This window comes from Mycobacterium sp. PO1 (assembly GCF_017312405.1).
Lineage (GTDB): Bacteria > Actinomycetota > Actinomycetes > Mycobacteriales > Mycobacteriaceae > Mycobacterium.
The window spans coordinates 1-57,671 of sequence record NZ_BLTG01000060.1; the positions used below are offsets into that span (position 1 = coordinate 1).

37 protein-coding genes (1 of these 37 running past the window's edge) are annotated in these 57,671 nt (G+C 68.8%); 18 read left to right on the forward strand and 19 right to left on the reverse strand.

The genetic code is table 11. From position 1 onward, the window contains the following. Positions 1–31: 31 nt before the first annotated feature. The 3 genes from J3476_RS19170 to J3476_RS19180 all read right to left on the reverse strand — a co-directional run bounded on the left by J3476_RS19170 (position 32) and on the right by J3476_RS19180 (position 1,796). Positions 32–334, reverse strand: a complete 303-nt coding sequence (locus J3476_RS19170) for an urease subunit gamma (RefSeq protein ID WP_207067960.1) — start codon at positions 332–334, stop codon at positions 32–34. 94 nt (positions 335–428) lie between these two features. Then, positions 429–830 (reverse strand): PaaI family thioesterase, encoded by a 402-nt coding sequence (locus tag J3476_RS19175; protein ID WP_207067961.1) that lies wholly within the window; start codon positions 828–830, stop codon positions 429–431. A 186-nt stretch (positions 831–1,016) separates the two neighbouring features. Continuing rightward, positions 1,017–1,796 (reverse strand): iron reductase, encoded by a 780-nt coding sequence (locus tag J3476_RS19180; protein WP_207067962.1) that lies wholly within the window; start codon positions 1,794–1,796, stop codon positions 1,017–1,019. Positions 1,797–2,027: 231 nt separating this feature from the next. Here J3476_RS19180 and J3476_RS19185 point away from each other — a divergent pair, with 231 nt between their 5' ends. The 10 genes from J3476_RS19185 (at position 2,028) to J3476_RS19230 (ending at position 16,068) form a co-directional block, all read left to right on the forward strand. Continuing rightward, positions 2,028–2,444, forward strand: a complete 417-nt coding sequence (locus J3476_RS19185; protein WP_207067963.1) for a BlaI/MecI/CopY family transcriptional regulator — start codon at positions 2,028–2,030, stop codon at positions 2,442–2,444. A 14-nt stretch (positions 2,445–2,458) separates the two neighbouring features. Further along, the gene (locus tag J3476_RS19190; protein ID WP_207067964.1) at positions 2,459–3,424 is read left to right on the forward strand and encodes a M56 family metallopeptidase; all 966 of its coding nucleotides are present in this window, start codon (positions 2,459–2,461) and stop codon (positions 3,422–3,424) included. Between the two features lie 151 nt (positions 3,425–3,575). Then, positions 3,576–5,036, forward strand: coding sequence for an NADP-dependent phosphogluconate dehydrogenase (gndA, locus tag J3476_RS19195; RefSeq protein ID WP_207067965.1), 1,461 nt, complete (start codon positions 3,576–3,578; stop codon positions 5,034–5,036). Positions 5,037–5,148: 112 nt separating this feature from the next. Next, complete coding sequence (locus J3476_RS19200) at positions 5,149–6,585, forward strand: GuaB1 family IMP dehydrogenase-related protein (RefSeq protein ID WP_207067966.1); 1,437 nt, start codon at positions 5,149–5,151, stop codon at positions 6,583–6,585. A 287-nt stretch (positions 6,586–6,872) separates the two neighbouring features. Then, the gene (locus J3476_RS19205; protein ID WP_207067967.1) at positions 6,873–8,231 is read left to right on the forward strand and encodes a hemolysin family protein; all 1,359 of its coding nucleotides are present in this window, start codon (positions 6,873–6,875) and stop codon (positions 8,229–8,231) included. After that, a complete protein-coding gene (locus J3476_RS19210) occupies positions 8,224–9,285 on the forward strand; it encodes a hemolysin family protein (protein ID WP_207067968.1) in 1,062 nt (353 codons plus the stop codon). Before J3476_RS19205 ends, J3476_RS19210 begins: the two co-directional genes overlap by 8 nt. Then, positions 9,263–10,177 (forward strand): 3-methyladenine DNA glycosylase, encoded by a 915-nt coding sequence (locus J3476_RS19215; protein ID WP_286183354.1) that lies wholly within the window; start codon positions 9,263–9,265, stop codon positions 10,175–10,177. The genes J3476_RS19210 and J3476_RS19215 overlap by 23 nt, the downstream gene beginning before the upstream one ends. Before the next feature lie 83 nt (positions 10,178–10,260). Next, on the forward strand, positions 10,261–12,462 hold the full coding sequence (locus J3476_RS19220) for a malate synthase G (protein WP_207067969.1): 2,202 nt from the start codon (positions 10,261–10,263) through the stop codon (positions 12,460–12,462). Between the two features lie 95 nt (positions 12,463–12,557). Next, a complete protein-coding gene (locus J3476_RS19225) occupies positions 12,558–14,636 on the forward strand; it encodes a substrate-binding domain-containing protein (RefSeq protein WP_207067970.1) in 2,079 nt (692 codons plus the stop codon). A 241-nt stretch (positions 14,637–14,877) separates the two neighbouring features. Next, positions 14,878–16,068, forward strand: a complete 1,191-nt coding sequence (locus J3476_RS19230; RefSeq protein ID WP_207067971.1) for an alkane 1-monooxygenase — start codon at positions 14,878–14,880, stop codon at positions 16,066–16,068. Here the strand turns inward: J3476_RS19230 and J3476_RS19235 are convergent. After that, positions 16,048–16,890, reverse strand: coding sequence for an SDR family oxidoreductase (locus J3476_RS19235; protein WP_207067994.1), 843 nt, complete (start codon positions 16,888–16,890; stop codon positions 16,048–16,050). The two genes, J3476_RS19230 and J3476_RS19235, sit on opposite strands and share 21 nt — an antisense overlap. Before the next feature lie 864 nt (positions 16,891–17,754). Here J3476_RS19235 and J3476_RS19240 point away from each other — a divergent pair. The 5 genes from J3476_RS19240 to J3476_RS19260 all read left to right on the forward strand — a co-directional run bounded on the left by J3476_RS19240 (position 17,755) and on the right by J3476_RS19260 (position 23,977). Next, positions 17,755–19,008, forward strand: coding sequence for a PE-PPE domain-containing protein (locus J3476_RS19240; protein WP_307726948.1), 1,254 nt, complete (start codon positions 17,755–17,757; stop codon positions 19,006–19,008). A 152-nt stretch (positions 19,009–19,160) separates the two neighbouring features. Then, complete coding sequence (locus tag J3476_RS19245) at positions 19,161–20,648, forward strand: flavin-containing monooxygenase (protein ID WP_373889094.1); 1,488 nt, start codon at positions 19,161–19,163, stop codon at positions 20,646–20,648. A gap of 59 nt (positions 20,649–20,707) precedes the next feature. Beyond that, positions 20,708–21,364 (forward strand): cutinase family protein, encoded by a 657-nt coding sequence (locus J3476_RS19250; RefSeq protein ID WP_207067974.1) that lies wholly within the window; start codon positions 20,708–20,710, stop codon positions 21,362–21,364. Between the two features lie 272 nt (positions 21,365–21,636). Then, entirely contained in the window at positions 21,637–22,992 is a 1,356-nt protein-coding gene (locus tag J3476_RS19255) for a PE-PPE domain-containing protein (protein WP_207067975.1), read from the forward strand. Between the two features lie 157 nt (positions 22,993–23,149). Beyond that, positions 23,150–23,977 (forward strand): class I SAM-dependent methyltransferase, encoded by an 828-nt coding sequence (locus J3476_RS19260; RefSeq protein WP_207067976.1) that lies wholly within the window; start codon positions 23,150–23,152, stop codon positions 23,975–23,977. Here J3476_RS19260 and J3476_RS19265 read toward each other — a convergent pair. The 4 genes from J3476_RS19265 to J3476_RS19280 form a co-directional block, all read right to left on the reverse strand. Next, positions 23,974–25,341, reverse strand: a complete 1,368-nt coding sequence (locus J3476_RS19265; RefSeq protein ID WP_207067977.1) for a cytochrome P450 — start codon at positions 25,339–25,341, stop codon at positions 23,974–23,976. The two genes, J3476_RS19260 and J3476_RS19265, sit on opposite strands and share 4 nt — an antisense overlap. A 60-nt stretch (positions 25,342–25,401) precedes the next feature. Next, on the reverse strand, positions 25,402–26,886 hold the full coding sequence (locus J3476_RS19270; protein ID WP_207067978.1) for an NAD(P)/FAD-dependent oxidoreductase: 1,485 nt from the start codon (positions 26,884–26,886) through the stop codon (positions 25,402–25,404). A gap of 34 nt (positions 26,887–26,920) precedes the next feature. Beyond that, positions 26,921–29,230: a PE-PPE domain-containing protein gene (locus J3476_RS19275; protein WP_207067979.1), complete on the reverse strand. Its 2,310-nt coding sequence runs from the start codon at positions 29,228–29,230 to the stop codon at positions 26,921–26,923. 552 nt (positions 29,231–29,782) lie between these two features. Then, a complete protein-coding gene (locus tag J3476_RS19280; RefSeq protein ID WP_207067980.1) occupies positions 29,783–30,577 on the reverse strand; it encodes an alpha/beta hydrolase in 795 nt (264 codons plus the stop codon). 136 nt (positions 30,578–30,713) lie between these two features. On the opposite strand from J3476_RS19280, the gene J3476_RS19285 reads away from it, so the two are divergent. Both J3476_RS19285 and J3476_RS19290 read left to right on the forward strand, forming a co-directional pair. Beyond that, the gene (locus J3476_RS19285; protein WP_207067995.1) at positions 30,714–31,883 is read left to right on the forward strand and encodes an LLM class flavin-dependent oxidoreductase; all 1,170 of its coding nucleotides are present in this window, start codon (positions 30,714–30,716) and stop codon (positions 31,881–31,883) included. Positions 31,884–32,375: 492 nt separating this feature from the next. Beyond that, positions 32,376–33,740 carry a hypothetical protein gene (locus J3476_RS19290; protein WP_207067981.1) on the forward strand — a complete coding sequence of 455 codons (1,365 nt, stop codon included), beginning with the start codon at positions 32,376–32,378 and terminating at the stop codon, positions 33,738–33,740. Positions 33,741–33,766: 26 nt separating this feature from the next. Here J3476_RS19290 and J3476_RS19295 read toward each other — a convergent pair whose 3' ends face one another. The 3 genes from J3476_RS19295 to J3476_RS19305 are packed head-to-tail and all read right to left on the reverse strand — an operon-like array spanning position 33,767 to position 35,691. Further along, positions 33,767–34,501, reverse strand: a complete 735-nt coding sequence (locus J3476_RS19295; protein ID WP_207067982.1) for a nitroreductase family protein — start codon at positions 34,499–34,501, stop codon at positions 33,767–33,769. A 1-nt stretch (position 34,502) separates the two neighbouring features. Beyond that, a complete protein-coding gene (locus tag J3476_RS19300; RefSeq protein WP_207067983.1) occupies positions 34,503–35,006 on the reverse strand; it encodes a DUF2505 domain-containing protein in 504 nt (167 codons plus the stop codon). Next, positions 34,990–35,691 carry a flavodoxin family protein gene (locus J3476_RS19305; RefSeq protein ID WP_207067984.1) on the reverse strand — a complete coding sequence of 234 codons (702 nt, stop codon included), beginning with the start codon at positions 35,689–35,691 and terminating at the stop codon, positions 34,990–34,992. The genes J3476_RS19300 and J3476_RS19305 overlap by 17 nt, the downstream gene beginning before the upstream one ends. A gap of 130 nt (positions 35,692–35,821) precedes the next feature. On the opposite strand from J3476_RS19305, the gene J3476_RS19310 reads away from it, so the two are divergent. Further along, the gene (locus J3476_RS19310) at positions 35,822–36,652 is read left to right on the forward strand and encodes a class I SAM-dependent methyltransferase (RefSeq protein ID WP_207067985.1); all 831 of its coding nucleotides are present in this window, start codon (positions 35,822–35,824) and stop codon (positions 36,650–36,652) included. Here J3476_RS19310 and J3476_RS19315 read toward each other — a convergent pair. From J3476_RS19315 to J3476_RS19350, 8 genes are all read right to left on the reverse strand, one after another. Continuing rightward, positions 36,645–37,901, reverse strand: coding sequence for a phthiocerol/phthiodiolone dimycocerosyl transferase (locus tag J3476_RS19315; RefSeq protein ID WP_207067986.1), 1,257 nt, complete (start codon positions 37,899–37,901; stop codon positions 36,645–36,647). The genes J3476_RS19310 and J3476_RS19315 overlap by 8 nt on opposite strands. Positions 37,902–37,924: 23 nt before the next feature. Beyond that, positions 37,925–38,794, reverse strand: coding sequence for an ABC transporter permease (locus J3476_RS19320; protein ID WP_207067987.1), 870 nt, complete (start codon positions 38,792–38,794; stop codon positions 37,925–37,927). Beyond that, positions 38,794–39,633 (reverse strand): ABC transporter permease, encoded by an 840-nt coding sequence (locus tag J3476_RS19325; RefSeq protein ID WP_286183357.1) that lies wholly within the window; start codon positions 39,631–39,633, stop codon positions 38,794–38,796. The genes J3476_RS19320 and J3476_RS19325 overlap by 1 nt, the downstream gene beginning before the upstream one ends. Further along, the gene (locus tag J3476_RS19330) at positions 39,630–40,634 is read right to left on the reverse strand and encodes an ATP-binding cassette domain-containing protein (protein WP_152517300.1); all 1,005 of its coding nucleotides are present in this window, start codon (positions 40,632–40,634) and stop codon (positions 39,630–39,632) included. The genes J3476_RS19325 and J3476_RS19330 overlap by 4 nt, the downstream gene beginning before the upstream one ends. Positions 40,635–40,731: 97 nt before the next feature. Next, a complete protein-coding gene (locus tag J3476_RS19335) occupies positions 40,732–45,195 on the reverse strand; it encodes a type I polyketide synthase (RefSeq protein WP_286183358.1) in 4,464 nt (1,487 codons plus the stop codon). Then, the gene (locus J3476_RS19340) at positions 45,192–50,588 is read right to left on the reverse strand and encodes a type I polyketide synthase (RefSeq protein WP_207067988.1); all 5,397 of its coding nucleotides are present in this window, start codon (positions 50,586–50,588) and stop codon (positions 45,192–45,194) included. Before J3476_RS19340 ends, J3476_RS19335 begins: the two co-directional genes overlap by 4 nt. After that, positions 50,588–56,017 carry an SDR family NAD(P)-dependent oxidoreductase gene (locus J3476_RS19345; protein ID WP_207067989.1) on the reverse strand — a complete coding sequence of 1,810 codons (5,430 nt, stop codon included), beginning with the start codon at positions 56,015–56,017 and terminating at the stop codon, positions 50,588–50,590. The genes J3476_RS19340 and J3476_RS19345 overlap by 1 nt, the downstream gene beginning before the upstream one ends. A 5-nt stretch (positions 56,018–56,022) precedes the next feature. Beyond that, positions 56,023–57,671, reverse strand: the final stretch of a protein-coding gene (locus tag J3476_RS19350; protein ID WP_207067990.1) for a type I polyketide synthase. Its footprint extends 3,160 nt past the window's final position; 1,649 of the gene's 4,809 nt are visible here — the last part of the coding sequence; the start codon falls outside the window, past its right edge; the stop codon is at positions 56,023–56,025.

The window sequence follows — 57,671 nt, forward strand, 5'->3', positions numbered from 1 at the left end:
ACACAGGGCTACTCATCGGCGGGTCTCCTGCTCACGCGATTGGGTGGTGGACGGTGACGAGTTTGGTGCCGTCCGGGAATGTCGCCTCCACCTGGACGTCTTCCAGCATCTCGGGAATCCCGTCCATCACGTCTGCGCGAGCGAGAACTTCGCGTCCGCTGGTCATCAGCTCGGCCACCGTCCGGCCGTCGCGGGCGCCCTCGAGGATGTGGTCGGTGATCAGCGCTACCGCTTCGGGGTGGTTGAGCTTGAGACCGCGGGCCTGACGGCGGCGGGCGAGTTCGGCGGCATACGAAAGGAGCAGCCGTTCCTGTTCATGCGGGGTCAGTCGCATAGTGGGCGATACTGCCACGCCGAGCCGGTGAGCGCTCGGGCGAGCAACCGGCACACGCACCCGCACTGGGGCGGGGAAGCGGGTCAGCGGCCGTTCACTCGTCGGCGATGTTCTGCAGCCGTACCTGTCCCCGCGCGACGGCACGCCCGGCGTCGTCGGTGATCGTGATCAGCCACAACTGCTGGCGGCGGCCTCGGTGGATGGGCGTGGACTGGGCGCTGACCGTGCCCCCGCGAATCGCGCGCAGGAAGTCGGTGTTGTTGTTGACACCGACCACGGTGCCACCACCGTTCTCGGACAGCCACACGTGCCCCGACACACTGGCCATGCTCTCGATCACGGCACAGTAGACGCCGCCGTGCACGATGCCCCACGGTTGAAGCAGTTTGTCGGTGATCGGCAACGTGGCCCGGCCGCCGTCGGGGGTCATCTCCACATAGGTCAGGCCCAGTTCGGCGTCGAAACCGTTGCCGAGCCCAGGGGGAAGATCAGTCACCGCTTGTGTCTACACCGCGGCCCGGCCGGTGCGGTCTCGGGGGTGGGGTGAACGTGAGGACGGGCCCCACGCTGAGCGTGGGGCCCGTCCTGTGGATGGACCGGGGGTTTCTGCAGCCCTCAGAAACTCCGGCTCGGTCCGGTGGTTCACGGTGCGACCGTTGCCATCAGCATAGGCAAGGCTGCCCTAATTAATCAAGGCCTTCCCCGTGGCTGTTCGATTCGTTCCGCGCACTGGCACGCCGAAGCTGACCAGCGCATCCAATACCGCCTGGCTGCGGCGCATGCTGGTGATCTCGCTCGCGCCCGACAGCAGCGGAATCTGGGTCGCTGCACCGACCACGGCGCCGCCGACGATATGCCACATGGCCGAGGTCGTCATGGCTCCCCCGCTGACGTCGGCGAGCTGGGCGAAAAGCGGTGCGAGCGCTCGGTGGCTGCGATGGGCGATCCAGGTTGTCAGCGCGGCTTCGTTGGGCAGCGCGACGATGCCGTGCTGGGCGGGTCGACCCGCCCCGAGGCGCGGGCGGGCGGCGAAATGCGGGTCATCGGGCAGGGCCCGCAGCGTCGGATCGACCACTCCTACCCAGTCGATGGCGCCTTCGGAATCGACATGGACCCACAGGTTCTCGAGACCCGTGTCCCACGCTCGTCCCTCGAGCACGAGCAGCGGGACGACCCGGCCGACCACCACGTGGGCGAAGGTGGCCGCCAGTTGCTGCGCCACCGCGTATGGGCTGTCGGTTTCGGCGACGCCCGCGTCGAACATGGCTTGGAGGCGACCGGCGGTGAGGGCTTCGGTGAGTGGCCACCACCGTCGACGGGACAGGTCGCCCATGACCGCCACGCCGTAGACGCGGGGGCACTCCGGATAGAGCTCGCGCAGCCGGCGGCTCGACTCGTGGATGGGCAAGGCGTGCCTGATCGCCATGCTCGCGATGAGCGGGTCGTCGACGAGGACAGTCACGGAACCTCCAATCGTGGCAGCGGGGTTAGGTTAGCCTTACTATAGTCATCGACCATGAAGGAGCTACCCCCTGTGACCGGACTCACAAGCCGCCGTGGAGGCGCGCGAGTGCCTGCCGCACCCGGATTCGGCGGCGAGCGCGTGGAGGCGGTAGCAGTCAAGATGGATACGACAATCGGTAGTAATCGCGTAGTACGCTTTGACCTACAGCGGGTAGGAGATGAACCGAAGATGGCCAAGCTGACACGGCTCGGGGACCTGGAACGGTCCGTGATGGACCATTTGTGGTCGGCCCGCGAGCCTCAGACGGTGCGTCAGGTGCACGAGGCCCTCGCTGCCCACCGCGACCTCGCGTACACCACGATCATGACGGTGCTGCAGCGCCTGGCGAAGAAGAACCTGGTGGTGCAGCACCGCGACGACCGCGCCCACCGGTACGCCCCCACCCACGGCCGCGACGAACTCGTCGCCGGGCTCATGGTCGACGCGCTGGACCAGGCCGCAGACTCGGGCAGCCGCGAGGCGGCTCTCGTCCACTTCGTCGAGCGCGTGGGCGTCGACGAGGTCGATGCGCTGCGCCGCGCACTGGCCGAACTGGAAGACAAGAACCGTGATGATCCGCCCGCTGGCGGTCCGGGCATCGCCTGAGGGACACTGGCAGCGTGTCCGCGCTGGCCTTCACCATCGTCGCCCTGCTGCTCTCGGGGCCGGTGCCTGCGTTGCTCGCGCGGGCGCGATGGCCGATGCGGGCCCCACGCGCAGCGATCGTGCTGTGGCAGTCGGTGGCGCTGGCCGCGGTGCTCTCGGCGTTCTCGGCTGGGCTCGCCATCGCCAGCCGGCTCTTCCGGCCGGGCTCTGACGGGCGACCCACGGCGACATTGACCGGTGCCGTCGACACCCTGGGGTGGCCGTTGTGGACGCTGCACGTCGCGGTGCTGACCCTCACGCTGCTGATCGGTGCCCGATTGACCGCGTCGGTGCTCAACGTCGCCATCGCGACCCGCCGCCGACGTGCACATCACCGAATGGTCGTCGACCTGGTGTCCTCCCCGGGGCGGGCCGTGCCTGCGCTGCGCACCCGCTGTAGCGCTCCGGTGCCCGGCCACGGGCTGCGCATCCTCGATGTCGACCAGCCGCTGGCCTACTGCCTGCCAGGGGTTCGCAGCCGCGTGGTGCTCAGCGAAGGTGCTCTGAACACACTGTCCGATCAGGAGATCGCGGCGATCCTCTCCCACGAGCGAGCTCACCTTCGCGCCCGCCACGACCTGGTCCTGGAGATGTTCACGGCCGTCCACGCGGCGTTCCCGCGCCTGGTGCGCAGCGGCAATGCCCTGACCGCGGTCCGGCTGCTGATCGAGTTGCTCGCCGACGACGCCGCCGTCCGCAACACCGGCCCCACCCCGCTCGCGCGGGCTTTGGTGGCCTGCGCATCGGCGCGCGCGCCCCGCGGCGCGCTGGCCGCAGGCGGCCCGACGACCGTGGTCCGGGTGCAACGACTGGCCGGTGCGCCGAACAGCCGGGTCGTCGCGGCCGGGGCCTACACCGCCGCAGTGGCCAATCTCGTCGTTCCCACCGTCGCGGTGGCCGTGCCCTGGCTGACAGAACTCCATCGACTCTTCATCGCGTAGATGTTGAACACCCCGTACCCGTGGTCTTCTCGTCCACGTCATCCCCGTCCACGTGATCGACGTGATCACTGCGTGAACGTGGTCAGTACGCAAGAGTGGTCGAGGTGACCGCGTCCTCCGTCCGCACCATCCGCCAACGAAAGGCTGCTGCATGAGCGACTCTGCTTCTCCTGCCACCGGGACCGCCCAGATCGGAGTGACCGGGCTGGCCGTGATGGGGTCGAACATCGCGCGCAATTTCGCCCGGCACGGCTACACGGTCGCACTGCACAACCGCTCCGTGGCCAAGACCGACGCCCTGCTTGCCGAGCACAGTGCCGACGGCAACTTCGTGCGCAGCGAGACCATCGCCGAATTCCTCGACGCGCTGGAGAAGCCGCGGCGTGTGCTCATCATGGTCAAGGCGGGTGAGCCCACCGACGCGGTCATCAACGAACTCGCCGACGCCATGGACGACGGCGACATCATCATCGACGGTGGCAATGCGCTGTACACCGACACGATCCGGCGCGAGAAGGCGATGCGGGAGCGCGGACTGCATTTCGTCGGCGCGGGTATCTCCGGTGGTGAGGAAGGGGCCCTCAACGGCCCGTCGATCATGCCGGGCGGGCCCGCGGAGTCCTACAAGTCGCTCGGGCCGCTGCTCGAGGAGATCTCCGCTCACGTGGACGGCGTGCCCTGCTGCACGCACATCGGCCCCGACGGCGCCGGCCATTTCGTCAAGATGGTGCACAACGGCATCGAGTACTCCGACATGCAGCTGATCGGTGAGGCCTACCAGTTGCTGCGCGACGCCCTCGGCATGAGCGCCACCCAGATCGCCGACGTCTTCGACGAATGGAACTCCGGGGACCTGGACAGCTTCCTGGTCGAGATCACCGCCAAGGTGCTGCGCCAGATCGACGCCAAGACCGGCAAGCCGCTGGTCGATGTGATCCTCGACGAGGCCGAGCAGAAAGGCACCGGCCGCTGGACGGTGAAGTCCGCCCTCGATCTGGGGGTCCCCGTCACCGGCATCGCCGAAGCGGTCTTCGCCCGTGCGCTGTCCGGGTCGGTGACGCAACGTACCGCCACGACCGGGCTGGCGTCCGGCGACCTCGGCGGTAAACCCGGCGACGCCGGGCAGTTCGTCGAGGACATCCGCCAGGCGCTCTACGCGTCGAAGATCATCGCCTACGCGCAGGGTTTCAACCAGATCCAGGCCGGCAGCGCCGAGTACGACTGGAACATCGCACCGGGCGACATGGCACGGATCTGGCGCGGTGGCTGCATCATCCGTGCCAAGTTCCTCAACCGCATCACCGAGGCGTTCGACGAGGATCCCGACCTGCCGTCGTTGATCGTCGCCCCGTACTTCCGCTCGGCGATCGAGGCGGCCATCGACAGCTGGCGCCGTGTCGTGGTCACCGCGACCCAGCTGGGCATCCCCATTCCCGGCTTCTCGTCGGCGCTGTCGTACTACGACGGGCTGCGGACCGAGCGGCTGCCGGCGGCCCTGACCCAGGGGTTGCGCGACTTCTTCGGCGCCCACACCTACGGCCGTATCGACGCCGACCGGGACAAGCGCTTCCACACCCTGTGGAGTGGCGACCTCAGCGAGGTGGAGGCCTGACGCTCCTGCGACAAGCCTGTCCGCGCCGAGTCTGCGGCGAGATCGTCGTGAGCCCGCAGAGTGCGATCTCCGCGCAGACTCGACGATCCACCGGCGCATAGACTCGACGGCGATGAAGTTCCTCGACGGCCACCGGCCGCCTTATGACCTGACCTACGACGACGTCTTCATCGTGCCGGGGCGCTCGGACGTGCCGTCGCGCTTCGACGTCGACCTGTCCACGGTGGACGGATCGGGGACGACGATCCCGGTGGTCGTGGCCAACATGACCGCCGTGGCCGGCAAGCGCATGGCCGAGACGGTGGCGCGCCGGGGTGGAATCGTCGTTCTGCCCCAAGACCTTCCGCTGGTGGCGGTCAAGCACACCGTCGACTTCGTCAAGAGCCGCGACCTCGTGGTGGACACCCCGGTCACGCTGGCCCCGGACGCCTCGGTCTCCGATGCCCTCGCCCTGATCCACAAGCGGGCCCACGGGGCCGCGGTCGTCGTCTTCGAGAACCGCCCCATCGGACTCGTCACGGAGGCGACCTGCCGCGGCGTGGACCGGTTCACCCGGGTACGGGACGTGGCGACGCCGGACTTCGTCTCCGCTCCGGTCGGTACCGATCCGCGCAAGGTGTTCGACCTGCTCGAACACGCCCACATCGACGTGGCGGTGCTCACCGAAGCCGATGGTGGTCTCGCCGGCGTGCTCACCCGCCTGGGCGCGGTCCGGGCCGGCATCTACACCCCCGCAGTCGACCGAGACGGCCGGCTGCGCGTCGCGGCTGCGGTCGGTATCAACGGTGACGTCGCCTCCAAGGCCCGCGACCTCGCCGAGGCCGGTGTCGACCTCCTGGTCATCGACACCGCACACGGCCATCAGCAGCGGATGATCGACGCGGTGGAGGCGGTCTCCAGCCTGGAGCTCGGTGTGCCTCTGGCCGCCGGGAACGTCGTCTCCGCGGCCGGAACCCGCGATCTGATCAACGCCGGGGCCTCCATCGTCAAGGTCGGAGTCGGGCCGGGCGCGATGTGCACCACCCGGATGATGACCGGCGTGGGTCGCCCGCAGTTCTCGGCCGTCGTCGAATGCTCGGCTGCCGCACGAGAACTCGACGGTCACGTGTGGGCCGACGGCGGTGTGCGGCACCCGCGCGACGTCGCGCTGGCATTGGCTGCCGGTGCCTCGAACGTCATGATCGGATCCTGGTTCTCCGGCACCTACGAGTCCCCGGGCGACCTGCTGCACGATCGCGACGACCAGCCCTACAAGGAGAGCTACGGCATGGCGTCCAAGCGTGCGGTCGCCGCGCGAACCGCGGCCGACAGCCCGTTCGACCGGGCCCGCAAGGCGCTGTTCGAGGAGGGCATCTCGACCTCGCGGATGAATCTCGATCCAGCTCGCGGCGGCGTCGAGGACCTCATCGACCACATCACGTCGGGGGTACGCAGCACCTGCACCTACGTCGGTGCCCACACGCTGCCCGAACTGCACGAGAACGTGGTTCTCGGCGTCCAGTCCGCCGCCGGATTCGCCGAGGGGCATCCGCTTCCCACCGGATGGTGAGCCGGCAGCCCTGACCCGGTGCCGCGTTGTGCTGGTGTTTGGGGTCGGACGTATTCGGCTAGCATGTGGAGGACTTCGGACGGCTGCCCGAGATCTGCGCACGAGCCGATCCGAAGCGTTGCGTAATTCGAAGAAAGGGATCAGGTGCCGCAGGCACTGGACGGCGGCCCGTCCGAGCCGGTTGTGATCGCCGAACCGGCCGATCACGAACCCGCCGAGGCCGAACCCTCCTCTAGTCAGCCGGGCGTATGGCCCGGCTTCCCCGGTGACGTCGCGGGAGCGATTCGATGAACGCCGCCATGACGGTGCTGTCGCTGGTGGCGTTCGTACTGCTCACCGCAGGGACCGCGGTGTTCGTCGCCGCCGAATTCTCCCTCACCGCGCTGGAACGCAGCACCGTCGAAGCCAACGTCCGCAGCGGTGACCGGCGCGACCAGATGGTGCAGCGCGCTCACCGGACACTGTCCACCCAGCTTTCCGGCGCCCAGGTCGGCATCTCCATCACCACACTGGCCACCGGTTTCCTGGCCGAACCCGTCGTCGCCCGGCTCATCGCCCCCGGACTGACCGCACTAGGCCTGCCCGAGCAATTCGTCAGCGGTGTCGCCCTCGCGCTGGCCATCTTGATCGCCACCTCGCTGTCGATGGTGTTCGGCGAATTGGTTCCGAAGAACCTCGCCGTGGCCCGCCCGGTGCCGACCGCGCGCTGGTCAGCCGGGCCGCAGCTGCTGTTCTCGCTGGTGTTCACCCCCCTGATCCGGCTGACCAACGGCACCGCGAACTGGATCCTGCGCCGGATGGGTATCGAACCCGCCGAAGAGTTGCGCTCGGCCCGCTCCCCGCAGGAGCTGGTGTCGTTGGTGCGCACCTCCGCGCGCAGCGGCTCGTTGGATCCCGTCACCGCCGTGCTGGTGGACCGCTCGCTGCAGTTCGGTGTCCGCACCGCCGAAGAACTGATGACGCCCCGCTCGATGATCGAATCGCTGGAAGCCGACGACACCGTGGCCGACCTCAGCGAGGCGGCCGTACGCACCGGGCATTCCCGCTTCCCCGTCATCCGGGGCGACCTCGACGAGACCATCGGCATGGTGCACGTCAAACAGGTCTTCGCCGTCCCGCACGCTCAGCGCTCGGCGACCCGGTTGTCCGATCTGGCCCAGCCGGTGACCAAGGTGCCTTCCACCCTCGACGGTGATGCCGTGATGTCGGAGGTTCGCGCGAACGGCCTGCAGACCGCTCTGGTCGTCGACGAGTACGGCGGCACCGCGGGCATGGTGACCGTGGAGGACCTCATCGAGGAGATCGTCGGCGACGTCCGCGACGAACACGACGTCGAACCACCCGACGTCGTGCAGGCCGGCCGGGACTGGCACGTCTCCGGGCTGCTGCGCATCGACGAAGTCGCCGAGGGCACGGCCTTCCGCGCGCCCGAAGGCGACTACGAGACCATTGGCGGGTTGGTCCTGGAGAAACTCGGCCACATCCCCGAGGAAGGTGAATCGGTGGAGCTGACCGCCTTCGACCCGGACGGGATGGTCGAAGACCCGATTCGCTGGCGGGCCACCGTGGTCACGATGGACGGCCGTCGCATCGACACTCTGCGGTTGACCGAACTCGGCCGGGGAGGTGAGCACCAGGATGGGTGACATCTTCGGGGTCCTGCTCACCTTCGTGCTGCTCGCGGCCAACGCGTTCTTCGTCGGCTCGGAGTTCGCGTTGATCTCCGCGCGGCGCGACCGGCTCGAGGCGCTGGCCGAGCAGGGCAAGAAGAGCGCCGTCACGGTCATCCGGGCCGGCGAGAATCTGTCGCTGATGCTGGCCGGAGCCCAGCTGGGCATCACGATCTGCTCGATCCTGCTCGGCCGGGTGGCCGAGCCCGCGGTCGCGCATCTGCTCGAAGAGCCGTTCGGGCTGCTGGGCATCCCCGACGCGCTGTTGCACACGGTGTCGTTCGTCGTGGCGCTGTCGATCGTGGTGACGCTGCACGTGCTGCTCGGCGAGATGGTGCCCAAGAACATCGCCATCGCCGGTCCCGAGTCCACCGCGATGCTGCTCATCCCGATCTACCTGGTGTACATCCGTCTCGCGCGCCCGTTCATCGCGTTCTACAACTGGTGTGCCAACACCACGCTGCGAGCGTTCGGGGTGGAACCCAAAGACGAACTCGACGTCACCGTCTCCACCGTCGAACTGTCGGAGATGATCGCCGAATCGCTGTCCGAGGGGCTGCTGGACCCCGAGGAACACAGCAGGCTCACCCGGGCGCTGCAGATCCGCAACCGCGTGGTCAACGACGTCGCGCTGCCCCTGGCCCAGATCCGCGCCGTCCCCGTCGCCCACGTCGGTGCGGGACCCACCGTGGGAGCCATCGAACAGGCACTGGTCGAGACGGGCTACTCACGCTTCCCCGTCGCCGACCCCGACGGCGCCTTCGTCGGCTACCTGCACATCAAGGATGTGCTGCCGCACGTCGACGATGCCCGCAACGGGCAGACCGTGCTCAGTTCCGACATGATCCGCCCGCTACCCCGCGTGCCTGCGTCGTTGCCGCTGCCCGACGGGCTGACCCGGCTGCGCCGCAACAACGCTCACCTGGCGCTCGTCACCGACGCCGACGGTGCCGTCACCGCGGTGGTCGCGCTCGAAGATCTCGTCGAGGACCTGGTGGGCACGGTGCGTGACGGCACCCACCGTGTTTGATTCGCGGCTCGCCGCGGGGCTCGATTCTCGGCTCGCCGAGGGCGACTGGCTCGAGCGCGAGCGCGCCCACCTCACCCGCGTCGACGCCTTTCTGCAACCCCACCTCGCCCGGCGGCGGGCCGGTGTCGCCCATCCGGTGTACGACTTCCTCTTCACCTACTACAGCCTGCGGCCGCGCCAACTGCGCGTGTGGCACCCCGGATTCGGCGTCGTGCTGGGCGGCCCCGGCGCCCGGCGTTACCTGTCGCGCGCCGGCTACACCCAGACGAACGATGGGGTCACGGTCAGTCGTGAATATCTTCACGGGCGCGCGGACACTGTGAGATTCATCGCCGACCTGCTGGCCGCGACCGCGGCGCGACCTCCGCGGTTCAACTGCTTCGGATTGCACGAATGGGCCATGGTGTACCGGTCGCCGACCCCGCGACACCAGAGCGTTCCGCTGCGGCTGGGTGCTGACGGAACCGATGCGGTGGTCGAATCGATGCCGTTGCGGTGCACGCATTTCGACGCCTACCGGTTCTTCACCGAACCCGCCGCGCGCCGCAATGCGTCGCACCTGACCCGCTCCGGCCAGGTCGACGCCGAACAGCCCGGCTGCGTCCACGCGGGGATGGACCTCTACAAATGGGCGTTCAAGCTCGGTCCCCTCGTCGAATCCGAGCTCGTCCTGGCGTGCCTGGACCTTGCCGTCGACGCCCGCGTGCTGGACATGAGGGCCAGCCCCTACGATCTTCGGGGCTACGGATTCGCGCCGATCGCCGTCGAGACCTCCGGTGGTCGGCGCGAGTACGCGCGAGGACAGCTCGAGCTGACCGAGCGGGCCGGACCGTTGCGGGCCGCGCTGCTGGACCGGTGCACCGAACTCGTGGGCACCGCCACCGGCGAATAGGCCTGTTACCGGTGGGTAAGCTGGTTCGACGACACTGCAGACGGCATGGCGCCCCGGGCGCGCGTGCAGGCTAGGGAGGAATCATGACCGAGCGCGTGACGGTGGGTAACCTGCGTGTCGCCCCGGTGCTGTACGACTTCGTCAACAACGAGGCGCTGCCGGGCACCGACATCGATCCGGACACCTTCTGGTCCGGTGTGGACAAGGTCGTGGCCGACCTGACGCCGAAGAACCAGGAACTGCTGGCCCGCCGCGACGATTTGCAGGCGCAGATCGACAAATGGCACCGCGCCCGGGTCATCGGCGGGTTCTCCGCCGACGAGTACAAGCAGTTCCTCGTCGACATCGGCTATCTGGAGCCCGAACCGGACGACTTCACCATCTCCACCGCCGGCGTCGACGACGAGATCACCACGACTGCCGGTCCGCAGCTGGTCGTCCCCATCCTCAACGCGCGCTTCGCCCTCAACGCCGCGAACGCGCGGTGGGGGTCGCTGTACGACGCGCTCTACGGCACCGACGTGATCTCCGAGGAGGACGGCGCGGAGCCCGGCACCAGCTACAACCCGGTGCGTGGTGACAAGGTGATCGCCTACGCGCGCCGCTTCCTCGACGGAGCGGTTCCGCTGGCGTCGGGCTCATGGTCGGACATCACCGGTGTCACGGTGGCCGACGGCGCGGTTGCCGCCGGCCTCGACGACGGCGGTTCCGTGGGGCTGCAGGCACCTGAACAGTTCGTCGGCTACCTCGGCGACGCCGAATCGCCCACCGCCGTGCTGCTGGTCAACAACGGCCTGCACGTCGAGATCCTCGTCGACCCCGACTCCCCCATCGGTTCCACCGACAAGGCCGGCATCAAGGACGTCGTGCTGGAGTCCGCGATCACCACCATCATGGACTTCGAGGACTCCGTCGCCGCGGTCGACGCCGACGACAAGGTCGTCGGATACCGCAACTGGCTCGGCCTCAACCGCGGCGACCTCAGCGAAGAGGTCAGCAAGGGCGACAAGACGTTCACCCGGGTGCTCAACGAGGACCGCACCTACACCGGTGCCGACGGTGGCGAGGTGACGCTGCCCGGGCGCAGCCTGATGTTCGTGCGCAACGTCGGGCACCTGATGACCAACGACGCCATCACCGACTCCGAGGGTCACGAGGTGCCCGAAGGCATTCAGGACGCGCTGTTCACCAGCCTGATCGCCATCCACGGGCTGCGCAGTGGCGCCGACAACGACGGGGCCAACGGCCCGCTGGTCAACAGCCGCACCGGCTCCATCTACATCGTCAAGCCCAAGATGCACGGACCGGACGAAGTCGCGTTCACGTGCGAACTGTTCAGCCGCGTCGAGGATGTGCTCGGCCTGCCGCAGAACACCCTCAAGGTCGGCATCATGGACGAGGAGCGCCGCACCACGGTCAACCTCAAGGCCTGCATCAAAGCCGCCGCCGACCGTGTGGTGTTCATCAACACCGGATTCCTGGACCGCACCGGCGACGAGATCCACACGTCGATGGACGCCGGCCCGATGATCCGCAAGGGTGCGATGAAGTCCACCGACTGGATCAAGGCCTACGAGAACCAGAACGTCGACATCGGTCTGGAAACCGGATTCTCCGGGCGGGCTCAGATCGGCAAGGGCATGTGGGCGATGACCGAGTTGATGGCCGACATGGTCGAGCAGAAGATCGGTCAGCCCAAGGCCGGCGCGACCACCGCGTGGGTGCCCTCGCCGACTGCGGCGACCCTGCACGCCATGCATTACCACGAGGTCGACGTCTACGCGGTGCATCGGGAACTGGCCGGTGAGAAACGGTCTTCGGTCGACGAGCTGCTGACGATTCCGTTGGCCAAGGAGCTCGCCTGGGCCCCGGAGGAGATCCGCGAGGAGGTCGACAACAACTGTCAGTCGATCCTCGGGTACGTGGTGCGCTGGATCGACGCCGGCGTCGGTTGCTCCAAAGTCCCCGACATCCACGATGTCGCATTGATGGAGGACCGCGCGACCCTGCGGATCTCCAGCCAGCTGCTCGCCAACTGGTTGCGCCACGGTGTGATCACCGAAGACGACGTCAAGGCGAGCCTGCGCCGGATGGCCGCGGTGGTCGACGAGCAGAACGCCAAGGATCCGGAATTCCGGCCGATGGCATCCGACCCCGAGAACAACATCGCTCTGCAAGCGGCGCAGGAGCTCATCCTGGCCGGCGGGGAGCAGCCCAACGGCTACACCGAGCCGATCCTGCACCGCCGTCGCCGAGAGTTCAAGGCAGCAAACAACGTTGGCTGACGCAGGCATTCCAGCTCTGATGATCGCAGTGACCCCGAAAGATCGTGGGCGGCTTGGTGGCCGCTCACGTCGAGGCCGACGAGGTATGGGAAGACATGGGCAGACATAGCCTTCCCGACCCGGACGATCCGGACGAGTCGGGACGCCAACCCGAAGAGCCGCCCACCGAGCGGTTCGGTTTCGGAACCGATCCGGCCACGGGTCCCGGTTCCGCCGACGACGACGAGTCGCGGGGTTACGCCGACGACGAGTCGCGAGGTTACGCCGACGACGAGTCGCGGGGTTACGCCGATGACGGGTCGCGGGGTTACGCCGACGATCAACCGAGCGGCGAGGTCGACGAATACGGGTATCCCACTGCGTCCGCGGCCCACGACCCACCGCCGCCTCCGCCACCGCGCTCGGGCCCCCAGCACACCGGGGACTGGGACGGTGGTGAGTGGACCGGAAGCCACCGCGCCGTCACCCCGGCCCGGCGCGGCGTCAGCATCGGCGTCATCGTCGCGCTGGTCAGCGTCGTCGTCGTGGTCGGCGCGGTCATCCTGTGGCGGTTCTTCGGTGACGCGCTGTCGAGCCGGTCGGATGTGGCTGCCGCGCGCTGCGTGGAGGGCGAGGTGTCCGTCGCGGTCGTCGCCGACCCCGCCATCGCCGATCCGGTCAGCACCTTGGCGCAGCGCTACAACGAAACCGCCGACCCCGTCGGCGACCGCTGCGTCAACGTGAGCGTGCAGCCCGCCGACTCCGGCCAGGTGTTGAACGGCCTGACCGGTGAGTGGCCGGCCGATCTGGGTGAGCGCCCCGCCCTGTGGATCCCGGCGAGTTCGTTGTCGGCGGACCGGTTGGAGGCCGCCGCGGGCGCGGAGAGCATCAGTGACAGCCGTCCGCTGGTGAGCTCGCCGGTGGTGTTGGCGGTGCCTCCCGCCTTGCAGGAGGCGCTGGGCGAGCAGAACTGGGGCACCCTGCCCGGGCTCCAGACCGACCCCGCCGGCCTCGACAAGCTCGGACTGCTGGGCTGGGGTGGACTGCGCCTGGTGCTGCCTCTCGACCAGGACAGCGACGCGTCCTTCCTCGCCGCCGAGGCCGTGGCGACCGCGGCGGCACCGCCGGATGCCCCCGCCACCGCGGGAATGGGAGCGGTCAGCACGCTGATGGGCGCAGAACCGGACCTGGCCGACGCCGCGGCGGGCACGGCGTTCGACGCCATGCTGGATGCCGCCGACCCGTCCACCGCCGCGGTGCACGCCGTGGTGACCACCGAACAACGTCTGTTCCAGCGCGCCGCGGAGATGCCCGACGCGGGCTCGGCGCTGGCTTCCTGGCTGCCGCCGGGGCCCACTGCGGTCGCGGACTTCCCGACCGTGCTCCTCGACGGCGACTGGTTGGCCCAGGAACAGGTCGCCGGCGCGAGCGAGTTCGCGCGGTTCCTGCGTAAGCCCGAGCAGTCCGCCGACTTCGCGGCCGCGGGATTCCGCGTCGACGGTGCCGAGCCTCCGTCCAGCGATGTGGTCGACTTCGGCCCGCTCGGGGCGCCGCTGAATGTCGGGGACGCTGCGCTGCGCGCCAGCATCGCCGACACGCTGGCCAGCCCGGCGCAGAGCCCTGCTGTCACTGTCATGCTCGACCAGTCGATGCCCACCGACGAGGGCGGTCGGCCGCGTCTGACCAACGTCGTCGACGCGCTGACCGCACGTCTGCAGGCATTGCCGCCCGACTCATCGGTCGGGTTGTGGACATTCGACGGTGTCGCCGGGCGATCGGAGATCAACGCAGGTCCGCTGTCCGAGCCGGTGGACGGGCGGCCGCGTTCGGAGGCGCTGAACGCTTCGCTGAGTGCCCAGACGGCATCCAACGGAGGGGCGGTGTCGTTCACCACGCTGCGCCTGGCGTATACCGATGCCTACGCCGATTACCGTGAGGGACAGCCGAACTCGGTGCTGGTGATCACTGCCGGGCCGCACACCGACCAGACACTGGGCGGGGAGGGGCTGCAGCAGTACATCAGCGGGGCGTTCGATCCCGCGCGACCGGTCGCAGTGAACGTCATCGACTTCGGAGACGACTCCGATCGCGCGACATGGGAAGCCGTGGCCAACATGACCGGCGGAAGCTACGTCAACCTTGCCACGTCGGACACGCCCGAGCTCGCCGCGGCGATCTCCGCGATGACGTCCTGACCGGTATGCTTCAGCGAACCCGCAAGCGGCTTCAGGTGATTGCGGGTAGACAGCAGGGCTAAGCGTCTGGCGGGTGCTCAGCAACCTCTCTTGATGGCCGGTGAATGGGCTCTCGAGGTGGTCACTTCGCTGACGATATTGCCTCCGACGCACGCCAATGGTATGACCACGTTACCCAATTGACGCAATGAGCTGCGAAGATCGGGTGAGCGTTCGGCTAGGGAGGGGAATCAGGCCAACGATGCGGTCTCACAACGACCTCGAGTCGCCCACCGGTCAGCAATCGGTGATCGTGCCGGATTGGCGCGACCGTAAGCGCTACGTGTGGTTGCTGGGCCTTGTCGTACCGACGCTGGTGCCGATGTCGTGGGCCGCGGTGGCGGTCACGGGCCTCGGAGTGTTCTGGTGGTCGGGTCCGCTGCTCATGTTCGTCGGAATCCCGCTGCTGGACTATCTCGTCGGCAAGGACGCCGAGAACCCACCGGAGAGCGCCTTGGCGTGGCTCGAGCAGGATCGCTTCTACCGGTGGGCCACCTATCTGTATCTGCCCGCCCAGTACCTGTCGCTGGCACTGGCCTGCTGGCTGTGGAGCGGCGGCGGCGGGGTGAGCCTGGGCGTGGTGGACGCGATCGGTCTGATGTTGACGGTCGGCGGCATCGGCGGGGTGGCCATCAACACGGCGCACGAACTGGGCCATCAGCGGGCCGGGGCCGAGCGGTGGCTCAGCAAGATCGCGCTGGCCCAGACCGGTTACGGGCACTTCTACGTCGAGCACAACCGAGGGCACCACGCCCGCGTGGCGACTCCGCAGGACCCCGCCAGCTCGCGGCTGGGCGAGAGCGTCTACGCGTTCTTCTTCCGCTCTTCCTTCGGTGGACTGCGTTCGGCGTGGGCGCTGGAACGGCGCCGGCTCAACCGCCGTCACACTCGGTTCTGGTCGCTGAAAAACGACGTCCTCAACGCCTGGGCCCTGACGGCGGCGCTGTATGCGGTGCTGTTGGCCGTGTTCGGCGTCCACATCCTGCCCTGGCTGCTCGGTCAGGCCTTCGTCGGTGTGTGCCTGCTGGAGAGCATCAACTACCTGGAGCATTACGGCTTGCGCCGGGCCCGTCGGCGCGACGGCGCCTACGAGCAGGTTCGACCGGCGCACAGCTGGAACAGCAACTCGGTGATCTCCAACGTGTTCCTGTTCCACCTCCAGCGCCACTCCGACCACCACGCCAATCCGCAGCGCCGCTACCAGGCGTTGTGCCACGCCGACGAGGCGCCACAGCTACCCGCCGGCTACGCCAGCATGGTCGTGTTGGCGCTGTTCCCGCCGCTGTGGCGCCGGACAATGGATCCCCGCGTGCTGGCCCACTATCGTGGCGACGTCAACCGCGCCGCGCTGAAGCCGCGGCGAGCCGGCGCGCTACCGGGACGACGCGGCTGACTGCACCTGGCGGGTGCGCTTGAGCGCGGTGGCCGCCGCGCGCATCGACAGCGCCGGCGACAGCCGCTCGAGGTACCACAGAGCCTTCCACCACCGCGGCACGACGATGATCGCCTGATTGCGCAACACCGCGCGCAGTGCTTGTTCGGCGAACTCGTCGGGGTCCATCGGGCGCAGCGCCTCCCCCAGCTTCTGCTGGTTCTCGCGACTGATGCTCCTGTTGTGGCCGTATTCGCCGCCGGTCAGGATCGGCGTGCGCACCACCCCCGGGCACAGCACCGACACGCGCACGCCGTGGGTCTTGCCCTCCACACGCAGGGTTTTCGACAGCGCCACCACCGCGTGCTTGGTCGACGAGTAGGCGGCCTGCGCCGACGTGGTGATCAGCCCGGCCATCGATGCGGTGTTGACGATGTGGCCGCTGCCCTGCTTGATCATGATCGGATAGGCGGCATCGACGCCGTGGATCACCCCGCGCAGGTTCACGTCGATGATGTCGGACCAGTCGTCCAGGGTCAGTGTGTCGACCTCGCCGCCGATGCCGATGCCGGCGTTGTTGAACAGATAGTCGAGGCGGCCCGCAGCATCCACCACCGCGTCGATGGCGCGGTGGACGGCCGCGGGATCGCGGACGTCGAGTTCCAGGGCGCGCGCCCGTTCGCCGGAGGCGTCCAGCTGCTGTGCCAGCGTCTTCGCGTGGTCGAACTGGCGGTCCGCGATCCACACCCGGGCGCCCGCGTCGACCAACCGCGCTGACAGAGCGGCGCCGATTCCCGATCCGCCTCCGGTGACGAAGACGACCTTGCCGTACCAGCCGGACATGTCTTTGGCGTTCACCGGGGAAGGATAACGGGCGGTGCGGCGCGGAGCGTCGGCTGCTGTGCCCGCCGGTGCCGGATGTGTCGCGGCGGTGGGCGGTGCAGCGCCCGCAGAATGCGGCGGTCGACGACGTGCGCGGTAGCTGTGCCACGGCTTCGCGGACTCCGCAGTCGAACAGGTGCGGTAGCTGCGACGGGATGCGGGCGCTGTTGCTGCAGGCAGCGGCGAGCGTTTGCTTGAGACCCAGCTTTTCTTACCCCGAAGTCAGTTACCGGCCGGTCACATGCCGATCACGTGACGGACAACCACCTATCACGTCGCCCATTGTTCCGGCCCAGACCCAAAGACCTTGCGGCGTGTGCTGAAAGGCATGGTTCATACCATCGATATTTTTTTGCGCGTCAGTCACGGGCAACATCTCAGCATGGTGGACAGGCTCCTGGTTGCCCATTAATTACCCACATGTAGTTCAAATTACATGCAATTCCTACCGAGCCGTAGGTTGGAGATGAAAAAGTCTTTCAACTGTATGGAAGGTGCGCTATTGCTCCTATGCTTTCCAATGTGGCAACGTTTCGATGCACACACTCTACCGTTGTAGAGTCGATGATAAAGAATGTATATCAGCAATATAAATATAGTTTGCCATAAACGTATGAATGAGAATTATTGACGTTTTGCTGCGCGAAGGTACCTACGGCGCAATATGCTCGCGGTGGAGCCAGGCACGGCTCGCGATTTCACTGCTTCTATCGGGGAGTTCTCATGCGGGTTGGTATTCGCAAGGCCGGGGTTGCTTGCGGCAGCCTCGTAGCCTCAGCACTGTTAGCTTTCTCATCGCCGTCTTGGGCCAGCAGTTCGGCGCTGGTGATCGGCGGTCTGGACACGCCGCAGCTGCACGACATCATCATGGCCCAGATCCTCGGTGACCTCACCCACGGCCAGGAGCGCGTCAGCGTGAACTGGCCGGCCGAGGCCGGACCCTACACCGGCAAAGACGACCTGACGCTCGGCCAGTCCATCGACGTGGGTATCGAGAACCTGAACGCCGAGATCGCCGCCGCGCTGGGGCGCCTGAGTCGCGACGAGAACGGCAATGTCCTCAACGGTGAAAAGGTCACCGTCATCGGGCTGTCGGCCGGTTCGCTGGTCACTACGGAAGTGCTGCGCCAGATGGCGGCAGACCCGAACGCGGTGGGGGCCGACGAGATCTCGTTCTACCTGGTCGCCGACTCGAGCCGGCAGGAACTGATCAAGGACTCCAAGTACAACCCCAAGTACGACTACACCTACCAGCCGGCGCCCGACACCATCTACGACACGCACGTCGTCACCGGCGAGTTCGACGGCCTGGCCGACATGCCGGACCGCTGGTGGAACCTCACCGCGGTGGTCAACGCGATGGCCGGCGCCATCGTCGTGCACATCCCGGTGATGTTCGCTGACCTCGACGATGTCCCCGCGGAGAACATCACGGTCACGACCAACGCGCTGGGCGGCACCACGACTCACTACCTGGTGCCGACCGAGGAGCTCCCGCTGGTCACGCTGCTGCCGTTCCTCAAGCCGATGGAAGATAGCCTGCGCGCCTCGGTGGAGCGCGGTTACAAGCGGTATGACGACGTGCCGTCGGCAGCCCGGACGGCGGCGGTGGCCACGGTCGCGGCCGAGCCCGCCGAAGACGTCGCCGAGGACACCGAGGACACCGCAGCGCCGGAGCCGGTGAAGGCGGTAGAGGAGACCGCCGACACGAAGGACACCGCGCCGGTCGACGTGGCGGACACCGTCGAGGTGGTCGAGACCGACGCGGATGACACCGAGCAGGTCACCGAGGTCAGCGACGAGATCGAGGTGGCCAAGGACGACGACGACGCCGTCGAGGAGGCCGTCGCGGAGGCTGCTGACGAGGAGGCCGCCGAGGAGGAGGCACTCGAGGAGGCTCTGGCCGACGACGCGGCTGACGCTGAGAGCGCCAAGGAGGAGGATGCGGCTGAGGACGCGTCCTCGGACACGGCAGCGTCTGACGACAGCGACGCCGGGGCCGACAGCGATGCCGGCGACGCCGGCGACGATTCGTCGTCGGATGATTCCGGATCGGCGTCCGCCGGCTCCGACGAGTAGCCTCGACACGACCGCTCACCCGAAGCCCCGGCCCCGCGGCCGGGGCTTCGTGGTGTGAGTTTCCTGCCAGGACGGCGACTGCGCCGCGCGCCGCAGGGGACGTCGGCCTAGAATTCTGACGACGTTGATCGATTTGCTGTGAGGTAGCGTTCATGCCCATGGGAGTACCTGAGTACGACGTGATCGTCGTCGGCGCCGGCTTCGGCGGGATGGGCGCGGCGATCCAGCTCAAGAAAATGGGCTACGACAACATCCTGATCGTCGACCGTGAGGACGATCTCGGCGGGACGTGGCACGTCAACCACTACCCTGGGCTGGCGGTCGACATCCCGTCGCCCACCTACTCCTACTGGTTCGAACCCAACCCGAACTGGTCGCGTCTGTATGCCCCCGGCTCCGAGCTGAAGCTTTATGCCGACCATGTCGCCGACAAGTACGACGTGCGCCGCCACATGCGCTTCAACACCCCTGTCGAGGGAGCGCGCTGGGACGAAGACGGGCGATTCTGGCAGGTGGCCCTGGCCAGCGGCGAGACCCTGACCGCGCGATTCCTGATCACCGCGACCGGTTATCTGTCCCAGCCCCGCAAGCCCGACATCCCCGGCATCGAGGACTTCGAGGGCCGCGTCGTACACAGCATGGACTGGGACGACGACTACTCCCCCGCCGGTGAGCGGATCGGGTTGATCGGCACCGGGGCCACTGCGGTGCAGCTCATTCCCGAGCTGGCCAAGCAGGCCGCCGCGCTGACGGTGTACCAGCGCACCCCGATCCACGTCGTGCCCAAGATCGACTTCCCGATCCCGGTCAAACTTCGCCGGCTGTTCGCCCGCATTCCTTTGCTGCAGCGGGCCTTCCGGTTCACCACCGACATCAATCTCGAAGTGATGATGATTCTGTCGGTGCTGAACTTCAAGAACTTCCGTCAGCTGAACACGTTCGCGTCCTACCTCTCCCAGGTGCTCCGCTTCGTCTCGATCCGCGACAAGGACCTGCGGGCCAGGCTGACCCCGAGCTACGAATTCGGCTGCAAGAGGCCGACCTACTCGAATTCGTACTACCGCACCCTGGCCAAACCCCATGTCACACTGCAGACCGCGGGAATCGAGCGGGTCGAGAAGGACGGCATCGTCGGCTGCGACGGAACCAAGGTGCACATCGACACCCTCGTGCTGTGCACCGGCTTCGACCTGTGGGAGGCCAACATCCCGGCCATCGAGGTCATCGGCCGAGACGCCCGCAACCTCGGCAAGTGGTGGCGGGACAACGGCTTCCAGGCCTACCAGGGCGTGACCGTGCCGGCGTTCCCGAACTTCCTGAGCCTGGCCGGGCCCTACGCATCCAGTGGTCTGTCGTACTTCAACACCATGGAGTACCAGATGCGCCACATGGACCGCCTGTTCGGGGAGCTGCATCGGCGCAATGCCGCGACCTTCGAGGTCACCGACGAGGCCAACGCCGCGTTCCGCGATCGCATGGCGGTGGCGCTGGAGAACACCGTGTTCCGGCTCGGCGATTGCGTGGGTTCGCGCTCGTACTACTTCAGCCCCAGCGGGGAGACGTTGGTCCGTCCCGCATCGACCAACCAGACCAACCGGGAAAACGACACGTTCGCGTTGACGGACTACACGTTCGACTGATTCCGCAGGTCAGTGCCGGTGAGGACAGGCACCCCACAGTGATGTGTCAGCATGGAGACATGCTGTTGAGGCGAATGCTCGGTGCTATGTGCGCGGCGGTGTCGGTTCCCCTTGCTGTGCCGTTCGCGATGCCTGTCGCAGCGGCCCAACCGTGTCCCGACATCGAGGTGATCTTCGCGCGCGGTACCGGAGCCCCGGCGGGCCTCGGGTGGCTGGGCGACGAATTCGTCGAGTCGCTGCGCGGCAAGGTCGGTGACCGCACGGTGGGCGCCTACGCGGTCAACTATCCGGCAAGCTTCGACTTCGACACCTCCGCGCCGGCGGGTGCCGCGGACGCGGCCGGGCGGGTGCGGTACATGGCCGACAACTGCCCGGACACCAAACTGGTGCTCGGCGGGAACTCGCAGGGCGCGGGCGTGATCGACCTGATCACCGTCGACCCCAAGCCCCTCGGTCGTTTCACCCCGACGCCGATGCCGCCGGACGTCGCCGACCACGTCGCCGCGGTGGCCGTGTTCGGAAACCCGCTGCGCGACATCAGCGGCGGCGGACCGCTTCCCGAGCTCAGCGGCGTGTACGGCCCGAAGACGATCGACCTGTGCGGACTCGACGATCCGTTCTGCTCCTCCGGACTGAACTTTGCCGCGCACTTCTCCTACGTCAAGAACGGCATGGTCGACCAGGCCACCTCGTTCGTCGCTGACCGGGTGCGCTGAGGCCCTCGCCCGGCAAAGCCAGTTTGGGCCCTTGTTCGGTAGCCGGCCGGAATCGGTGCAGGTACGGCCAGACTGCGAAGACAGGCTTTCTGCCAAGAAAACCCGCGTGTCAAAGTCTCATCAGGGAACGGATCTGCGCGTAGGCTGGGCTTTGCTCAGCAAACCGGGGGACGGCGACGAGGGGGACAACGATGGGGTCAGGCACTAACGGCACCGGGGTGCGACGGCGGCGGTCGCGTTGGTTAGCTGCTGCGATTGCCACAGTGCCTCTGGTGGCGCTGCCCGCGACCGCTGCGGGGGTGTCGGGGGCATCGGTGTCTTTGCTGGCCTCGGCCGCCGAGTTCGACTATTTCCCGCCGGAGCCGGCGCGCGTGCTGACCTTGAGCCTGATCCCCCACGGCAATGACGATGACTTGCAGGGGGTGATGTGCCAGTCGCCCCGCACCTGCGAGATGGTGCAGAACTCGTATCTGTCGAAAACGCTGGCCGTGAACAACCTCGACGAGGCTCTGCGGGACGGGACGACGGGGCGCCAGTACGTCTTCGCCTACAGCCAGGGCGCCCGGGTGGTGTCCCTGTGGTTGCAGACCCGCTCCCAGGTCGAGGGCGCCCCGACGCCTGACGATCTGGGCTTCGTGCTGATGGGCAACCCGGGGCGCAAGTACGGCGGCGCGGACGGTGACTGGGACCAGGTGATCCCCGATACCGACTATCACGTCATCGACGTGTCCCGCCAGTACGACGCCGCCTCCGACTTCCCCGACAACCCGTTCAACCTGCTGGCCCTGCTCAATGCCAACGCCGGTTTCCTGTTCGTGCACCAGGATTACGAGGACGTCGACATCTACGATCCGGCGAACTATGTGTGGACCGAAGGCAACACCACCTACGTCTACGTGCCGACCAAGAACCTGCCACTGCTGGAACCGTTGCGATGGGTCGGGTTGTCGGCACTGGCCGATGCGCTCAACGAACCGCTGAAGGAGATCGTCGAACGCGCCTACGACCGGTCCTACCTGCCTGCGCAGCCGGGTCTTCCGGAGCCGGTACCCGAGCCCGAGCCGGAACCCGAGACGCCGGGCGAGGACGAGGGCACCGTCGACGACGGCCCGGCGGAGCCGGCGGCCACCCTGGCTGCGGCGAAGACGACCATCGACGTACCCACCGATGCCACCGATGTCACCGATGTCACCGGCGGGGAGACTGCCGGGGGCGAGACCGTGGGCGCCGATCAGTCGGAGAGTGGCGACGAGGTGGAGCTGACGAACACCGACACCACCCCGGACACCGGCGATCTGGAATCCGGCGACCAGGAAACGGGAGCCCTGGAACCCGGCGACCTGGACACCGGCGATCTGGACACCGGCGATCTGGACACCGGCGACCTGGAGTCCGGCGATGTGGATACGGGCGATCTCGACGACGCCGAGTCCCTCGACGAGGAGGCTGCCCTCGCCGATGCCGACCTGCAGACGGAGGAGGGCCGGGAGGCCGACTCCGACGAACAGGATCGGCAGGAGACCGGCGACGGGGGTGCCGCAGGTTCCTCCGGCGAGAGCGCTGGAAGTGCCGGTGATTCCGGGTCCGCGGCTTCCAGTGCCGGTGAATCGAACGGCTCGGACGAGTAGTGCAGGCGCGTTGGGGCGAGTAGTGCGGGGCACGCGGACGAGTAGTGCGGGGGCACGCGGACGACTAGTGCAGGGAAACCATGACTTCCACCGAACGGCACGGTGATTGCCGACAGCGGTGGTGGCTGGCCGTCGACAGGTGTGGTTGGCTGGCGTGATGGATGTCGCGGGTCTCGCACCGATCGAGCAGACAGCCCTGCTCACCGAGTACGCCCGGGCGCTGGACAGCGCGCATGCGCACCCGATGCTCGCCGATCCCCTCGCGAGTGCCACGGTGGCTCAGATCGACTGTGACTTCACGAGTCTGGGCGCTACCGCCAGTGTGGTGGCGCTGGTCGCGCTGCGCGCCACGATGCTCGACGAACGGATCCGCGCCTTCATCGCCGCGCACTCCGACGCCGTCGTGGTCGACCTGGGATCGGGGTTCAACAGCGCGCTCTATCGCGTCGACCCGCCGGCCACCGTGGACTGGTACAGCGTGGACCTGCCTGCGGTCATCGCCCTGCGCGACGCGCTGTTACCGGAGCACGCCAGTGCGCGGTCCGTCGCCGCGTCGGTCCTGGAATCGACGTGGCTGGAACTCATTCCGGCCACCCGGCCCACACTGGTTTTCGCCGACGGCCTGTTCGCATTCCTCGACGAATCCGCGGTGATGTCGGTGATGCGCGACGTCACCGGCCACTTCGCTTCCGGGGTCCTGGCATTCAACGACTACGGACCGGTGAGCAAGCTCAATCAGCTGATGGGCAGGCTCAGCACGTCCCGGAACGCGAACTCGCCGCACACCCAGTGGAAGTTCGCCGGTTTCAAGGACGCCCACACGCCCGAACTCTGGAACCCCGCCCTGCAGTTGATCGAGGAGGCCAGTGGCATGCACCGGCCCGAGGCGCGACTGTTCCCAGCCGGTCTCCGCGTGGCCGCCAGGTTGTCCCACCGGGTTCCGGCGATCGCGCGCAAGGCCAGGATCGTGCAGTACCGGTTCTAACCGTTGGTCTCGGCCACCGACACCGTTGACTCGGTGCGCGGCGCTGCATCCTTGCGACGGTGCACCACGGCACGTCCCCCGCGCCCCGGCGTGACGGTGACGCCGCGGCTGTGCGGCTTCTCGTCCGTTTCGTTCGTCGGCTCCAGCGTGAATTCGCGCAGGATCGTGCGCAGCGTGACGTCCATCTCCATCGTCGCGAACGACGCACCGATGCAGCGCATCATTCCGCCGCCGAACGGGATCCAGGCGAAGGGGTTGGGCGGATTGCCGACGAACCGGTCGGGATCGAACTTGTCGGCGTTCGGGAAGCTCTGTTCGGCCGCCATCGCCAGTTGCGTGCTCGCCATGATCGTGTCGCCTTCGGGAATCACCCACTCCCCCAGGCGAATCCGGGTCCGGGCGCGGCGAAGCGCCGCGGTCAGAACCGGCCTGGTGCGCTGCGACTCGGCGATCGTGGCCGTCATCAACTCCGACCCGCCGGCGTCCACCTCGTCGGTGAGCCGGGCCAGCAGGTCGGGATGGCGGCGGATCCGTTCGATGGTCCACGCCAGCTGCGTCGACGTCGTCTCGTGGCCGGCGACCAGCATGGTCAGCAGCTCGTCGAGGATGTACGAGTCGGGCAGCGGCTCACCGTTGTCGTAGCGGGCCTGCAACAGCAGGGACAGCACGTCACCGCGGTCGGCGAAGTTGGGGTCCGAACGTGCGTCGGCGATCAACGAGGTGCAGATCTCGTCCATGCGACGCCGGTACTGCGCGAACTTTCCACCCGGGCTCCAGGCGCCGAGGTCCTTGCGCACCAGCGACGGCAGCAGGGCGATCTTGGAGCCGAACTCCACCGCCGCGGGGATCACCACGCGTAGCTCGTCGAGTTCGTCGCCCTTCGCGCCGAACACGGCGCGCAGGATGGTGTTGAGCGTGATCCGCATCATCGGATCGAGGGTTTCGAACTCCACCCCCTCGGGCCACGACTGCATCTCACGCATCACCTCCTGCTCGGTGATGGTTTCGTAGCTGCGCATGTTCTTGCCGTTGAACGGCGGCAGCAGCAGCTTGCGGCGGGCCAGCAGCTCGTCGCCCTCCAGGTTGAAGATCGACCCGGGCCCCAGCACGTCGCCGCCGAGGTTGTTCTGCGGTCGCCCGACCAGCTCGCGGCTGGTGCTGAACAGGTCCTTGACCAGCACCGGATCGCTGATCACGACGGTCTCGCCGAACACCGGCAGCTGCAGGGTGAAGGTCGAGCCGTAGCGGCGCCCCAATGCGGCCACCGCACCGTAGCGTGCGGTGAGCACCGCGGCGCCCTGGATCAGTTTGGGCAGGCGCGGGCCCGGCGGTAGCCGCACGGGCTCCGTCGTCGCGGTAGCCATGTCGTCACCCCTTCATCACAGATGGACGCGTCGGTCGCGGGTCGCTCTAACCGTGAGGTCTCAGGCTAGCGCGTAGTCGCTGAGCGGAAAGTGCTGCTGCTCCTTGACGGCCTGACGCACGGTGGTGGGCCGGAACAGCGGGGCCTCACCGGAGCTGTTGAACCAGTACGAGCGGGAGTTCGCGCAGTTGCCCAGCAGGAACACCGAGTCGTCGAGCAGCGTCAGCATGCGGTCCAGGAACCGCGCGTTGGCCTCCTCGGTAACCTCGAAGGTCCGCGCGCCGGTGCGCTGCATCTCGCCGAACAATCGCTCCATGTGCCGCATCTGGTATTCGACCGTGTCGAACCACGACATGCCCACCCAGGCGTACGGGCTGGCCTGGCTCAGCATGTTCGGGAACAGCGGCACCGTCAGGCCCTCGTAGGCCTGGAACCGGTTCTCCCGCCACCACTTGCCCAGGTCGCGACCTTCGCGGCCGATGACCTCGATGGCCGGCAGATTCGACTCCCACACATCGAACCCGGTGGCCAGCACCAGCGTGTCGACCACCCGTTTGGTGCCGTCCGTCCCGACGACGCCGTCGGGCTCGATCCGGTCGATACCCGCCGTCTCCAGGTGGACGTGGGGTTTGTTGAACGTGCGGTAGTAGACGTTCGACAGCGTCGGCCGTTTGCACCCGAAGTCGTAGCTCGGGGTCAGTTTGCGGCGCAGATCCCGGTCCCGGATCGCCGCGAACCGGTGCAGCCGTCCGATCGCGGCGGCGATGCGGTTCACCGGCCGGAACTGACGGAAGCGCCACATCGCGAGGGTGACCATGATGTCCATGAACAGGTCGCTGGACACCCGCAGCACCCGCTGGGTGGCCGGGACCTTCGCGAACAGCCGCTGCGCCCGCGGCCCGAAGCCGAAGTCGAGCTTCGGCATGACCCAGATCGGGGTGCGCTGGTAGACGGTCAGCTCGGCGGCGTCCTCGGCGAGCTTGGGGATGAGCTGCACCCCGGTCGAACCGGTGCCGATGATCGCGGTGCGCTTGCCCGCCAGCGAGTACGAGTGATCCCACTCCTGAGCGTGCAGCACGGTGCCCGCGAAGCTCTCGATGCCGGGGATGTCCGGCTTCTTCGGTTGGCACAGGTACCCGGTGGCCAGGATCAGGAACCGCGCGTGCAGCGTCTGCCCGTCGGACAGCGACACGAGCCATTCCTGCGCGTCGTCGTCCCAGCGTGCACCGTCGACCACGGTGTTGAACCGCATGTAGCGCCGCAGGTCGTACTTGTCGGCGACGTGCTCGGCGTACGTCTTGAGTTCGCTGCCGGGCGCATACAGCCGCGACCAGTACGGGTTGGGCTCGAACCGATACGAGTAGGTGGTGGACGGGACGTCAACCGTCAAGCCTGGGTAACGATTGACGTGCCACGTCCCACCGAGGTCGTCCTCGCGGTCGAGAATGGCGATCTTGTCGTAACCGAGCCGGTTCAGCTGGATGGCTGATCCCATGCCGCCGAATCCGGCGCCGACGATTACGGCGTCATACTGCTCCGTGCTCACGGGGCGATACTACGGGCTTGCGTCCCGGCCATTCCTAATCGTCGGAGCCGCCGGAGCTGCCGCTGTCACTGCCGGAGTCGCTGCTGCCGGAGTCACCGCTGTCGCTGCCGGAGCTGCTGCTGCCGCTGTCGGACGAATCGTCCGAGCCCGCGTCGGAGTCATCCGAGTCCGCCTGGTCGTCGGCGGCCTCGTCAGCCGCCTCGTCCTCGGCTTCGTCGGCGATGTCCTCGACCTCGTCGGCTTCGTCGGCGACGTCCTCGGTCTCGTCGGCGACGTCTTCGGTCTCGTCTGCGATGTCCTCGACCTCGTCACCCTCGTCGGAGGCATCCTCCTCGACGGGGGTCTCGGTCTCCGGGGCCTCCTCGGCCGGCGCCTCGTCGGTGACCTCACCCTCGTCGGTGACCGACTCGAACTTGTCCTTCAGGCCCTGGATCGCGTCGGAGACGACATCCGTCTGCTCCTCGGCGGTGTCCTCGGTGACGGCAGGAGTCTCCTCGGCGGCCGCTTCGGTGGTCTCGGTGGCCTCCTCGGTGGTCTCGTCGACCGTCTCCTCTTCCTGGCCGAACAGCGCGGCGAGGATGGAGGAGGACGAGCTGTCGGCGTCCGCGTCGGCGTCCTCGTCAGTGGACTCGACCGGGGGCCCGATGTACTTGCCGTCCTCGTCGTACAGGTCCTTGACCTTCGGCGGGATGTAGAGGCCCTTCGGAATGTCGTCGCCGACCTTCCATTGGGTCGGCATGAACGGGTCGACCTCGTTGCAGTCCGGGCACAGGATCTTGGCGAACGGCCGGAACAGGTAGGCGAACGCGGTCTCGTTGGGGTTCCAGATCTGGCTCTTCGGCACGAACGGGTACCAGGTGACCATCAGCGCCTCGAACAGGTTCACCGCGGCGCCGAGCTGGTCCCCGATCGTCGGGGTCTTGATGCCCTCGGGCGGCGAGATCAGATGGTTCCAGAAGGACTTGGTCTCGGCGAACCACTCGAGGTGCACGGTCTCGCCGTACCACTCGACCGGGTCACCGTCCTGGCCCATCTCCTGGCCCCAGTAGGTCTCCTCGTCGCTGACGGGGTTGTACTCGGGGGTGATGGGGCCTTCGAAGGTGTAGCCCTCCTTGGCGAACAGATCCCACAGCATCACCTTGAACATCTGGTCGGTGATGCCGGCGGGATTGGTGCACTGCGTCTTGCCCGTGCCCGTGCACCCTTCGTTCATCGGCAGGTTAGCCCGCGCCCAGTAGTCGGCGATCTCGCCCATCGGGCCCGAGATCGAAGGGATGGCGACCAGGAAGTCGACGAACGCGCGGGTCATCTCCGGGTTGGCCGGATCCCAGCCCAGCACGTTGGTCTCGGTGTACACCCACCAGCTGCCGCTGTCACGCATCGCCTCGGCGAAGCGGTTGGTGCCCTGTACGGCGTAGTAGGGGATGTTGGCGACGGTCTCGAGGAGGTTGATCGGCGCGTAGAAGATGCTCTGCGCGTCGGAGATCGGCGCGACGTCGTCGAGGCGCGGGTCGCGGTTGTAGCCCTGTTCGATGATGTACTGCAGCGGCCCGGTGAGATCGTCGGCCAGCTTGTCCAGGCCCATCCAGCGCAGCGGCTCGACGATCGGCAACGACTTGGCCGGCACGAAGACGTACTCGGTGTTGCCCTCGGTCCACTTGACGTTGTCCTCGGCGTCGAGGTCGACGTTGGTGTAGCTGTCGCCGAGGTGGTTGGTGAAGAAGCCCATCGTGGCGTTGAGCACGGCCAGCACGTTGAACGGGTTGGCCGGCTGGTCGCCCGTCGGGTCGTACTGGTTCATCACGTCGATGACCTTGAAGTCGCTCTCGGGCCACTCCTGACCCCACGGAACGCCCGAGCCGCCGTACTTGCGGCTCGGGTTGCCGACGACGACGAACGTCAGGTTCTCCGGGATCTCATATTGCTCGGGGTTGGCCAGGTAGGCCTCCAGCCACTGGGAGGCCACCACGGCGCCCTCGCTGAAGCCGAGGATCGTGACGTCGTCACCGCTGGCCGCGGCCGCAGCAAGCTCTTCTTGCAGGGCCTCCACGCCCAAGCCGAACTGACCTGGGCTGGTCCAGACCGGCATGTACTCGAGGTCCATGCAGGTGTTGCCGCTGTCCTCGCCGCAGTACCGGCCCTGCAGGGCGTCCTTGAGATCCACCGCGTCGGGCGACGGGTTGATCGTGATCACCTTCGCCTTCAGGGTGACCTGCTGGGCACTCTGCGTGGTGGTCGTCGCGCTCTCCGCCGGGGCCGGGGGCGCGATGGGGGCGAAAGCCAGGACGCTCGACCCGACGATTGCCAGGCCCGTGGTCATGTACGGGCGAAGCGCAGAATGCATGTGCCGACCCTTCCAGGTGGTTGCAATGTGATGACGATCTGATCACGACGTGAGGTGTGCGGAGATTATCACACTTCGCCGCTGTGCAAGCGATTGCTGGAGGAATTCCGGCGCATCACCGCTAACCCTTCGAGAAAACCACAGGACGTGCGTGAATTGCCAATTGTCCTTCGTCGTCGCGGCGGGCGGCAAGGGCCGCAAGGTCGTTGCTCAGTCGGCCCGGCGCATCGTCAGGCAACTGTCATTCACAGCGTTTGTACAGGTCGAGCCTGCACAATGCGCTGGATTCGACACTGCTGGCTAACTGTCGGGAACAGCGGGTTACTTTTTGGTGACGTGCGTGCTCATGCGGGCGAACGCCGCCTCGGCGCACACCATCGCCACCCCGCTCCAGCAACCTGTCTGGCAGCCTTTCCCGTCCGGCGATCACTTTTGCTGGCGGCGTCAATTACCTCTCGCTCACCTATCGCCGGCACGGCCCCAGGTGTTAACAGGTGTCGCACACGTATCGACGTCGCGAGCCGACGGTGCTGCGCGACCCGCCGGCCGGTGTCACAGTCCCCGGGTGCCCAACCAGTCGTGAATGCGTTCGGCGACCGGCTGCCACCCGGGCTCCAGCATCATGTTGTGCCCCAGGTCGGAGAAGAACTCGGGCTCGGTGCCGTAGGCCTTGGCGGTGGCGCGCACCTCCGCGGCGGTGACCGCGCCGTCGTGCCCGGCGCCCAGAACCAGCAGCGGCGCACGCACCCGCCTGGGCCGCGGCAGCGCCAAGAGCCCGTCGACTCCCGACCGCGCGCTCTCTTCCTGCAGTCGCGCCGCGCACGACGCGACCACGTCCTCCGGGGTGTGGGGGGAGAAGAACCGCTCCCGGGCGAGTTCGGGCGTACTGACGTAGGCGAGCGAACGGCCCGACGCCGAGAGCTTCACGAAATGCCACGGGTGGCGCCGCAGCCAGCGCATCCCCGAACCCAGATAGCCCCGCGGCGGTGCGGACGCCATCAGCACGGCGGCCGGGATGTCGCGGGACTCGAGGAATTTCTGCACCACGAATCCGCCCATCGAGTGGCCGATCACCACCGGGGGTGTCGGCAGGCTCGCGGCCACCTGAGCCACGTCGTCGACATAGTCGGCGATCGACAAGGCCCGCAACGGCTTGGTGGCCGGGCTGGCGCCGTGGCCGCGCAGGCTCGGGGCCAGGGCGCGGTAGCCCTTGCCGGCGAAGAAGTCGAGGAAGTGTTCGTCCCAGCACCATGCCGCGTGCCACGCGCCGTGGACGAACAGCAGCGGGGCCGGATGCGCCGGGCTGGTGCAGCCCTTGTCGATCACCTCGAGTGTGGCTGATGGCATGGCGGTGAGACGGTCTCTTCTGCGGGGAGGCGGGCGGCGGGCAGTCCGGCGCGGGGCGGATCGTCGCCGGCAAGCGTGCTGGTGAAACCTACCATTCGGAGTGTGCCCGGCCGTCGGTAGTACCGTCCCTTCCATGATGTTCCGCTCCCGGCCGCAGTCGGCCGGATTTCGTTTCGGATTGCTGGACGGCATTGTGAACACGCGGATCTCGCCGACTCTGTTGCCCTCTGCCAGCATGCTGACCGCGGCGTCCACCGGAGCCGACTCGTTCTGGGTGGGCGACCACATCAATTCTCTGGTGCCGCGGTCGGTGGCCACCCCCGAGCACCTCGGCCTGGCGGCGAAGCTGGTGCCCAAGGTCGACGCCATCCTGGAGCCGTGGACGATGCTCGGCCATCTGGCGGCGCGCAACCGGATGCGCCGGTTGCGCTTCGGGGTCTGCGTCACCGATGCGAGCCGTCGCCACCCGGCGGTCACCGCGCAGGCGGCCGCGACCCTGCACCTGCTGACCCGCGGTCGCGCCATCCTCGGGATCGGTGTCGGCGAGCGTGAAGGCAACGAACCGTACGGGGTGGAGTGGACGAAGCCCGTCGCGCGGTTCGTCGAGGCGCTGGCGACGATCCGGGCGCTGTGGGAGTCGGGCGGCGAGCCGATCACGCGGGACTCGGCGTACTTCCCGCTGCGGCACGCCGTCTTCGATCTCCCTCCGTACAAGGGCAGGTGGCCGGAGATCTGGGTGGCGGCGCACGGCCCCCGGATGTTGCGCGCGACCGGACGGTACGCAGACGGCTGGGTGCCGTTCGTGATCTCGCGGCCCGCCGACTACGCCCGAGCGCTGGAAACCGTGCGCACCGCCGCCTCCGATCACGGCCGCGACCCGATGTCGATCGTGCCTGCGGTCAACCGCACCGTCGTGACCGGACGCACCCGCGACGACGTCGACGAAGCCCTGGATTCGGTGATCGTGAAGTCGGTCGCGTTGGCCGCGCCCGCGGAGGCGTGGTTGCGCCACGGGGTGGAGCACCCGCTGGGTGCGGATTTCTCCGGCGTGCAGGACCTCGTGCCGCAGACCATCGACGAGCAGACCGCGCTCGAGTACACCGCGCGCGTGCCGGCATCGTTGATGAAGGAGATCTGTTTCCACGGGACCGCCGACGAGGTGCTCGATCAGGTCGCTGAGTGGCGCGACCACGGGTTGCGCTACCTGTTGGTCATCAACGGCAGCCAGTTGAACCCGAAACTGCGTAAGGGGATGACGGCGACGCTGCCGTACACCAAAGTGCTGCGGGGGCTCGGCAAGCTCTGAACCCGGCTGGGTCTCCGGTCGTTTGCCGGTGGCCATCCGGGTGGCGACCGTCCCGCGTCCGTCGGCGCCATCGATCGGTACTGCTGGTGATTGCTCGGACGCGACATCGGTGCACAGATTGGCGACCGCGGGCTTCTCGGACGGCCGCGGCGCCGGCCTCGCTGGCGAACGGAACGGACTGCGCTCCCGTTGCGACGGCAAGCTGTCGGAGGAACCGGCGCCGGACCACGGGAAGCGGAACGTATAACCAGCAGCATATTTCGCGTCTGCGTCAATAACAGAGGTGGCTGCCCCACCGCGGCAGGTCACGGGCACCCTTGAGCAGCAAAGAGATCCGGGAGCGGCACGCGGGGCGATGCGCGGGTGTGCGAGCGGCCGGGTCGCGTCACCGACGTGTCAGGCCAGAAGTTTGCCGAACGGGAAGCCGCACAGCTTCTCGGCAGGGTATGGTCAGGCGGTCATCAAACGTAACTGCCTGAAGAGATGGGTGTCATGCGAGTAGCTGTGAAACCGGTCATCACGACCAGCGTGGCCCTGGTGGGGGCCAGTGTCCTCGCCGTCGCGCCACTGGAGCCGCCGGCACCCGCGACCGCACGAGTCGTCGAACAGGACGTCAGCCTGACCGCGTCCTCGCTGGCCTACGTGCCGATCAACGCGATCGAGCAGGTCTTCAGCGCTCCGGCCAACATGGTGGCCGCGCTGGACCGGCTGGCCACCGCGCTGGCGATCAGCGGCAGCTGGAACGAATCGCACCCCAACAACGTGTGGGGCTGGGATCCTGCGAATCCGGACATGCTGCGCGAGGCGGTCAACGTCCTGGTGCCCTTCCCGTCGTTCTCGCAGCCGTGGGGCGAGCACCTGAACTGGTGGGCCGCAGCGAATCTGCCGATGTACGAGGGTTGCGCCTACGAATGCGAAGACCTGCCCGGAATGTTGGACCTGATGTTCAAGGTCCCGATGAGCGAGTTCTACGACGAGGACGGCTACACCTTCCCGACCGTCATCAACCCGATCGACGGCCAGGAGACCGAATGGTCCGAACAGCAGGTCATCCTGGACCCGGCGGAGCCGATCAAATCGGTGTGGGCATCGCTGACCGCCGAGCCGACCGGCATCCAGACCGTGACCTGGTGGGAGGTCGTCACGGCCGTCGCGAATTTCAGTGCCGCGCTGCAGATCACGGGTCACCTGCCCGACTGGATCGCCGTGCGCGAGATCGAGACGTTCTTCAAGCACTTCCTGCGTGAACCCGAGGAAGACATCGCCCCCGAGGACGAGGAGTCGGAGACTCCGGCCGAGGCGAACGCCATGCTGGTCGCCTCGTCTGTCGGCCTCTCCCCCGTCGCCGCGCCCAGCGATGTCGCTCCCGTCGCGGAGGAAGCCGACGAGGCGGCCGGTGGCGAGTCCGCCGCTGCGACGGATCAGGGTGAGTCGTCGATCGTGGCCAAGGCGACCGACGAGCTGAAGAAGAAGTTCGAGTCCGCGCCGATCGTCGCAGACGTCATCGACGAGGCGTCCGAGGATGTCGTGTCCGAGGATGTCACGGAGGACTCCACCATCGAAACGGACTCTGACGAGGCTGCCACCGAAGAAGACGCCGACGAGGCCGGCGCCGAAGAAGACGCCGACGAGGCTGTCGACGAATCAGCCGAGGCGGACGCCGATGCCGAGGCCGACAGCTCCACCACCGGCGGCAAGCACCGCAAGGACGACGACAGCAGCGGATCCTCACAGAGCGCGTCGAGCTCGTCGAGCGATTCGTCGGACACCAAGGACAGCGACTCGGGCGACAGCAAGGGCAGCGACAGCAAGGGCAGCGACAGCAAGGGCAGCGACTCGGGCGGCAGCGACGACTGACCCGTGACCTGGATGGGGACCGGCTCTCAGTCGGTGCCCATCCAGGGCCGGTTGCCGTACCGGTTGAAGTGCATCACCTCAGCCGCAGGCCGGCGGGTGGTGGGGCCGTAACGGCCCCGCGGCCAGCCCAGCGGGACGACGCAGCACGGCGTGACCGAGACGGGCAGACCCAACGTTCGGCGGGTGGATGTGACGCTCCACAGCGGCAGTGTGATCAGCGATGCGCCCAACCCCATCGCCCGCGCAGCCAGAAGCAGGTTCTGCACGCTGGGGTAGATCGAGCCGAAGAAGCCGGACAGTGCCGCGTGCGGCATCGGCACGAACGGGACCCGACCGTCCTTGGCGCCCAACCGCAGGCAGGCCACGATCAAGACCGGGACCTCGGTGAAGTGGTCGACCTGCCACTGCACGGCCCGCGCGGTTTTGGCCATCGACTCGTCGGTGGCCGCCACCCGGCGGATGACCGTCTGGTAGTACAGATTCCAGGCCTGCCGGTAACGCTTGGCAAGCTTCTTCTTGGTGTCGTAATCCTTGATGACGATGAATTCCCAGTTCTGCCCGTTGGCCCCGGTGGGGGCATGCAGGGCGACCTCGATGCACTTCATCAGGATCTCGTCGTCGATCGGGTCGGGATAGACCCTTCGCACCGCGCGTTGGGTCATCATCGCGTCGACCAGCGGCATGTCAAGGCGGGCAAGGGCTTCCGCCGTCGTCGGTACCTCCCCAGGGGTATCGGTGTAGCGGCGGTCGCGATCGGCCATGTCAGGCATTGCGGGAAATCCAATCCGAGGTGAAACGCTGCAGCGCGGGAATCTCGACGGTGATCTGATCGCAGATGTACTTCTCGATCCGGCCGCCCACCAACGGGATCCTGACCTCGACCGTGCCGGACAGGGTCAGGCTGGACCCGTCGGGGGCCGGGGCGAGCGATGCCGCGCCGAGACCGCGACCGGGCACGCCGGACGCCGCGATCGTGACCTCGCCGCTGACCCGCTCCGCGGCGGGACGCCATGTCTCGGTCCGCATGAGCGTCAGGTCGCCGGGAAACACCCTGGCCAGCACGCTGGGCAGCACATCGTGACCGAGATCCTGGGTCGTGGCCACCGAGATCGTGCCGTCACCGTCGACGGTCAAGGTGTCCAATGTGGTCGCGCCGCCGCCGAACTCGGCGATCCGGGCGTGCCAGTACGCTTCGCTGCCGAACGCCGAATGGATCATCTCGACGCTGGCGGGCGAGTCGGTGCGGACGTCAAACGGACGTGGCATCGCGTTTACCGAACAATCGGTCCGCAAGCTTGCCCGCGAACGTGCGTGCCTGCCCCACCTGCGCGTCGCTGATGTTGGTGGGTGGGAGTTTGAGGCCCAGATAGCGATCGCGGTACTCCCCCGAGCCCAGATAGCTCGCCAGCGACAGCAGGGACGGCAGTTCGCCACCGGGATAGCCGAAATGGATGCTGTCGGCGAACCGGCCACCGTTCTTGTCCGCCAGTTCGCGCACTGCTTCCAGATTGCGCCGCCACTTACGCCGGCACACCACGAACACCGCGTAGGGCGTGCCGTCGAGCAGCGGTGCCGCCTCGGCGGAGGTGAGGAACGAACGAAGCGGCATGCTGACGGTGTCCCACCAGGTGGGTGAACCGAGGCAGACGAGGTCGTAGTTCCCGTCCCGCACCGCATCGGGAGTGCGGATTTCACCCGTCTGACCACGGTTCTGCGCAGGCAGCACGCTGAACATGTCCGGCCACACCTTGCGCATCGGGAACCGGGTGAACGGCTCGGCGTACCTGGCATCGACGAACTCGATTGCCGCGGTGTGCACTTCGCACCCACGCTGCCGGAACACCTCGGCCGCCCCATCGAGCACCTTCGCGGTCTGACCGGTGTAGGAGTAGTAGACGAACAGTACCCGCGGCGCCGCTTTCGGGCCGGTGCCGCCGTCCGCGGCGGTCATCGACGACCGCCGGTGGGCTCTCCCGCTGAATTCACATCTGCTCCCTTCGGTGTGGGGCCGGTGGTGTCGGCCGGCCGCGGTGCGCCAAGCTGATTGTCCCGCAGCGACCTTTCCGCATAGCCTCTGTCTCATGACCGACAAGGTGTCCATCGATCTGACCGGCCCGGCCCAGACCATGTTGACCACGCTGTACCTCAAAGCGCTGGACGCGGACTTCGAGCAGCCGGTCCTCGGCGACCGGTTCGCCAAGGAGGCCATCGACCGCATCGACTACGACTGGCGTGAGCTCGGCGTCAGCGGCACGTGGGCGCCACTGGTGACGGTGCGCACCGCCCAGTACGACATCTGGGCCCGGCAGTTCCTGGCCGTGCACGGCCCCTGCACGGTCGTGCACCTCGGCTGCGGTCTGGACAGCCGCGTCTTCCGGATCGATCCGGGGCCGGACGTGCAGTGGTACGACGTGGACTTCCCGGGCGTCATCGCGTTGCGCGAACAGATCTACCCGAGCCGCCCGAACTACCACCTGCTGGCGACACCGGCGACCGAATTGTCGTGGCTGGACCAGATTCCGGCGGACAAGCCGGTGCTGTTCCTGGCCGAGGGCATCAGCATGTACCTGACCGAGGAGGACGGCATCGCGCTGCTGCGCCGCGTGGTCGAGCGCTTCCCGTCCGGCGAACTGCAGATCGACTTCTACAACTGGGTCGGTATCCGGTCGCAGCGCATGCAGACGCTGGTGCGGCGCACCGGCTCCACGCTGCACTGGGCCGTCAACCGCCCGGACGACATCCTGTCCCGGGTTCCGGGGATCCGGTTGCTCGCCTCGGCAACGCTGTTCGACGCCAGCACCGCCGAGCGGGGATCCGGGCCGTTCCGCGCGGTGCGTCGCGCGGTGACCGTGCTTCCGCCGGTGCGGAAAGCGTTGCAGTATCACCGCTACGCGTTCGGGCCCGTCACTTGACACCGGCGCCGGCCTGACGCGCGGCGATGCCGCGCAGAATGGTGTCGATCGCGTTCACGGACTTCTCCGGCTCCGGTCCGTGCGAGTGGTACTCGATCATCAGCTGGCCGGCGAAGATCTTGCTGGTGTAGATCTCGATGCCGGAGCTGACCGCGAAGTACAGCTCGCCGTGGCTGGCCGACAACTCCATGCCCGGGGGCATCCGCATCGGCGGAACGATGCCGTTGTCGGTGAACATCACGACATCGGGCAGGCCGGGGGGGTTTCCGACGTACTGCGGGCTGAAATGCAGGAAGCTCTGCTGGATGACGCCCTCAGCGATGTCCTTCTTGAAGGTGTCGTTGATGTCGCGGGCCAGATCGATGACATCGGTGCCGTGCTCGATCTCGGCGAGGTAGGTGGCGATACCCACCGGGTTGGTGCACTCGGTGGCCGACACCGGCGGTGAGAGCAGATACCGCAGATCCACCGGATACACGTACGGAACCGGGATGTTCGGGGTGGCGCGCAGCTGCCACTCGGCCATCAGCACCGCCGCCGACAGCAGGCTGTTCAGCCCCAGCTTGTGGGCACGGCAGAACGCCACGATGTTCTCGGTCTCGGTCTCCGAGAGCTTGCAGTACGCCATGGGCACCCGCTGCGGCAGAACCGGATTCGACTCCGACGGGGCCCGGCGCGACGGCGGCAGCTCGTAGGCGAACATCGCCGCGAGCAGCCGCTCGAGCCCGGAGCGCGGCCGCTTCTCCACGTTGCGGTCCGCCAGCACGACCTCCAGTGACACCGGCGCGGAATGCACCTTCGGTGGTGAGGTGCGCCCGGTGGTGACCAGATCGGTGTAGGTGGAGAACAACTCCTCGACGAGGCTGAACTGGTGATGGCCGTCGGCCAGGCTGTGGTGGATGTAGAGGGTCAGCTGGATCTGCCCGTCCCGGTCGGTCAGCCGCAGATGCGACAGCGCCGCGGTCTGGTCGAACAGCAGCGGCGGCGGCTCGTCGTCGCCGTGTACCTCCACCACGTCGAGACCCTCGTGCATCAGATCGTCGAGGACGATCTCCCACCGGCCGTCGGGTGACTGCTCGAGGTGGCCGTTGAGCACCGGGTGGGCGGCCAGCAGCGCGTCGAACGCCTCGGCGAGTGCATCGACGTCGACGCTGCCGCGGACGTGAGCGGCCAACCCGACGAAATTGTGGGTCTCGGCGAACATCTCCTCGCTGCGCGCCAGCTTCCGGATCCCCGAAGATGGAAACACGTCAGACTCCCTACCGGTCGTTGTCAACCACGTTTGCTGGCCCTACGGAACCCGATCGCCAGCGGGACCGCGCACACCGCGAAGATCCCGGCGGACCACAGCACCGAGAACAACACCGGCTCGGCGACGGGCCCCTCGAGTGCCAGGCCGCGCATCGCCTCGATGGTATAGCTGACCGGTTGATGCTCGACGATCGGTTGCAGCCACTCGGGGTACTGGTCGAGCGGCACGAAACCGATCGAGAAGAACATCAGCATCGCGATCAGGATCTCGGTGGCCTGCGGCACGATCGTGTTGGCGGAGAACAGCGCCAGCGTGAGCACCGCCGCCGACAGGGCCACGCCGAACAGCGCGGGCATGAACACCCATGCCACCGCGGCAGGCACGCCCTGCTCGAACCGGAAGCCCAGCGCCAGCCCCACGCACAACACGCCGAGGGTGATCAGCACGATGCGGATGAAATCGGCCAGCAGCCGGGCCAGCAGCCCGGCCGCGCGGTGCACGGGCACGACCCAGAACCGGGACAGCAGGCCGACCTCGCGTTCACGCATGATGCCGACCGCTCCGATGATCGCGCCCGTCATGCCGCCGACCAGCGCCACCAGCGGAACCTGCGAGTACAGCCCGCTGGCGCCGGTGACCTGCTCGAGGACGTCACCGAGCACGATGTCCAGCGCCACCAGGAAACCGGCGGGCATGACCAGCGACTGCACCAGTGTCGCCGGGTCGCGGCTCCAGCGGCGCAGGATCCGGCCGGTGAGCACCAGCACCTGCGGCAGCAGCTGCTTGGGTGAGTTCTCCCAGATGCGCTCCATCCGGTGCCTGCCGCCAGGACGGTAGGGCGCCTGGGCCTTGCTGGCGGACGCCGCCGCGCGGCTGTCGGTGCGGGCCATCAGCGCCGCCTCCGGCTGACCAGAGCGTGCAGCAGCCCCGCGACGACGATCACACCGACCGCCCACGCGACGCCCGGCCCCAGCACCGACAGCGTGGCCTGCGGCGCGGCATCGGTGGTGTCGCCGGCCAGCGCCTGCATGCCGTACACCCACTGCGACAGCGGCTGGTTACGAACGAAGCCCTGGATCCACTCGGGGAAGCGTTCCACCGGTTGCAGGCCCACCGAAGCCAGACCGAGAGTCAGCTGCGGCACCAGCATCATCGGGGCGGTCGCCTCGGGGTTCTGGGTGGCCACGCCGATCAGATCACCGATCAGCGCGAGCCCGGCCCCGATGAGCAGCGTCAACGCCACGAAACCGACGATGTACAGCGGCCCCTCGTTGAATCGGAACCCGATCACATAGCCGCAGGCCACCGACACCGCCAGCGCCACGCAGCACCGGTACATGCTGGCGGTGAGCCGCGACGAGAGCGGGGTCAGCGTCGCGATCGGCATCGCGCGGAAGCGGCGGTTGATGCCCTGCACCGAATCGGTGGCCGAGCGGAACGCCGCGGACACCGCGGCGAACCAGATCGCCTGCAGCACGATGAGCGGCGTCAGGTACTGCGCGTAACTGCTCAGCGGCTGAACCGCCCCCATCATCTGCTTGAGCGGCAGGTAATAGCCGACGGTGAACACGATCGAACCGATGATCTGCGTCGCGAGTTCGCCGTTGCGCAGGGTCGGAGTGATCATGCGGACCGTCAGCACCCACCACTGCTGCAGCGTGGACACCGGCGGACGCGCCCCGACCGGCACGGCGCCGACCGGGGCAGTGAGCGTGGAGTTGTCGATCACGCGTAGGCGTCCGCCCGGGCGAATTCCTCGGTCTCGTCGTCGCGGGAGCGGGTGTCGTCCCCGGTGAGCGCCAGGAACACCTCGTCCAGGGACGGCCGGCGCAACGCGATGTCCATCAACTCGATGTGGGCCTCGCTGAGCATCTGCAGGGCCGCCATCAGCGTGTTGGGACCGTCGGGTGCGGGCATCGAGATCCGGTCGGACGTCTCGGTCAGCGCCGCGCGGTTCGCCTCGGGCAGCAGCGGCCCCAGCACCCTGGCCACCTCGTGGATGTCCCGCAGGTGACGCGGCACGATCTCGCAGTACGTGCCGCCGGTGCGCTCTTTGAGCTGATCGGCGGTGCCCTCGGCGATCACCGTCCCCCTGTCGATGACGATGATCCGGTCGGACAGCAGATCCGCCTCTTCCAGGTACTGGGTGGTGAGCAGCGTCGCGATGCCGGCTTCCTTGAAGTCGGTGACCAGCTCCCAGATCGCCTGCCTGCTGCGCGGGTCCAGACCCGTCGTCGGCTCGTCCAGGAACACCACCTCGGGACGCACCACCAGTCCGCAGGCGATGTCGATGCGCCGTTTCATCCCGCCGGAGTAGGTGCCCACGGGGCGGTCCCCGGCATGAACCAGGTCGAACTGCTCGAGCAGTTCCACGGCCCGCTGCTTGGCCACCTTTTTCTTCAGGCCCTGCAGCCGGCCGAACATCAACAGGTTCTCGCGGCCGGTCAACAACTCGTCCAGCGCGACGTGCTGGCCGGTCAGCATCAACGAGCGACGCACCCCGGCGGGATCGCCGACCACGTCGTGACCGGCGATCAGCGCACGTCCGCTGTCCGGCTTGATCAGCGTCGACAAGATGTTGACGGTCGTGGTCTTCCCGGCGCCGTTCGGACCCAGCAGACCGAGCACCTCGCCGCGCTCGACCTCGAAGCTCACGTCGCGTAACGCAGCGACCGAGCCGAAGGACTTCTTGATGCCGGCGACGATCACCGCCTTGTCAGTGCGGGTCATGGGATCCTCCTCCCCCCGGTCGTGGAACCCGACCGGGCGATCCGTCGCGGCAGACAGACCGATCGGTGTGGGTCACGACGGATCAACCCATCGCCGGTCACGACAGATCAACCAGAGCCAGCTCGTCGCCGGCCGTGTCGGCGTCCTCTTCGGCCACCGCTTCGCGGGTGAGCTCGACGAGTGCCGACGAGTACTGTCTGGCAAAGGATTCCACATCGGTGGGGCCGAGTCGCCGACTGTCGTACCACCAATCCAGGTGCAGGGCCCCTGAGCTGCGGTAGACGCGCAGTTCCAGTGCGTGTCCGAGCCCGGGCAGGGTGTCGCGGATCGGCATCGCGGTGTCGGAGTCGAACCGCACCGGGGCGTCGTCGGGTTGCCCCTCGGGGACGTCGGGGATCGTGCCGACGTGCGACAGCAGGATGTCGGCGGGTCTGGCCGCACCCAGCACCCGCGCCGTGGGTGCGTAGAGGTAGCGCAGCAGGCCGTAGCCGATGCCGTAGTGCGGCACCGCCTGCACCGTCTCGCGCACGCCGCCCAGAAGCTCGCCGGCACTCGCATGCTCGGCGGTCGACGCCGACAGCGCGATCGGGTGTACCGCGGTGAACCAGCCCACCGTGCGCTGCAGGTCGACGTCGGGCTTGAGCACCGACCGGGCCCGGCCGCCCAGGTCCACGGTCACCGTGCCTTCGCCGATGGTGGCGGCCACGGTGCGCGCGAGGGCGCCGAGCAGCAGCTCCTCGACCGGCAGCCGCAACCGGCGGCGGGCGTCGTCGACCTCGGCGGTGTCGGCAGCGGGCAGCGTCGTCGACAGCCGGACCAGATCCTCGGCGGCGGGCCGCTCGGAGATCTCCGGGCCGGCCACGCTCAGCGTCGATCTGCCGGCCGTGTCCAGCCAGTAGTCGCGGCTCTCGAGCACCGCGGGATGGGTGGCCAGCGTCGCGCAGCGCTGCGACCATTCCCGCCACGACGTCGCCACCGGGGCCAGGCTGATCTCCTGGCCCGACATGCGCTGGTTGAAGGCGGTGAAGATGTCGGTCAGCAGCACGTCCCGCGACACCCCGTCGTCGGCCGAGCCGCCCGCCACGCCGTGCAGGCTCAGCGCCAGGTACGACGGTCCCCCGCCGGCTCCCCGGATGAACGTCGCCGACAGCGGGGCGCTGAGCAACTGATGCTCGGCGATCTGCTCGTCGAGGATCGCCTGAACCGCCTCGCGCTCACCGCTGCTGCCCGTGGGGACGTCCGCCGGGAGCTGCTTGGTCACCAGAGCGGTGAACTCGCCGGGTTCGGCGATGTGCTGCTCCCACGTTCCGGCGCGTTCGACCAGGTGCACCCGCAGCGCATCGTGGGTGCCGGTCACCGCGGTCAGCACCGCGGTGACGTCGGCCTCACCGACGTCGGACCGCAGCCCGAGCACCACCGGGATGCGCCACCGGCCCGCGTCGCGCAGGCCGTGTTCGAGGAAGTAGGCCACGTTCGGCGGGACCGGCGGGTTGACGACGTCGTCGAGCGTCTGGCGGGCCAGTCCGCCCTCGGCGAACCGGGCCGTGAGCACCCGGGCCAGCGAAGCCACCGTCTGGTTCTCGTAGATGTCCTGCGGCGTCAGGTCCAGGCCCTGATGCCCGGCGGTCATCGCGACGCTGATCGCGATCAGCGAGTCGCCGCCCAGCTCGAAGAAGTTGGCGTTGGGGTCGATGTCCGGCAGCCCCAGGCACTGCGACCAGATGCCCTGCAGGGACATCTCCACCGTGGACTTGCCGCCCGCGGTGCCGGAGCCGGACGCGCCGGCCACCGGATCGGCGACTCCCTGACCGGCCGCGCCGGCCGAGCCCCACGCCGCCTTCGGGTTGTGCTCGACCCAGTGCCGCTGCTTGGCGAACGGATAGCCGGGCAGGCTCACCAGGCTGCGCTGCTGAGTCTGGTCGGGTGCGTTGCGGTTCCAGATGCGTTCCCAGTCCACCGGCACGCCTGCCGCCCACAGCTGGCCGAGTGCCAGCAGGAACGTGTCGTGGTCACCCCGGTTCTGGGCCTGGTGCCGCATCAGGCGAACCGCCCGGTGGCGGTCGGTCCAGGCCGGATGACGCCCCGCCGACGACGTCAGCGTGCCGCCCGGCCCCACCTCGACGAGCACCCGGTTCGGCTCGGCGAGGAGCACTCCCAGCTCGTCGGCGAAGCGGACGGTGGCCCGGATCTGGCGCGCCCAGGTGGCCGGGTTGGTCGCCTCGGCCGCCGACATCGTGGTGCCGGTGATGTTGGACAGCAACGGGATCTGCGGTTCGTGCAGCGTCATCCGGGACATGAACGCGGTGAACTCGGCCACCACCTGGTCCATCAGCCGGGAATGGAAGGCGTGCGACGTACGCACGCGCCGTGCGGCCACCCCGGCCGTGGCCAGCGCGGCTTGGAAGGTGCGGATGGCCTCCTCGCTGCCGGCGACGACGCAGCTCCCCGGATCGTTGACCGTGGCGACGTCGACATCGCCGGTCAGGTGCTCGGCGACGGCGTCGACGCTGAGCGGCACGGCCACCATGACGCCGCGGGGCGCCGCGTGCATGAGCCGCGCGCGCATCGACACCACCTTGACCGCGGTCTCGAGGTCGAACACCCCGGCCAGGGTGGCCGCCGGATACTCACCGATGCTGTGCCCGGCCATGACCGCCGGTGTCACGCCGTAGGACTGGATCAGCTTGGCCAACGCGTACTCGACGGTGAACAGCGCGGGCTGGGCGCGGTCGGTGTGTTCGAGGTTGCGTCCCACGCCGTCGAAGATCTCGGCCCGCAGGTCGTAGCCCATCTCGTCGCTGAACGCCGTGGCGCACTCGTCGAAGTGCCGGGCGAACAGCGGTTCGCTCTCGTGCAGTCCGCGAGCCATCGCGATGTGCTGGGCCCCCTGCCCGGGGAACAGGAACGCGACACGCTGTCCGGCGTCGGCGGACTCGTCCAGGTCGGCAACCGCGTCGCCGATGAACACGTTGTCGGTCTCGGCCGCCGCCAGCACCGCCGCCGCATTCTGCTGGTCGTGCACCACGGCGGCCAGCCGGACGGGCTCCCGGCGCCGTCGGCTCAGCGTGTAGGCCGCGTCGGGCAGGCTGACCGTGTCCTCGCCGGCCAGGTCGGCGGCCAGGTCGGCACGCGCCTGGGCCAGCGCCTCCTGGCTGCGCGCCGACAGCAGCAGGACCTGCGGGCCCGGTGTTGCGGCCGGCGCCGGGCGGGAAGGTGCCTCTTCCAGCACGATGTGGGCGTTGGTGCCGCCGACGCCGAACGAGCTGACCCCGGCGCGGCGTATCCCGTCGGCCTCCCACGGTCCGTTCGCGCCCCGCACCCGGAAGGGTCCGCGGTCGATGTGCAGTTCGGGGTTGGGGCTGTTGTAGTGCAGCGTGGCCGGGATCTCGCGGTGCTCCAGGCACAGGATCGCCTTGATCAGACCCGCGATACCGGCCGCCGTCTCGAGGTGACCGATGTTGGACTTGACCGAGCCGAGATAGCACGGGGCGCTGCGGGTCTCCTCGGCCAGGTCGAACGCCTGGCGAAGGCCCTCGACCTCGATCGGGTCGCCCAGCGGGGTGCCGGTGCCGTGGGTCTCGACGTAGGTGACGCTCGACGCGTCGACTCCGGCGATGGCGTGCGCCTCGGCGATGACCTCGGCCTGCCCGAGCGCGTTGGGCGCGGCGTAGGTCATCTTGGTGGCGCCGTCGTTGTTCAGCGCCGACCCGCGGATCACCGCGTGGATGTGGTCGCCGTCGTCGAGGGCGTCCTCGAGCGCCTTGAGGACCACCACACCGACGCCGCTGCCGAAGATGGTGCCGTCGGAGCGCACGTCGAACGGGCGGCAGTGTCCGGTCGGGGACACCATCGAGCCCTGCTCGTACCAGTAGCCCACCCGGTTCGGGATGCGGATCGACGAGCCGCCGGCCAGTGCGATGTCACATTCGCCGTTGAGGATCGACTGGCACGCCAGGTGCACCGCGACCAACGACGACGAGCACGCCGTCGCCACCGACAGGGCCGGGCCGCGGAAGTTGAACTGGTGGGCCACCCGGGTGGCGAGATGGTCCTTGTCGTTGGACAGCGACAGGGCGACCATGTCGAAGCTGGCACCCTGCCCGATGACCATCGCCGGGTCGTAGTTGGACATCAGGTTGTGCAGCAGGTACCCGCTGGTCGAGCTGGTTCCGAAGACCCCGACGGTCGCCTCGAGATCGGCCGGGTCGTAGCCGGCGTCCTCGAGCGCGTGGAACACCGACTGCAGGAACAGCCGGTGCTGCGGGTCCAGCGTCCGCGCGGCGTGCGGCGTGAAGCCGAAGAAGTCGGCGTCGAAGTCCTCGATACCGGCCATCAGCGCGGCCCGGCGCACGTAGGAGTTGTTGGCCAGCGTCCGCTCGGTCACGCCCGAGGCCAGCAGCTCCTGCTCGGACAGATCGACGATCGATTCGACCCCGTCGCGCAGGTTGCGCCAGAACGCCGACACCGAGTCCGCGCCAGGGAACCGCCCCGCCATGCCGATGACGGCGATGGCATTCTCGGGGAGGTCCCCGGTCCGCGAGTCTCCGGTACTGCTGGTCACGATCGTGGTCCCACTTTCCGCCGCGATGCGGCTCGTTGACGCGCTGCGGCGCGCTGCTGCGCCCGGTCCCGCAGGGCGTTGGGGCGTTCGGCGGACTCCTGCTCTTCCAGGCCGAGCTGGCGGATCAGATCCAGCGCCACGTCGGCCAGGTTGGCTCCCTGCAGCAGCAGTGCCACCGGGGGCTCGACACCGAAGTCGCCCCGGATGGTGTTGCGCATGCGCACCGCCATCAGCGAGTCGAGTCCGATCTCGGTGAGCGGCCGCGCAACGTCCACCGCGCTCTCGTCGGAGTACCCCATGATCGCCGAGATGCGGCGGCGCAGCCGCGCCAGCACCACGCGGTTGACCTCGGCGGCGTCCATCTCCTTGAGCGCTTCCGGTCCGGCCCAGTCCTCGTCGGCGTCGTCGACGTCGAGCTCCCCGACCAGGTCGGCGAAGAACCCGATCTGGTTGATCTCCGGGAAGGCCGCCGCGGCGCGGTCCAGCCGTAGCCGGGCCACCCCGACGCGGGTCAGGCCCGCGGCCAACACGCCGCCGAGCGCGTCGACGCCTTCGTCCGGGGTGATCGGGTCGAGCACCGAGAACCGCAGCGAACTGGCCAGGCCGACCTCGGCCCACTGGCCCCAGTCGATCGTGGTGGCGGGCAGCCCGGCCGCCCGCCGCCATGCGACCAGGGCGTCCAACCAGGCGTTGGCGCACGCATACGCCGCCTGGCCGGGTGAGCCGAGCAGCGCGGCCACCGAGGAGAAGCCGACCCAGAAGTCCAGCTCCTTGGCGGCGGTGACCTCGTGCAGCCGCCACGCTCCGCTCGCCTTGGGTGCCCAGATCCGCTCGAGGCTCTCCCGGGTGAGCCCGACGACCAGCTCGTCGTCGAGCACGGCCGCGGAGTGGATCACCCCGCGCAGCGGCTTACCGGTTTCCTCGGCGGCGGCGACGAGCCGTTCGGCGACGCCGGGCGCGGTGATGTCGCCGAGCACCGTGACGATCTCGGCGCGCCCCGACAGCTCGTCGAGGGTCGCCTGCACCTCGGCCGAGGCAGCGCTGCGACCGTTGAGCACCAGCCGGCCGGCGCCGTTGTCGACCAACCAGCGCACGACGGCCATGCCGACGCCGCCCAACGCGCCGGTGACGACATAGGAGCCGTCGGCGCGGACGACCAGCCGGCCCGGCTCGGCCGGCAGCGTGGCACGGGACAGGCGCTCGACGTACCGGCCACCGGCGCGCCAGGCCACGACGTCGTCGGTGCCGTCGGCGTCGATCTCGGTGATCAGCGGTGTCACCGCGTCGGCGTCGGCGCCGGTGTCCACCAGCGTCACCCGCAGGTCCGGGTGCTCGTAGGCCAGGACGCGCACCAGCGCGTCGAGGCTGCTGACGCCCGGGTTCGCGGTGTCGCCCGGGGAGACGACCAGACCGCCGCGGCTGACCAGCCACACCCGGGGCGGCTTGCCGTGCCAGCTGCCCACCAGCGTGCGCACCGTGCCGGCCACGCGCCAGAGCACGTCGCGCGTGTGGGCCAGCGCGCCCTCGGCGTCGGTGCCGTCGAAGGCCGGATGGTCGATGACGACGACGACCCCGGCAGGAGGCAGATCCGCCGCCGACGTCGCGGTCTCGAACCCGGCCCGCACCGCGGCGTCGTCGGCCAGGTCGGCGGTGACCACCTTCCGCTGCGGTCCGCCGAACCGGTCGGCGAAGTCGGTGGCGGTGGCCAGGGCCGCCGCGCCGTCGGCCAGCACCAGCCAGCTGCCGGTGGGCGACCCCGCCGCCGGCGCCGCCGACTCCACCCAGCGGGTGTCGAAGATCTTCTGCGACAACGGCAACGGGACGGTGCGCCGCTGGATGCGCTTGAGTTGGACGCCGTCCACACGGGCGAGCACCGCACCGGTCTCGTCGGTGAGCGTGACCCGGCCCTGCGCGTCCCCGCTGTCCTCCCGGACACCGAGCAGCTCGGCACGGCACTTGGCCCGCCGGCCCACCTCGCCGAACACCCGAATCGAATCGAATCCGACCGGCAGGAACGTGACGTCGGTGGCCTCGGCCAGCGTGGCGTCACTCATCGCGGCCGCCAGGCCCTGCAGTGCGGCGTCCAGCATCACCGGGTGCAGGATCATGCCCCGGTGCGGCGTCGCCTCGTCGGGCAGCACGATCTCGGTGTCGGCCGAATCGGCTGCCCGCACGATGCGGGTCAGCGCGGCGAAGGCGTGGGCGTGGTGGGCGCCGGTGCGCCGGAGAGCGGTGTAGAAGTCGGCCGGAGAGACCACCACTGCCCCGTCGGCAGTGGCGCCCAGGCGGTCCGGAGTGGCCGGTTCGGCAGCGCGAACGGTGCCGACCGCGTGGCGGGTCCAGGTGCCGGCCTCGGACCGGGAGTGCACCTCGACGCGCAGCGATCCGTCCTCGGCGGTGCTCAGCTGGGTGGTCAGCTTCGTGTGCTGGTCCAGCGGCAGCATCTGCTCGACGGTCACCTCGGCCTCGACGGCGTCGGCGGGCCGGCCCAGCGCCTCGCAGCCGGCGGCGAGCACGATCTCGGCGAAGCCGGCGCCGGGCATCACTGGCAGCCCGTGCACCAGGTGGTCCCCCAGCCATGGATGCGGGTCCAGCCCGACGTCGGACTGCCAGACGTGTCCGTGGCCCGACGGAAGCTCCACATGCATCCCGAGCAGCGGATGCGCCCCGGAGAACTCGCGTCCGGTCGAGCGGTCGGCCATCCAGTAGGGCTCGTGTTGCCACGCGGTGGGCGGCACGTCGGCCAGGTGCGCGCCGGCGGCGCCGTCGGACAGCTTCACCGCGGGCGGCCGGACTGCGGCGAGCTGGGCGTGGAACGCCACCGTCTCGGGATGGTCGCGGTTGACGGTCGCGCCCACGTGGAAGGTGCGGCTGGTGGGCTGCGCGGCGAGGGTGTCGCTGATCGCGTGCGACAGCAGCGGATGGGGGCTGATCTCGATGAAGTTGGCGTGATCGGCGCCGGCCTCGTGCACCGCCTGGCTGAATCGCACCGGGTTACGCAGGTTGGCCGCCCAGTAGTCCGCGCTGTACAGCGGTTCCGAACCCGCGTAGGCCACGGTCGACACCAGCGGGATCTTCGGCGCGGCCGGGCGCAGGTAGGCCAGCGCCTCACGCAGCTCCGGCAGCACCGGGTCGATCGTCGGATGGTGCGACGCGACGTCCACCTCGATACGCCGGGCGAGTTTGCCCTGCGCGTCGACGAGGGCGACGAGTTCGTCGACCTGTGCCGGCGGACCCGCGATCACCGACTGTTTCGGCGACGCGTAGACCGCAATGGTGACCTCGGGCCGGTCGGCGATGAGCTTTTCCGTCGCGGCGGCGTCGAGTTCCAGCAGCGCCATCGCGCCCTGCCCGGACAGCCGCTTCATCAGCCGCGTCCGGGTGGCGATGACGTCCAGACCCTCGGCCGGGGTGAGCACCCCGGCCACCACCGCCGCGGTCGCCTCCCCCATCGAGTGGCCGATCACCGCGTCCGGCTCGACGCCGTACGAGCGCCACAGCGCGGTCAACGCCAGCTGCATCCCGACCAGCACGGGCTGGATGCGGTCGATGCCGACGACGGGCTCGCCGGCTTCGAGCGTCTGGCGCAGCGAGAAGCCGACCTTGTCGAGGAATGCGGGTTCGAGCTCGTCGACGGCGTCGGCGAAGGCCGGCTCCTCAGCCAGCAGCGCCTTGCCCATACCGGCCCACTGCGCGCCCTGGCCGGAGTACAGGAACACCGTTCCCGCACCGGGTTTCGCGTCGTGGGCGCCGACCACACCGGGTCCGGGCTGACCGGCCGCGACGGCGCGCAGCCCGGCGACGGCCTCGGCGTGGTCGCGTGCGGACACCGTGGCGATGCTGTGGTAGCGGCTGCGGTGGTGGTTGAGGGTGAACGCGACGTCACCCAGTGCGACGTCGGCGCCGTCACCGTCGAGCCAGTCGGCCAACACCCGGGCCGAGGCCGCGATGCGGGCCGGGGTCTTGCCGGAGACGACCAAGGTGGTCACCGAGGGGCCCGAACTCGATTGTGCAGGAACGGTTTCCGGGCCCTGCTCCAGCACGATGTGGGCATTGGTGCCGCCCATGCCGAACGACGACACGGCCGCGCGGCGCGGGTGCTCGGTCTGCGGCCACTGGCCGGCCTGGGTCGGCACGAACAGCCGGGTGCCCGACGCGTCGATGCTCGGGTTCCACTTCTCGAAGTTGCGGTTCGGTGCGATCGTGCCGTGCTGCAGGGTCAGGACGGTCTTGATGAACCCGGCGATGCCGGCCGCGGCCTCGAGGTGGCCCATGTTGGTCTTGACCGCGCCGAGCGCGCAGGGAGTCTCGCCCTTGCCGTAGACGGCGGCCAGCGCGTCGAATTCGATCGGGTCACCCAGACCCGTTCCGGTGCCGTGGGTTTCGACGTAGCTCACGGTTCCGGCGGCGACGTCGGCCGAGCGCAGCGCCCGCGTCATCACGTCCCGCTGCGAGGGGGCGTTGGGGGCGGTCAGGCCGTTGGAACGGCCGTCCTGGTTCACGGCCGAGCCGCGGACCACGCCCAGTACCCGGTCACCGTCGCGCACGGCGTCGGTCAGGCGCTTGAGGACGACGACGCCGGCGCCCTCGCCGCGGACGAACCCGTCGGCGCGGGAGTCGAACGCGAAACACTTGCCGTTGGGTGAGAGCATTCCCCACTTGGCCAGTGCGAGTTGGGTTTCCGGGCGCAGGGACAAACTCACCCCGCCGGCCAGGGCCAGGTCGCTCTCGCGCATCCGCAGGCTCTGGCAGGCCAGGTGGATGGAGACCAGCGACGACGAGCATGCGGTGTCGACCGCGACGGCGGGACCCTTGAGGCCCAGCAGGTAGGCGATCCGGCCGACCGTGACGCTGTGGGCATTGCCGGTGGCCGAGTACGCGTCGATGGTGTCCGGGTTGCCGGCCGATGCGCTCTGGTACTCGTTGTAGTACACGCCCATCATCACCGCGCCCCGGACTTCGCCGACCGCGTCGGGTGCCAGCCCGGCGTTCTCCAGCGCCTCGTAGGCCACCTCGAGCAGCACCCGCTGCTGGGGATCCATCGCCGCGGCCTCCCGCGGGGTGATGCCGAAGAACTCGGCGTCGAAGCCCGAGATGTCCTCCAGGTAGGCGCCCCACTTGGTGGGCATCCGGCCCGGCGCCATCGGATCGGGATCGTAGAACGCCTCGGCGTCCCACCGGTCGGCGGGAACCTCGCGGATCGCGTCGGTGCCCTTCTCCAGGAAATCCCAGTAGCTGTCCGGCCCGCTCACTCCTCCGGGAAACCGGCAGCCGATACCGACCACGGCGATCGGTTCGGCACCGGCGACGCGTGAGGCCTTCTCGAACTGTTCGGCCAGCTTGTCTCGCTGCTCGGCCGACATCGCCGAGATCCTGTCGAAGGTCGTCTTCATCAGATTGCGCCCTCACTACCGGCATTCGCCGATTCCACGGAAGAAGATTCGATGCTGTCGAAGAGCTCGTCGAGGACGCTGAACTCCTCGGCGCCCTCCGCCGAGTCGTCGGCCTCGGGCTCGGGCGCGGCCTGCTGCATCGGCGCCAGGAGCTCGGCGACGAACGCCGACAGCTTCGAGATGGACGGGTTGTTCCAGAGCATGGTGGCCGACAGGTCCATCCGAACCAGCTGTTTGGCATCGCGCAGCAGGTTCATCGCCATCATCGAATCCAGACCCAACTCGGGGAAGGGCTGGTCGACGTCCACCGCGTCCTCGGGCATGCCCAGTTCGCGGGCCAGTACCGCCCGCAGCCTGACCTGCAGCTCGGCCACGGTCTGCGCGGCGGTCATCGTCGACCAGTCGATGAACTCGGCTGCGGCCGAGTCGGTCTCGTCGGTCACGGGGGCCGGGGCCGACTCCACCGGGGCGTAGTTCAGCCCGCGCATGTCGACCCAGGTGGTGCCGTCGGTGCCGGTGATGCGGACGTCGACCAGCAGGCCGGCCCCGCCGTCCCGGCTACGCCGGTACACCTCGACCACGCCGCGGTGGCCCGCCGCGGCGTCCACCGCAAGGCTCTCCGCCCCCGCCGGCAACAGCAGCGCCGGGTTGTCCGCATCGGCGAGGCGTGCGACATGCACCGCGGCGTCGACCAGCGCCGCCGCCGGCGACTCGGTTTCCTCGGGCAACTGGACGTCGGCCCGCGCACCGGCCACCGTGGCGGCACACTCGGTCACCGTCCACGCGAACGGCTGGCCTTCCACACCCCACGCCCGCTGCATCTCGGCGATGGCCGCGGCGTCGAACAGCTGTCCGTCGAGCGGGCTCTGATCGCCCTGCGGGGCGGCGGTGGCGGCTTCGGTCAGCACGGCGCCGGCATGCCGGGTCCAGCGCTGCTCGGCGGTGTCCGGGCCGGCGCTCGACCACACGGTCAGTGTCGTGCCGTCGGCCACCACGTGGATGACCTTGGGCTGGTCAGCGATGATCGGATACTCGAACCGGACGTCACCGACCGCGCCGCCGTCCATTTGCTCGGCCGCTGACGAAAGGGTCTGCAGCAGAACCGAAACCGGGACGACCTCGACGCCGCGCACCCGGTGCGCGACCGGGTAGGGCCGCTCGTCGGGTAGCAGGCGCGCCCGCCACACCCGGTCGTGACCGGTGCTCTCGACCTTCTCGCCCAGCACCGTTCCCCACGCCGGGGCGGGTACGGAATCCAGGTTCACCCCGTCGCCGGGAGTGGCCAGCAGATGGTCGAGCACCTTCACCGCCGCACGCATCCGGTAGGCGTCGGCCAACCGCGCCCAGTCGGCGCCGGCCACCACGGCCTGCGCGGGGGCGTCCGGGCTCAACACCGCCGGCAGCATCCGGATCGCCACGTCGTTCGGCATGGGCTCCAGACCCGCCGCCTTCATCTGCGGCTGCGCATCCGCCCAGGACTTCCACAGACCCCAGTCGACGACCGTGGCGGGCAGACCCAGCGTGCGGCGGGCGTAGGCGAACGCATCGGCGAACGCGTTGGCCGCGGTGTAATGCGCCACCGCGCGGGAGCCCAGCAGGCCGGTGATCGACGAGAACAGCACGAACCGACGCACCGGCGTGGTCAGCGACAGTTTGTGCAGCACCGCTGCCGAGTCGACCTTCGCGCGGAACATCGGCGTGACGTCGTCGTCGGTCATCTCGCTCAGCAACGCCTCGCCGCCCGCCAGTGACGCGAGGTAGATGCCTTCCAGCGGCGGCAGATCCGCGCCGAAGCGGTCGAACACGGTCGCCATCGACGCCTCGTCGGCGGCATCGGCGGCCACTTCGACCAATGTGGTACCGCGCGAGGCGAGTTCGCCGGCCAGTTCGCTGAGCGTTCCCCCGCCCCGCCGCGACACCGCCACCACGGTGGCGGCGCCCATCTCGGCCAGCTGGCGGATAAGATACGGACCCACGTTGCCGGTCGCGCCGATCACCAGGTGGCTGGTGTCGCGCTCCAACCGGGTCAGGGGCACCGCGGGCAATGGCCGCGGCTCGAGTCGCGGCACCCGCCGCTCACCGGCACGGTAGACAGCCTGGTCGTCGCCGCCGGTGTGGGCGGCTTCGGAAAGCAGGTATGCCGCAAGCAGTTCCGGGGGCAGCGTCTCGTCGACGTCGATGAGCCCGCCCCAGAACTCGGGATGCTCGAGCGCCAGTGTGCGGCCCTGTCCCCACAGCGCGGCGTGCGCCGGGTTGGCGCGGTCGGTCTCGGCGACGGGCTGGGCGTTGCGGGTGGCCACATACAGCCGGGGTGCGCCGGACATGCCGGCCAGCGCGACGACCAGACGGCGCAGTTGGCCGAACACCTGATAGGCACCTGCGGCGTCGAAACGGCCCGCCGGGGTGGCCGGCGCGTAGACCACGTGAGCCACGCCCTCGAGCGCGGCGCGCAGCGCCGAGTCGTCAGCGCCCTCGTCCAGTGCTGTCGGTGCAAGCGCGCGCGACCCCGGGGCGAGCAACCCCGCCAGCGCCTCGGCGGCGTCGGCCACCACGAGCCATGGACCGTCGGCCCGGCCCGCGGCGAGGTCGCTGACCGGCCAACTCAGCTGATGGAACCACTCGTGCTTCTCCCCCTCGGCCAGCGCGGCGACATCCCGGTCGCTGCGGGCCTGCCGGTCGGCGGGCTTAGCGGTGTGGATCCAGTGGTGCGCGTGATGCCACGGCGTCAACGGCAGCCGCACCCGCGGGCCGCCGCGCTGCGGTTGCCTGGGTGGTCGCGCGGTGTGCGCGGCGTTGAGGTTGGTGCGGAACGTCACGGTGTCGTTGGCGTCGCGCTGCAGCGTGGCGATGCTGCGGTGCCCCGCCTCGGGCAGGGTGTCCTTGATCGCATGTGCGAGCAGTGGATGCGGGCTGACCTCGACGAACAACGACTTCTCGGCGCCCGCGGCGGCCACCGCGCGGGCGAATCGGACCGGGTTGCGCAGGTTGGCCACCCAGTGCTCGGCGTCGAAGACACAGGTGCCGTCGGTGGGTCGGCCGTCGGTGGTGACGATGACGGGGATGCTCGGCTGCCGCGGGGACAGACCGGAGAGTGCGTCGCGGAGGTCGCCGAGGATCGGATCGATGATGGGGTGGTGCGACGCCACGTCCACGTCGACGCGGCGCGCCAGCCTGTCCTGGGCGTCGACCACCGCGATCGCGGCGTCCACCTGATCCGGGGGGCCGGCGATGACGGTCTGGTTCGGCGAGGCGTAGACGGCGACGGTGAGTCCGGGATATCCGGCGATCAGCTGCTCGGCGGCGGCCGCATCGAGTTCCAGCAGCGCCATCGCGCCCTGCCCGGACAGCCGCTTCATCAGGCGCGAGCGGGTGGCGATCACCTTCAACCCGTCGGCCGGACTCAGCGCGCCGCCGACCACGGCCGCGGTCACCTCGCCCATCGAGTGCCCGATCACCGCGTCGGGTTCGATTCCGTAGGAGCGCCACAACGCGGTGAGCGCCAGCTGCACGCCGACCAGCACCGGCTGGATACGGTCGATGCCCTCGACCGTCTCCCCCGAGGTGAGCACGTCACGCAGCGAGAACCCCACCTGGCTGACGAAGTCGCCCTCGAGCTCGTCGACGGCTGCGGCGAACGCGGGCTCGTCGGCCAGCAGACGCTTGCCCATGCCGGCCCACTGCGAACCCTGCCCCGAGTACAGGAAGACCGTGCCCGAGCCGATGGACGGATCGTTGGGGCCGACCACACCCGGCGCCGGGTAGCCACCGGCGAGAGCGCGCAACCCGGCGATCGCCTGCCCGCGGTCGGCGGCGGCGACCGTGGCGAAGCGGGGATGCTGCGCGCGGCGATGGTTGAGCGTGTCGGCGACGTCGGCCAGAGTTGTGGCTTGCCCGTCCGGAGACTGCAGCCAGTCGGCCAGGCGCCCCGCCAGCGACGCGATGCGCGCCGGTGACTTGCCGGTGACCACCAACGTGCTCACCGGCGGTTCCGGTTGCGCCTCAGCGGTGGCGGCGGGTTCGGGCGCCTGCTCGACGAGGATGTGCGCGTTGGTGCCGCTGACGCCGAACGACGACACCGCGGCCCGGCGGGGCCGCTCGACCGCGGGCCAGTCCAGCGGCTCCGACGCGATCCGGAATCGCGACGCACCCTCGCTGGCCTGCGGGGTCAGCGAGTGGAAGTGCAGCTGCTTGGGAATGTGCCCGTCATGCACGCTGAGCACGGTTTTGATGAAGCCCGTCACGCCGGCCGCCGACTCGAGATGGCCCAGGTTCGTTTTCACCGAACCCAGCACCAGCGGTGCCGAAGCGCCGCGGTCGCCGTACACCGCGGCCAGCGCGTCGAGCTCGATCGGATCGCCCAGTGCGGTGCCGGTGCCGTGGGCCTCGATGTAGTCGATGTCCGCCGGTGCCAGCCGCGCGGTCTGCAGTGCCTTGCGCATCAGCTCCTGCTGGGCGGGACCGTTGGGCACGGTCTGCCCGCTGCTGGCGCCGTCCTGGTTCACCGCAGAGCCGCGGACCACCGCCAGCACCCGGTCCCCGTCGCGCTGGGCGTCGGAGAGCCGCTTGAGCACCACGACACCGCAGCCCTCGCTGCGGACGTAGCCGTCGGCGTCGGCGTCGAAGGTCTTGCACCGGCCGTCCGGCGCCAGCATGCCCCACCGGGAACAGGCGATGTTGTTCTCCGGGCTCAGGATCAGGTTCACCCCGGCGGCCAGGGCGTGGTCGCTTTCGCCGCGACGCAGGCTCTGGCAGGCCAGGTGGATGGAGACCAGCGACGACGAGCACGCGGTGTCGCTGACCACGGCCGGACCGCGGACGCCGAGGAAGTAGGACAACCGGCCCGCCGCGAAGTTCGGCGCGTTGCCGAACGGGATGTAGGGATCGATGTCCTCGGGCCGCAACGTGCCGACCACCGAGTGGTAGTAGTCGTTGGTCGTCATCCCGATGAACACGCCGGTCGCCGACCCGCGCAGGGTGCGGGGATTGATGCCGGCGTCCTCGAGCGCCTCCCAGGACACTTCCAGGAGCAGCCGCTGCTGGGGGTCCATGGCGGCGGCCTCACGCGGCGCGATGGCGAAGAACTCGGCGTCGAACTCGTCGGGCTGCCAGGACGTGAGGAATCCGCCCTCGCGGTTACAGATGGTGCCCGGCACGCTGTGGTCGGGGGAATAGAACTCGTCGGCATCCCACCGGTCGGCGGGCACCCTGATGACTCCGCTCTCGCCGTCGCACAACAGCTTCCAGAAGTCGTCGGCGTTGTCGACACCGCCGGGCAGCCGGCAGCCGATGCCGACCACGGCGATCGGCTCGGTCTCGGCCTTCTCGGCTTCGGCCAGTCGTGCGGTCAGATCGTCGATCTTGCGCAGCGCCTCGGTGATGATCGCCCGGCGGTCCGGTGTGGCGGGCGACGCAGAAGAGGCTTGGGTCATCTCAGTCAACTCAATCTTTCCGAAAGTCTCGCAAGCAGTTCGTCCTCGGCAAGGTCGTCGTAGGCGTCCTCGGCCACATCCGGGCCATCGACGCCTGCGCCGGCGACCTCGTCGTCGGAACCGGCGGTATCGATTATCTCAGGCAGGATCGACGCCAGGTAATCGGTGAGCGCCTCGACCGTCGGATAGTCGAAGACCACCGACGCCGGCAACGCCTCCCCCAGGCTTTCGCTGAGCGAACGCTGCAACGTTACGCTCATCAGCGAATCCATCCCGAACTGGAAGAACCCCACGGTCGGGTCCAGAGTGTGCGTCGAGGTCAGCCCCATCGCGGCTGCGACCTGCGCCAACACATGGTCGGTGAGCATGTCGACGCGGCGCGGCGCAGCGCAATCCTTCAGCTCCTGGCGAAATGCGGTGTCGCCACTGAGCGCTGCGGCTGCGACCCCCGACTCGGCAGCCAGCAACTCGTCGAGGATGTGCAGCTCGGCGCGGGTGTGATACGCCGCGGCCAGCCGGGGCCAGTCGGCGGCCACCACGGTCGCCCGCGCCGGAGCCTGGGGACCGACGAACGAGCGCAGCGCGGTGATCGCCACCGCGTCCTCCATCGGCTCCAGTCCGGACTCCGCAGTGGCCTGCTTCTCGAACCCGGTCTGCGCGTCGGCCAGCGACTTCCACAGCCCCCAGTTGATGGCGCAGGCGGGCAGGCCGGCCGCTCGGCGCGCGAAAGCCAGGGTGTCGCAGAACGTGGTGGTGGCCGCGTAGTGCGCCAGCCACCGCGATCCGAGCACCCCGGAGATCGAGGAGAACAGCACGAACTGCGTCACCGGATGCTCGAGGGTCAGTTTGTGGGCCACCATCGCGGCGTCCATCTTGGGCCGGAACATCGCGACCACGTCGTCGCGGGTCATCTCGGTCAGCGTGACCGGCCCGCCGCTCATCGCGGCCAGATAGACCCCGCCCAACGGCGGCAGGTCGGCGCCGAAACGGTCGAACAGTGCACGCATCGACGCCTCGTCGGCGGCGTCGGCCGCCGCGGTGACGACGGTGGTGCCCTTCTCGGCCAGCCGCTCGGTGAGCGCGGCGAGTCGGTCACCCGGATTACGCGACACCGCGACCACCGTCTTGGCGCCCATCGCAGCCAGCTGCTCGATCAGGATCGGTCCGATGTTGCCGGTCGCGCCGATGACCAGATGCGTCCGCTCGGGATCCAGCGTTTCGGCGTCGGTACCGGCGGGGGCCGGCGGCAATGCATGGATCAGCCGCGCGACGTGCCGCGCACCGGCCCGGTACACCAGCTGGTCCTCGCCGTCTCCGGCGCGGACCTCACCGAGCAGCCACCGCGCGGCCACCGCCGCTGGGACCGATTCGTCCACGTCGACGACCGCGCCCCAGATCTCCGGATGCTCCAGCGCCAGGGTGCGGCCCAGACCCCACAACACCGCGTGTGCCGCGTTGGCGCGGTCACCCTCAGCCAGCGGCTGGGCGTTTCGGGTCAGCAGGTACAGCGTGGGCGGTGCCGGACGCCCGGCAGCAGCGGCGGCGATCGTGCGGCCCATCTCGAACAGCTCGTAACCCAGCGGGCCCCCGTCCGTGCTGCCGGGGGCATAGAGCACGTGGGTGGCGTTCTCGACGGCCTCGACCACGGTGTCGG

What these genes read in the sequence shown, in the direction of transcription:
- J3476_RS19235 (WP_207067994.1), bottom strand. Translation starts at nt 16,890, where the DNA reads ATGTCCGGCTGGTACGGCAAGGTCGTCTTCGTCACCGGAGGCGGATCG.
- J3476_RS19345 (WP_207067989.1), bottom strand. Translation starts at nt 56,017, where the DNA reads ATGACCCAAGCCTCTTCTGCGTCGCCCGCCACACCGGACCGCCGGGCG.
- J3476_RS19220 (WP_207067969.1), top strand. Translation starts at nt 10,261, where the DNA reads ATGACCGAGCGCGTGACGGTGGGTAACCTGCGTGTCGCCCCGGTGCTG.
- gndA (WP_207067965.1), top strand. Translation starts at nt 3,576, where the DNA reads ATGAGCGACTCTGCTTCTCCTGCCACCGGGACCGCCCAGATCGGAGTG.
- J3476_RS19250 (WP_207067974.1), top strand. Translation starts at nt 20,708, where the DNA reads ATGCTGTTGAGGCGAATGCTCGGTGCTATGTGCGCGGCGGTGTCGGTT.
- J3476_RS19205 (WP_207067967.1), top strand. Translation starts at nt 6,873, where the DNA reads ATGAACGCCGCCATGACGGTGCTGTCGCTGGTGGCGTTCGTACTGCTC.
- J3476_RS19290 (WP_207067981.1), top strand. Translation starts at nt 32,376, where the DNA reads ATGCGAGTAGCTGTGAAACCGGTCATCACGACCAGCGTGGCCCTGGTG.
- J3476_RS19300 (WP_207067983.1), bottom strand. Translation starts at nt 35,006, where the DNA reads ATGCCACGTCCGTTTGACGTCCGCACCGACTCGCCCGCCAGCGTCGAG.
- J3476_RS19280 (WP_207067980.1), bottom strand. Translation starts at nt 30,577, where the DNA reads ATGCCATCAGCCACACTCGAGGTGATCGACAAGGGCTGCACCAGCCCG.
- J3476_RS19295 (WP_207067982.1), bottom strand. Translation starts at nt 34,501, where the DNA reads ATGGCCGATCGCGACCGCCGCTACACCGATACCCCTGGGGAGGTACCG.
- J3476_RS19185 (WP_207067963.1), top strand. Translation starts at nt 2,028, where the DNA reads ATGGCCAAGCTGACACGGCTCGGGGACCTGGAACGGTCCGTGATGGAC.
- J3476_RS19200 (WP_207067966.1), top strand. Translation starts at nt 5,149, where the DNA reads ATGAAGTTCCTCGACGGCCACCGGCCGCCTTATGACCTGACCTACGAC.
- J3476_RS19225 (WP_207067970.1), top strand. Translation starts at nt 12,558, where the DNA reads ATGGGCAGACATAGCCTTCCCGACCCGGACGATCCGGACGAGTCGGGA.
- J3476_RS19305 (WP_207067984.1), bottom strand. Translation starts at nt 35,691, where the DNA reads ATGACCGCCGCGGACGGCGGCACCGGCCCGAAAGCGGCGCCGCGGGTA.
- J3476_RS19340 (WP_207067988.1), bottom strand. Translation starts at nt 50,588, where the DNA reads ATGAAGACGACCTTCGACAGGATCTCGGCGATGTCGGCCGAGCAGCGA.
- J3476_RS19230 (WP_207067971.1), top strand. Translation starts at nt 14,878, where the DNA reads ATGCGGTCTCACAACGACCTCGAGTCGCCCACCGGTCAGCAATCGGTG.
- J3476_RS19260 (WP_207067976.1), top strand. Translation starts at nt 23,150, where the DNA reads ATGGATGTCGCGGGTCTCGCACCGATCGAGCAGACAGCCCTGCTCACC.
- J3476_RS19245 (WP_373889094.1), top strand. Translation starts at nt 19,161, where the DNA reads ATGCCCATGGGAGTACCTGAGTACGACGTGATCGTCGTCGGCGCCGGC.
- J3476_RS19265 (WP_207067977.1), bottom strand. Translation starts at nt 25,341, where the DNA reads ATGGCTACCGCGACGACGGAGCCCGTGCGGCTACCGCCGGGCCCGCGC.
- J3476_RS19320 (WP_207067987.1), bottom strand. Translation starts at nt 38,794, where the DNA reads ATGGCCCGCACCGACAGCCGCGCGGCGGCGTCCGCCAGCAAGGCCCAG.
- J3476_RS19285 (WP_207067995.1), top strand. Translation starts at nt 30,714, where the DNA reads ATGTTCCGCTCCCGGCCGCAGTCGGCCGGATTTCGTTTCGGATTGCTG.
- J3476_RS19310 (WP_207067985.1), top strand. Translation starts at nt 35,822, where the DNA reads ATGACCGACAAGGTGTCCATCGATCTGACCGGCCCGGCCCAGACCATG.
- J3476_RS19330 (WP_152517300.1), bottom strand. Translation starts at nt 40,634, where the DNA reads ATGACCCGCACTGACAAGGCGGTGATCGTCGCCGGCATCAAGAAGTCC.
- J3476_RS19170 (WP_207067960.1), bottom strand. Translation starts at nt 334, where the DNA reads ATGCGACTGACCCCGCATGAACAGGAACGGCTGCTCCTTTCGTATGCC.
- J3476_RS19210 (WP_207067968.1), top strand. Translation starts at nt 8,224, where the DNA reads ATGGGTGACATCTTCGGGGTCCTGCTCACCTTCGTGCTGCTCGCGGCC.
- J3476_RS19275 (WP_207067979.1), bottom strand. Translation starts at nt 29,230, where the DNA reads ATGCATTCTGCGCTTCGCCCGTACATGACCACGGGCCTGGCAATCGTC.